Here is a 56,536-nt window from a genome sequence, read left to right on the forward strand (position 1 = left end):
CGGGTTGGGTTCTTCGAGGCGCTGGACCGTGAAGACGGCAACGTTTCGTTGGCTGCCCGGTGGTAGGGGTGAACCGGAACACAGCGTTCGGTTGGGTGCGGAAGGCTGGCCAACGAGCGTTTGCGGTGGCTGTGCGATGCTCTGCCGTCGTGGGAGAGGTGGCATGGTGCCAGAGGGGGCTTGATGAAGGGACGCCGGTGGGATGTCGTCGGCCTGATTGTCACTGCCTTTGCGACATAGCCTTGCCGCCGGTGGCCGAGCCCGACTACCTCCCGCTGTCATGAGTCTGGGAATCATCGGTCAAGCGGCGGCTCTGTTCGCCGTCACCAACATCGACGACATCCTGATCCTGGCTCTGTTCTTCGCTCAGGGGGCGGGACACGCCAAGGCGACCAGGAACATCGCCGCAGGCCAGTACCTCGGGTTCGCCGCCATTCTCGCCGTCGCCGTGGCAGCCGCGTTCGGTGCCACGTTCCTGCCGGAGCAGGCCGTTCCCTACCTCGGCCTGCTGCCCCTCGCCCTGGGCGTCAGAGCCGCGATACAGGTCTGGAAAGACTGGCGCGAGGGCTCAGCCGAGGAGGCGGGCGTGCCAAAGGCCGCCGCCGGCGGGCCCAAGGCCTTCGAGGTGGCGGCGGTGACGTTTGCCAACGGCGGTGACAACATCGGCGTCTACGTTCCCGCCTTCGCCGCCGGAGGCATCGGCGGCATGAGCCTCTACGTGATTGTCTTCCTCATCCTGCTAGCCGTCTGGATCGCAGCAGGTCGTTTCCTTGCCACCCGGCCCATCATTGCCAGAACCCTCAGTCGGTGGGGCCATATCCTGCTCCCCGTCGTCCTGATCGGCATCGGCCTGCTCATCCTCGTCGAAGGAGGTGCCTTCGGCCTGTAAGCGTTGCTTCACGACGCGCGGCCTGCGGCAGACCCGGATACGGGGTGTCGAGGTGGCCGGGCGGTATAGGTTCGGGTTCGGCGCGATGAGCTGGTGAGTGAGCAACTGCGACGGTGATCGCCGGCACCACCTCGGGTACATCAAGGCGGATGACCCTCGCCAGCGAACGTAGGAGGAGAACGCAATGCGGGCGATCCAGAAGGTCCGCCATCGACAGGCCGACGTCAACGGTCTTGAGGTGTTCTTCCGCGAGGCCGGGCGCCCCGGCCAGTCGGCGGTACTGCTGCTGCACGGCTTCCCCAGCTCGTCGCACACATTCCGCGAAGTAATGCCCACACTGGCCGACGTCGCGTACGTGATCGCGCCCGATCTGCCCGGCTTCGGCATGTCTTCGTCGCCATCCATCGGCGAGTACGACTACACATTCGAGAACCTTTCGTGGGCGATCGAGAACCTACTCGACCAGCTCGGGGTCGAGCGCTTCTTCGTCTACCTGCACGACTTCGGCGCACCGGTGGGATACCACCTGGCCACCCGCGCCCCGAATCGCATCCGGGGCCTTATCGTCCAGAACGGCAACGCGCACGAGGACGGCCTCGGCGAGCAGTGGGACAGTGCCAAGGCCTACTGGGCCGACCCGAGCGACGCCAGGCGCGCCGAACTGCCGGACTGGTTGAATTTCGCCGGCACCCGTGACCAGTACCTCGCCGGGCTGCCCGAGTACCTGCGCGTGCTTGTCGCCCCCGAGTCGTGGCATCTCGACTGGGAGCGCATGAGCCGCCCCGGCAACATCGACGCGCAGTTCGCGCTGTTCAGCGACTACGCCAACCACGTCGCCCGCTTCGGTGAGCTCGCTGAGTACCACCGGGTCCACCAGCCGCCGGCGCTAGTGCTGTGGGGACGGCGCGACGCCTATTTCGACATCGACGAGGTCCTCGCCTACCACCGCGCCCTCGACCGCATTGACGCGCACATCTACGACGGCGGGCACCTTCTGTTGGAGACGCACGCGGCTGAGTGCGCCGAGCTCATGCGGGGTTTCGTGCTCGACAACGCTTGAGCTGATTCGCCGCTGCGCATGGACCGCCTCGAATTGGAGCTTGCCTTGGGCAGGGGCAGGGGCAGGGGCAGGGGCCGGGGGCGGAAGCCGAATGGCTCGCGGTAGCTGGGTGTCTGTCACGCAGGGGTACCGGTCGGGTTTGCCGCACCCGTGTCGCGTAGTTGTCGTCGCTTTCGCCAAGACCGGCTTTGAGTACCTGAACAGCTTTGAGTACCTGAACAGGTGGTGGGTGTCCTCAGTCCGTTAGCCCGGGCACCCTGTCGAGCTGGGCGCACCAGCGGGGCAGCCGCACTGCCATCGACGGCCACAGCCCACCGGAGCCGTCGGTAGCCGCGTCGCCCCGCCGGTAGCCGCGTCGCCCTGTTGGTAACGGCGTCGACCTGCCGGTAGCTGCGTCGACCTGCCGGTAGCTGCGTCGCCCTGTTGGTAACGGCGTCGACCTGCCGGTAGCCGCGTCGCCCTGTTGGTAACGGCGTCGACCTGCCGACAACCGCATGACCGAGGAGATATCCGTTCGGGTCGACGCCGCGATGGGCGCACAGGCGAGGCAGCTCGACAGCCTCCGGATCAGCGTCCCTGACCATCAGGAAGGACTCGGACGCGCTCGACGACCAGCAACGCACCGGCGTGGGGCTCAAGACCGCCACCCGCCACGGCGAGAACACCACCGGCCAGATGCGCTGCGCCCCCACCTCGCAACGATGCGGGGGCGTGACGGTGAGTGGGGTGATGCCGCGCCGGACTGTCGTGTGCGGATGTGCCACGTCGACGCGGCACATCCGACCGTCAGGGACCCCCGTGCCGGGACGGGGCGCCGTGCTCGGGCAGGACCCGGCACAGCACCGCCGCGACCGCTCCGGTCAGGATGCCGACGATGATGCCGGTGGCGAGGCTAGACAGCACCGCCACGGCTCGCAGCACCACCTCCTGCACGGTCGGGTCCACATCGGCGAGGTTGCCGCCCAGGGCCGGGCCGTTCCCGTCGTATGCGCCCGTCCACAGCAGTTGGTGGCCGGCGGCCAGGAACAACCCGTAGATCGCGCCGATGACCACCATGGTCAGGAACGGGCGCGGTGGCCGTCGCCAGAGCACCACGGCGAGCCAGCAGATCGGCGGCCCGAACACGAGCAGGGCGTTGACGGGCGAGCCCTCCTGCACGAGGTCGAGGTCGTGCAGGACGACCCGTGGCGCGGCCAGCGCGGCGAGCCCGACCAGCACCGGCCACGAGAACCCGAGCGGGCGCGACCCTCCGGTCATCGGGCACCCCCCGTCCGGGCGGAGGCGGGCGTGACCATGACGGTGGGGGCGGTCGTACCGGTGGGCGTGGTCGTACCGGTGGGCGTGGTCGTACCGGTGGGGGCGGTCGTACGGGCCCAGCGGATCAGTGCGGTGAAGGCGAGCACGGCGGTCACCGCCCCACCCGCGAGGCGTACCCAGTGGCCGGTGACGAACTCGTCGGCCACTTGGCGCAGGTATTCGGCACTGTGGGTGCCGACCGGGTCGACGAACATGATCTCGTTGCGGGGCCAGAAGAACACCGCCGAGAACAGGAACTCGCACAGGAAGAACGTCGCCGTGGCCGCCGCGATCCACCAGCGCAGCCGTGGGTTGCGCCAGGTCAGCAGCAGCGTCGCGATGCTGCTGACGACCACGCTCGCGCCGAGCGGCGGGAAGTAGTCGCTGGGGCCGCCCGCGACGACGAACTCGCGTGCACGTTCCAGCGACGCGGGCGGGTCGACGAAGATGTTGGGGTACAGCATCACCGTCTCGGCGGCGACGCCGCCGAACGACAGCATCGACGTCCAGACCAGGGCAGTCAGCGCAACCCAGGTCAGCCTCTTCGGCAAAATCCGGGTCAGCCTCTTCGGCAGCATGCGGGTTCCTTCCGGGGTCATCGCGCCGGGCCGGCGCATCGGTCGACGTCGCCGCCGACGCTAGGCCGTACGACATGCCTGGTCTGCCGTCTGCAAGCGCGATCCCGGATCGCTTCCGGACGTACGCCGAGACACGAAGGTGTCGCCTCGCGACGACAGCGCGCCCGTCCACGGCGCTCTAGGCTCGGAAACGTGCCAGGCCACCGACCCACCCGTATCGACACACTGCTGGCCGTCGGCACGTTCACCCTGGTAGCGGCGGCCGTCGCCACCCACGGCGGAACACCCGTGCAACTCGTCGCGGGCTACTGCTACGCGGCCGGGTTCGGTGCGCTGCCGCTGCTGGCCCGCAACCGGCCGGTCCCCGTGCTGCTGGCCACAGTGGCCGGGGTCGTCACCTACTACATGCTGGATTTCGCCCCGGTCGGGCTGGCCACGCACACGGCAGCGGTGTTGTACGTCGCCGCCGACCAGGGCCGGATCCGCGTCGCCACGCTGTTGGCCGGTGCCCTGCTGGCATCATCGGTGGTCGCCCGGCTGGGCGAGGGCGACGACCCCTCGATCGTCCTCGGCGTCGACCTCGGGACACAGGCGGCGCTGATGGTGGCCGTCATCGCCCTCGGTGACGCCGTACGCAGCAGACGGGCGCTACGCGCCGAGCTGGCCCGCCAGGCAGCGGTGGCCGCCGACGAGCGCCGCGCCGAGACCGCCCGCCAGGTGGAGGCGGAACGGCTGCGCATCGCCCGCGAGCTGCACGACACCCTCGGCCACGCCGTCTCCGTCGTGACGCTCCAGTCGGCCGTGGCGCAGGAGGCCCTGGCCGACGGCGCGAAGGACGACGCGCAGGTGGCCCTGGCCGCGATCCGGGCCGCAGGCGGCAGCGCCATGTCCGAGCTGCGCGCCACCCTGCGTACCCTGCGCCGGGACACCGGCCACCGGCACCCCGACCCGGGCATCGGTGACCTGCCCGCCCTGGTCGACGGTGTCCGCCGGGGTGGCCTTCCGGTGGACCTGCAGGTCGAAGGGGACCCCCGTACGCTGCCCGCCGTCGTCGGCACGACCGCCTACCGGGTCGTGCAGGAGGCACTGACCAACGTGCTACGCCATGCGCGGGCCACCCGTGCCCAGGTGACCGTCACCGCCACCGGCAACCTGCTGTCGCTGGACGTCGTCGACGACGGCCACGGCCCCGACCCGCACACCCGCCACGACGAGCACGGCTACGGTCTGCGCGGCATGTCCGAACGGGTCGACCTGCTCGGCGGCACCGTCGACATCGGCCAGGCCCGCACCGGCGGCTTCCGCGTACACGCCGAACTGCCCCTGCCGGGAGGCCCGCCGTGACCCCGCTGCGCGTCGTCCTCGTCGACGACCAGCACCTCATCCGTACCGGGCTGCGGGCCGTGCTGGAACGCGCCCCCGACATCACCGTCGTCGGCGAGGCCGGCGACGGCGCCGCCGGCCTGGAGGTGGTACGAACGCAGCGACCCGACGTCGTGCTCATGGACGTACGCATGCCCGGCGTCGACGGGATCGGGGCAACCCGCCGCATCCTGGCCGACCCGCACCTGTCCCGGGTCCAGGTCGTCATGCTGACCACGTTCGACGACGACGAGTACCTCTTCGAGGCGATCCGTGCGGGTGCGGCCGGGTTCCTGCTCAAGGACACCACCCCCGATGCCCTGCGCGAGGCCGTACGTACCGTCGCCGGTGGGGACGCGCTGCTCTCGCCCGCCGTCACCCGTCGCGTTCTGGCTGCTGCGGCCCGCTCCCCGGTCCAGGACACGGCACGCCTTGCCGGGCTCACCGAACGCGAACGCGACGTGCTTGCGCAGGTCGGCACCGGCCGTACCAACGCCGAGATCGGTGCGGTGCTGCACCTGAGCCCCGACACCGCCCGTACCTACGTCAGCCGCCTGCTCACCAAGCTGGACGCACGCGACCGCGCCCAGCTCGTCGTCATCGCCTACGAGAGCGGGCTGGTCCGCCCCGGCGAACGCTGAGCGCTGCGCACGGCCAGCGACGCTACGCCGTCCGATGCTGGTAGAAATGCCGGATGGGTGACGATCGGGTGGCGGTACGGGAGCAGGCCGAGGCGGTGCTGCGCCGGTTGGCCGGAGAGTCGGCCCGGCTGCGTGAGGACCAGTGGCGGGCCATCGAGGCGCTCGTGGTCGACAAGCGGCGGGTGCTTTGCGTGCAACGTACCGGTTGGGGAAAGTCGGCGGTCTACTTCGTGGCCACCGCACTACTGCGATCCGGAAACGGCAGCGGCCAGAGCGGGACGCCAGTCGGCCCGACGGTCATCGTCTCCCCACTGCTGGCGCTGATGCGCAACCAGGTGGAGTCGGCGGCCCGGGCCGGGATTCGGGCCCGCACCATCAACTCGGCCAACCTGGACGAGTGGGACGAGATCGCCGGGGAGATCCACGCCGGCACGGTCGACGTACTGCTGATCAGCCCCGAGCGGCTCAACAATCCGGACTTCCGCGACAGCGTCCTGCCCCGGTTGGCGGCCACCACCGGGCTGCTCGTGGTCGACGAGGCGCACTGCGTATCCGACTGGGGGCACGACTTCCGGCCGGACTACCGCCGACTGCGGACATTCCTGGCCAATCTTCCCGCCGGTACGCCGGTGCTGGCCACCACCGCCACCGCCAACAGCCGGGTCACGGCGGACGTCGCCGAGCAACTCGGGGACGCCCTGGTGCTGCGCGGCCCGCTCGACCGGGAGTCGCTGCGGCTGGCCGTACTCGATCTGCCCAGCCCGGCCCACCGACTCGGCTGGCTGGCCGACCACCTCGACCAACTGCCCGGCTCGGGCATCATCTACACCCTGACCGTCGCGGCGGCCGGGGAGACGGCCGAATTCCTGCGGTCCCGGGGATACACCGTGGCTTCCTACACCGGCCAGGTCGAGGATGCCGACCGGCGGGCCGCCGAGCAGGACCTGCTCGACAACAAGATCAAGGCGTTGGTCGCCACGTCCGCGCTCGGCATGGGTTTCGACAAGCCGGACCTCGGCTTCGTCGTCCATCTCGGGGCACCGCCCTCGCCGATCGCCTACTACCAGCAGGTCGGCCGGGCCGGTCGGGCGGTCGAGCACGCCGAGGTGCTGCTCCTGCCCGGTGTCGAGGACCAGGCCATCTGGCGCTACTTCGCATCCCTGGCGTTTCCACCGGAGAACCAGGTTCGGGCGGTACTCGCGGCACTGCCCGAGGACCGTCCACTGTCGACGCAGGCGCTTGAGCCGATCGTCGACCTGCGGCGTACCCGGCTCGAACTGATGCTCAAGGTGCTCGACGTCGACGGTGCGGTCCGCCGGGTGCGCGGCGGCTGGCTGGCCACCGGGCAGCCCTGGCACTACGACGCCGAGCGGCTGCGGCGCGTCGCCCAGGCCCGCACCGCCGAACAGCAGACCATGCGGGAGTACGCGGACACGACCGCCTGCCGGATGGAGTTCCTGCGCCGCTGCCTCGACGACGACGGGGCGACCGCCTGCGGCCGGTGCGACCGGTGCGCCGGCCCGCAGTACGACGCCGACGTCTCCACCGCCGCTCTCGCCGCCGCGCAGACGTTCCTCGGTCGGCCGGGCATCGAGATCATGCCGAAGAAGCTCTGGCCGACCGGGCTGGCCGCGGTCGGGGTGCCGTTGCGCGGGAAGATCGGCCCGGACGAGCAGGCGCTCCCCGGCCGGGCCGTCGGGCGGCTCTCCGACCTCGGCTGGGGCGGGCGGCTGCGTACCCTGGTCGGCCCGGACGCGGCCGACTCGACTGCCCCGGACGACGTACTGAACGCCGTCGTCGAGGTGCTCAAGGCCTGGGCACACGGTGCCGATCCGTGGCCGGCGCGCCCGGTCGGCGTGGTCGCCATCGGCTCGGCCGGTCGCCCCCGGCTGGTACGCAGCGTGGCCGAACGGATCGCCAGCGTCGGCCGGCTACCGCTGCTCGGCGAGGTTCCGGCCCGGGAGACGCCCGAGGGGTACGGCGGATCGCGGGGCAACAGTGCCCAGCGGGTACGCGCACTGCACGACGCGTTCACCATCCCCGACGCATTGGCGGCCTCGGTCGCCCGGGCGACCGGTCCGGTGCTGCTCGTCGACGATCTCGTCGATTCGGGGTGGACCATGACCATGGTGTCCCGGCTGCTGCGTCAGGCCGGCGCGCCCGGCGTACTGCCGCTGGCACTCGCCGTGGCCGGCTGAGCAGGCTCGACTCCGACGGTCAGCCGCGTGTGTCGACCGGGACGTGCAGGGACAGGTGCGAGGACAGGGCGCGGAGGAAGTCCGGGGCGTCGAAGACCGCGCCTGCGGAGGCGACGCCGGTGGTCCTGGTCCGGCCGGTGAGGATGCGGTCGACGGCCTCCACCGCAAGCGGCGCGCTGATGGCGTAGATGTCCTGACCGGTGGCGACCACGCGGCGTTCCGTACCGCCGGAGCGGACGAGGACGTCGACGACGAAGGTCTGCGCCGAGCGGCCGTGCTCGTCGACGGCGGTCGGTGCCTGGGCATCAGGGGCGGACAGGTCCGCAGCCGCCTTGGCGGTCATGTAGGTACGCACCTCCGGGACGGCCAGGTGGCTGGGAACGGTGACGACGTCGGCCATGGTGAACTCGCCGATGACGTCCTGGGGGCCGAGCGGAGCCGGGAAGGGCCACTCCAGGGTCGGCAGAGCGTCGTCGTGGTACTCCAGCCGTCCACCCGTGTAGCGGACCCGGCGGCCACCCCGTCGCTGCCCGGAGACCGTGCCCGAAGCGATCGTTCCGGCAGTCGGGTGCCAACTGCTCAGGCCGTAGGCGATGTGCGCCTCGTCCGCCGCCGTCCAGTCGCCCATCGCGGTGGTGACCAGCAGGTCGCCGAGGCCGCCGTAGAAGGCCATCGCCGGGACGACCACGGCGCCGGCGGCGCGGGCGCGCTCCGCGAAGTGCGTGAACGTGTCGAGGTTCGCCTCGATTTCGGCCGCGACGTCGACGTACGGGATGCCGGCGCGCAGCGCCGCCTCGACCAGTGGGGCGGCGGTCGTGGCGAAGGGCCCGGCGCAGTTGATCACGGCGTCCGCGCCGGTCAGCGCGCGGTCGAGCGAGGCTGGATCGTCGACCGAAGCCTGTCGCGTCTCCAGTACCGGTTGGGCCTGCACCAGTGCCAGCAGCTTCTCCCGGTCGCGGCCGAGGAGCAGCGGGACGTACCCGCGCTTGCGCAACTCCGCGACCACGAACTGCCCGGTGTGCCCGTACGCACCGTAAACCGCCACGTTCCGACCCGATTCCATGCCCGCTCCCGCGTGCTCGAAGTGATCCACTATGGAAATCCTGTCCTCATCGGCCCACCGGTACCAGTGTCCGGAACGACAAGACCCGTACAGTTTCCGACATGAGTTCTGTCCGACGCTCCGTCGCGGTCGCCGCTACCGACGGGATGCTGCACTTCGAGTTGGCCCTGGCCTACGAGGTCTTCGGCTCCGCCCCGGCCACCGTGCCGGGCCCCTGGTACGACGTCAGGGTGTGCGGCACGCAGGCCGTCCGGGTCGGCCGGTTCCTGGTGGAGCCGGACTGCGGGCTCGACCGGCTGGCGTACGCCGACACCGTGATCGTTCCCGCCCTGGCCGACGTCGACGAGGACCCGCCGGCCGACCTGGTCGAGGCGGTACGCGCGGCCCACGAGTCGGGTGCGCGGGTGGTCTCCCTGTGTACGGGTGTCTTCGTGCTCGCCGCCGCCGGCCTGCTGGACGGGCTGAGCGCGACCACGCACTGGGCCCACACCGAGGAACTGGCCGCGCGCTATCCCCGGGTGAAGGTCGATCCGGACGTGCTCTACGTGGACAACGGCAGTGTGCTCACCTCTGCGGGCAAGGCCGCAGCGATGGATCTGTGCCTGCATCTGGTCCGCCTCGACCACGGCTCGGCGATCGCCAACGTGGTTGCCCGCCGCCTGGTCGTGCCGCCCCACCGGGCCGGTGGCCAGGCCCAGTTCGTCACCACACCGGTGCCCGCCCAGGACAGTCATCCCCTGGCCGAACTGCTCCCGTGGGTGATGCGCCGGCTGGACCAGCCGCTCACCGTGGAGGACCTGGCCCGCCAGGCGAACCTCAGCTCGCGCCACCTGGCCCGCCACTTCCGCTCGGTGACCGGCACCACCCCGTTGCAGTGGCTGTTGACGCAGCGGATCCGCCGCGCGCAGGAGCTGCTGGAGACCACGGACGACAGCGTCGACACCATCGCCTCGGCGGCGGGCATGGGTACGGCGGCGACGCTGCGGCGCCACTTCCACCGTACGGTCGGCGTACCGCCGGACACCTACCGTCGGACGTTCCGGGCCTGAGCCGCACGGTTCGGCCTCGGTGTTTCGCTGAGGCTACGGCCGGGCCGACACGCAGTGAGTGGCCGTCGCGGATCGCAACAGCCACTCAGTGCGTACGGGTGTGTGGTTCAGCGAGGTCGGCCGTAGCCGTGGATGGGCTGGAAGTCGGTCTCGTCGATGCGGATGCGCTTGCCGGGCCGGGGAGCGTGGATCACCTTCCCGGCTCCCACGTAGATGGCGACGTGACCGATGTCCCGGTAGTAGAAGACCAGGTCACCGGGACGGAGTTCGGTGCGCTTGATCCGGTTCACCGTCCGCCACTGCTGGGCGGCGTTGTGCGGTAGCTTCACCCCGACCGTCGCCCAGGCGGCCGAGGTGAGTCCGGAGCAGTCGTAGCCGTCCGGTCCGGATCCGGCCCAGCGGTAGTTCTTGCCGAGCTGTGCGTAGGCGAACCGCACCACCTTCGCGCCGGCGGCAGAGGCCAGGGCAGGTGGCGGTTCGGCGGGTGACTCCGGGGCAGCAGCCGCGTCCCGGGCCTGGTTCAGCTTCGCGATCTCCGCCTCGATCTGCCGTACCCGTGCGGAGAGCAGGTGCTCACGGTCGCGTTGCCGGACCAGCAACAGTTGGGTCGTACGTCGGGCGGCGGTCAGCCGCTGGTGGGATCTTGACAGGTCGGTGATGACCTCGGCCCGCTCCCGGCTGAGCCGCTCCAGCTTGAGCAGTGGATCCATCCGCCGGCCGGCGGGTGAGAGCGGCAGTACGGTGGCCATGGAGCGGGGACGGGCGACGCGGTAGGCGGCGACCGCGACCTGCCCGACCCGGCCCCGGTTGGCGGCGAGTCGCCGTTCCAGGGACAGTAGCTCCTCGGTGAGAGCGTCGGCGCGGTCCCGCGTTGCGCGTAGTTCCTCCTGTAGGTCGTTGTGCTGGTTGACGAGGGCTTCCAGTCCGTCCGCCGAGGCGGTGACCCGTTCCGGTACAGGTTCGTCCGGGGGTTCCGCGAGAGCAGGGACTGGTACGAGCGCGAGGGCCACGGTCACCCCGGCTGCAAGCGTGGCAGCACGGCGCGGCAAGGTGGTTGTCGGCACGATCGGTACAACGATTTACGGCCGTCAAAGGCTACGTGAGCGATACATGAATGAACGTAAATACAAACCGAGAGTACCCTGGGTAACCGTCGGCAGCCGTTCTGTCAAGTGGGACAAAGTTCGAGTGGCTGCCGAGTTGCTCATTGTAGGGAGAATGGGATAAATGTCCGACGTTGTGCCGGAATACGAATCCGAAACTTCGGGGCGGAAAACCGAGAGCCCGGAGGGTGGGTCCGAGAACCCGGAGCGTGGATCCGTGGCCGCCCCGCCCGGCGGCGCGGGTCGTCGGGCGAACCGGCTGGACCCCGGCTCGACCCGGCTGGCGCTGGTCGTGGGCGGGCTGGTGCTGGCACTGATCGCCGGCTTCGCGATCGGCCGGATCGACACCGGGCCGGGTGCCTCGACGGCCAGCGGGTCGGCCACCACCGGTCAGGCCGACGACGGACACGTCCACCCACCGGGCACCGCGCCGCACGAGCACCCGGCAGCCGGCGCGGCCGGGGTGACGACCGGCGCTGAGGTGGGCGGCCTCTCCCTCAGCGCGGGCGGATTCACGTTGGTGCCCACCACGGCGTCGTTCCCGGTCGGCCGCAGCCAGGACTTCCGCTTCCAGGTGCGCGGTACGGACCGGGCGCCGGTCACCAACTTCACGGTGCAGCACGAGAAGCCGATGCACCTCATCGTGGTACGGCGGGACCTCTCCGGCTTCCAGCACCTGCACCCGACCATGGCCCCGGACGGGACCTGGAGCATCCCGCTGACCCTGCCCGAGGCGGGCGTCTGGCGGGCGTACGCCGATTTCGCCGCCTCGGACAGTGCGGGTCGGCAGACGGCGGTGACGCTCGGGGTCGATCTGGTGGCCTCCGGGGACTATCGACCGCGACCACTGCCCGCCGTGGCCCGGGAGGCCACGGCCGACGACTTCACCGTCACCTTCGAGGGCACCCCGCAGGTCGGGACGACCCAGCCGCTGCTCTTCCGGATCTTCCGCAACGGCAGCCCGGTCACCGGACTGGAACGCTACCTCGGTGCGTACGGACACCTGGTCGCTCTGCGCGACGGTGACCTGGGCTACGTGCACGTGCATCCGGAGGAGCAGTTGGTCGGTGGTGCGGTCAAGTTCTGGCTGGCCGCGCCGAGCCCCGGAAACTACCGGCTGTACCTCGACTTCCAGGTGGAGGGCACGGTACGCACCGCCGAGTTCACGCTGACGGTGGCCTGACACTCAGGCTGACGCGGCCTCGACATTCCAGTTGATGCTGGCTCGTCGTTCACGCTGACGGTGGCCCGGCCGACCGGTCCGCACCCGGCGGACTGGCCAGTTGGTGCAGGGTGTCCCGGATCAGTTTCTTCTCCTCGGCCGGCACGGCCGGGTCGGCCAGTCGGGCCAGGATCGCTCGCAGGTCGGCCTCGACCGTGACCCGGTCGGAGGTGCGGTGCGGATGGTCCAGTTCCGGACCGGGGATCCCCAGTGCCCAGAAGGCTGCGGTGACCGGCACGTCCAATGCCTCGCAGAAGCGGCGCACCTTGGCCAGTTCCGGGTAGTCGTGCCAGTCCCCGGCCAGCCAACGGAACACAGTGGAGCGTCCCACTCCGGTGTGTGCGGCCAGGTCGGTCACCGTCCAGCCCCGTTGGTCGCGGGCCTCGGTGACGGCGCGTCGGACAAATTGGGAGAACGCCGCCTGCGGTGATTCCGCATCGGCCTCCATCGTTCCCAGGAGACGACCTTCTTCCTGTATGGATCATGGTTACCGACACGAGCGTAGCCCGGCCCGGCGCAAATAGCCGACCGGACTGTTGGTCCCGTAGACGAGACTGACTACTGTGGATGGCACCGTTGGGGTCGACGCCCGTCCCGGGTCCCTCCCTGTCGACCCTGACGGTGCGCTGGTCGTGGTGGTTGCCACGGTTGGTGTGGTTGCCATTGCTGAGGTGTCCCGCTGACGAGGGGGCAGCGGGACATTGGCGGTGGCCCGACGTCAGTGCGGCGGTGCGGGGGAAGCGCCACCCGGGTTCGAGGGGACGTCACCAGGGTTCGGGGGAGCGTCACCCGTGCCCAGAAGGGTTCGCAGCCGGGGCGTGACCTGCCACTCGGAAACCAGCCGGTGGTAGTCGGCGCGCTGCCGCTCGGTGGGCGTAGACCCGGTGTACCGGGCACGCAGCAGGAGGTTACGCGGGGTGTGCCGGGAGTCGACGAACTCCACCACCTCGACCCGGTAACCGTGCAGCCGCAACAGTGCCGCCCGCAGCGCGTCGGTGAGCACGTCGGCGAACCGCTCGCGCAGGATGCCCTGCCGGGTCAGCAACTGGTACGGCTCCGGTGACGGCTGATCACGGAGCTGCACGGCCAGGTCATGGTGGCAGCACGGCGCGGCCAACACCCACCGGGCATTCCAGCGCACCGCTCGGGCCAGCGCCTCGTCGGTGGCGGTGTCGCAGGCATGCAACGCCAGCACCAGATCCGGAGCCGGGTCGACCACGGCATCCAGGATCGTGCCGGCGACGAACCGTACCCGGTCGGCGCAGCCCAGTTCCGCCGCCAACTCCGTGTTGCGCCGCCGCTGGTCCTCCCGTACGTCCACGCCGACGAGGCTGACGTCGAGGCCCCGGTCGGTCAGGTAGCGGTAGGCGGCGAACGTCAGATAGGCGTTTCCACAGCCCAGATCGACGACCCGCAGCGGGCCGGTCAGTTCGTCGGGCAGGGTGGCGGCCAGCGCCCGGAGGAACGCGTCTACCTGACGCCGTTTCGCGGCACTGCCGCCGATCGCGGTGAAGATCGGGTCACCCGGGTCGAGCAGGTATTCCTTCTCCCGGTCGTGGGCCGCCGGAGCCGACACCGGCCGGACCGCCCCGGACCGGTGCACCTGCGCATCGCCCTTCTTGGTGACCCGGACCTGCACGGTGGCGGACTCGGTCTCGACATGCCAGTTGCCGAACGGCTCGGCCAGCAGGGCATCGACCGCCGCGTCGGCCTCCGGACCGGGGGCGACGTTACGGGTGTACGGCCGGACCCCGTCCGAGGTGACGATCTGCAACCGTGGCCCGGCCTTGAGCGCCACCGGCCGCAGTTCGGCGCGTACCACCGAGGGGACCTGGCCCCGGCGGCGGCCGGCGGCCACGGCTCGGGTCAGACCCGGGGCCAGCAGCAGCCCCCGTACCTCGGTGAGCGTCACGTCCAACGGTTCCGGCATGTCGCTATTCTGCGCCGGTCCGGATCGGCCCCAGGTGCCGGGGCGGGCCGTTCGGGCAGGTCGGCGAGGCTACGGTCAGCGCAGGACAGCCCGGAGGCGGCACTACGGGCGGACCCGGGAAAACAGCACGGGATGGCTCCGGACACCGCAGCCATCCCGGTCTACTGTTCGTCAGGCCTCTTCGGTGCCCGGGCTGTCGGCCGTACCGGTGGTGGCGGACTCGCCGCGTACGCCCCGCCCACCACGCCTGCGGCGACGGCGGGTACGGGACTTCGCGGCTTCGCCCGAAACATCCTCCGGCGACGGCTGGGCGACCGTGGCGACCGGGGCCTCGACGACGCTGGTCTCGACGCCCTCCGGACCCTTGATCACCTCGCCGGCCCGCCGACGACGCCGCTGTCGGGCCGGCCGGACGGGCTCTGCCAGTTCCCCGGCCTCGACCGGGCTGCTGCCGCCGTCGGTGCCTCGGCGGTTGCGGGAGCGTCGGCCACGTCCGCCACTCTCGCCGCGCCGGGCGCTACCCCGGGACCGACCGCCGAGGTCCTCCTCGGCTTCGGCGGACAGCCCGGCGCGGGTCCGTTCCGCCGTCGGCAGGCTGCCGGGGGCACCGGCTGGAATGTCCAGGTCGGTGTAGAGGTGCGCGGAGGTGTGGTAGGTCTCCGGCGGCTCCGGCATGTCCAGCCCGAGCGTCTTGTCGATGATCCGCCAGCGTGGCATGTCGTCCCAGTCGACGAAGGTCACCGCCACCCCGGTTGCGCCGGCGCGACCGGTACGGCCGATCCGGTGGGTGTAGGTGTCCTGGTCCTCCGGGCAGTCGTAGTTGACGACGTGGGTGACGCCGGTGACGTCGAGTCCCCGGGCTGCCACGTCGGTGGCGACCAGAATGTCGATCTTGCCGGATCGGAACGCCCGTAGGGCGCGTTCCCGTGCCCCCTGGCCCAGGTCACCGTGTACGGCTGCCACGGCGAAGCCCCGGAAGTCGAGGTCCTCGGCGACCCGGTCGGCGGCCCGCTTCGTCCGAGTGAAGATCATCGTCAGGCCGCGGCCCTGTGCCTGCATGATGCGGGCGACGATTTCGATCTTGTTCAGCGAATGGGTGCGGTAGACCAGTTGGCGCGTCAGCGGGGACGGCCCGGTCTCGGCGGTGTGCCCGGCGTGGATCGTCACCGGTTGGCGCAGGAAGCGCCGGGCCAGGGCGACGATCGGATCCGGCATCGTGGCCGAGAAGAGCATCGTCTGCCGGTCCTCCGGCAGCATCGCCAGGATCTTCTCGACGTCGTCGAGGAAGCCCAGGTCGAGCATCCGGTCGGCCTCGTCGAGCACCAGCGCATGCACCCGGTCCAGTCGCAGGTGCTTCTGCTTGGCCAGGTCCATCAGTCGACCGGGCGTACCGACCAGGATCTCCACGCCTCGGCGAAGTGCCTCCACCTGTGGCTCGTACGCCACGCCGCCGTAGATCGGCAGCACGCGTACGCCCCGGGTCCGACCAGCGGCGGCGAGGTCCTTGGCCACCTGGAGGCCGAGTTCGCGGGTCGGTACGACCACCAGCGCCTGCGGCAGGCCGTCACCACCCTCACCCGGAGCGAAGACCCGCTCCAGCAGCGGAATGCCGAAACCGAGGGTCTTACCGGTGCCGGTGGGCGCCTGGCCGATGAGGTCGGTGCCACGGAGCGCGATCGGCAGAGCGTATTCCTGGATGGCGAAGGCCCGGGTGATACCGACCTCGGCGAGCGCTTCGACGGTTTCCTTACGTGCACCGAGGTCCGCGAAGGTAGGTGCTTCCGGGCGGACCGGTGCTGTGGCGGCCAGGTGCTGGCCGGCCTCTTCGATGTGATCGTTCATATGGTTGTGGGGGTGCCCTCTCGTGGTGCGCCCCGCTAGTGGAGTAGGGCGCGGTTTTCGGTGGGCGCGGGCCACACGGGTCGCCGGCAAGATGTAGATGCCGAGGGCGAACCGGGCCGCACGCGCGTCGCAGGCAGGAACTTCGATGGTTTCATGGGCCTGCGGTAACTCCTCCATGTTACCTGAGCCGGGCAAATGTCGTCCCCGCCTGTCGCAGACACCTTCCGCCGGGGTCCCACGTTGTGGTGTTGAGCACACTTGTGCCCCGGATTGCTGGCTCGGCCGAGAGGCGGGGTTTCGATCCCCGAGGGCGGTAATCTGCGGTCGTGTCCGCCCCCGTAGAACCCGCTGAGTCCACCCCCGTCGAAACCGCGCAGTCCGTCGGGGCGCCCCGGCAGCCCACCGGCACGGTGCCCGCCGAGGCCGTGGTCGACCTGCTCGGTCTGGTCGCGTACGGCCAACTGCTGGCGTTCGACCGAATGGCCGCCGATGCGCGGCTCGCCCCTGACCTGCCCCGACGTGCTGCACTGAGCGAAATGGCCGCGGCGGAGATCACCAACTACCGGCGGCTGGCCGACCGGCTTGCCGAACTCGCCGTGGCACCCGGTGACGCCATGACCCCCTACGTCGACGCGCTCCAGGCGTACCACGACTCGACCGAGCCGAGGGACTGGCTGGAGGCGGTGACGAAGGCGTACGTCGGCGACGCGATCGCGGACGACTTCTTCCGTGAGATCGCGGGCTTCCTCACCGAACCAGACCGGCAACTGGTGCTCGACGTACTGCACGACTCGCGCTACGACGACTTCGCCGCGCAGGAGATCCGAGCGGCGATCGCCGCTGATCCGAAGTTGGCCAACCGGCTTTCCATGTGGGCCCGGCGGTTGGTGGGGGAGGGGCTGTCCCAGGCGGGCCGGGTGGCCAGCGAGCGGATCGCGCTGACCGCCCTGATCGTGGCCCACTCCGGTGACCAGGCGGGGGTGCAGGCACTGTTCAAACGATTGACCGTGGCACACACCGCGCGGATGGCGGCGGTGGGTCTCAACAACTGATTCCGGCACCGTGTGGACCGGGCGTGGGACAACGCCACACGCCCGGTCCGCGCGCCGATGGACGCTGTCACCAGCCAACCAGCGAGAGCCCGACCAGGGACGGTCGGTCAGCCGGCCAGGGCCGGGCCAGGGTCAGCCGCTCGACGTGGAACGGCTGTCGTCGGTCGGCTCCGCCCGTCGCCGGCTTCCGTCAACGGACGGTGAACCCGACCGCCCGGGGGGCCGCCTCGGCGATCTCGACGTAGGCCAGCTTGTTCACCGGAACGATGATCCGTCGGCCCTTTTCGTCGGTCAGGGACAGCGTGCCCTCGCTGGCGATCGCCTCGGTCACGAGCTGCTCGATCTCGGCCGGCGTCTGCGCGCTTTCCACAACCAGCTCACGCGGCGCGTACTGCACGCCGATCTTGACCTCCACGCGGGCCTCCTCATCTGGGGTGAAAACTGCGCTGTTGGGAAGGCTATCCGATTGCCGGGAGCAACCGTCAGGCCGACTCGCCCTGTAGCGGGAAGCTGGCGATGCCCCGCCAGAAGAGCGCGGACATTAGCGACTCTGCCTCGGACTTCGGCACCTGCCGACCGCTGGCCAGCCAGAACTGCGCTGCGGTCTCGGCAGCGCCGACCAGGCCGGAGGCCAGGAGTTCGGCATTGAACCGGCTCACGCCGGTGTCGGCCATGATGGTGTCGGTGATGGCCGCGATGCAGCCCTGCTCGACCCGTTCGACCCGCTCACGGACGGCCGGCTCGTTGCGCAGATCCGACTCGAACACCAGCCGGAACGCCTCGCTCTTGTGGTCGACGAAGTCGAAATAGGCCTGTACCGCGCCGTTGACCCGTTCCTTGTTGTCGCTCGTACCTTCCATCGCGTCATGGACCTTTGCGACTATTGCGTCGCAATGCGTGTCCAGTAGTGCCAGGTAGAGCTCCAATTTACCGGGAAAGTGCTGGTAGAGAACCGGCTTGGAGACCCCGGCCCGCTCGGCGATGTCATCCATCGCAGCGGCGTGGTAACCCTGCGCGACGAACACCTCCTGTGCCGCAGCCAGCAGCTGCTTGCGCCGTGCCGAGCGGGGCAGGCGAGTGGGTCTACCGGCCGTTTGTGCACCGCTGCCCGCAGCTGTCATGGGCACCTCCGAGTTCAGTTACGCGAACCTACCGCTATTGGGCGCGATCGGTGTTGATCAACCGATCGTCGAAATAGCCCACCGCTGTAACTTATCGCCACTGTCACCACACGGTAGCCTCAGCGGGGGCGACCAAGGAGCGCACGGTGGACGAAACAGGGCAACCCGGGGTTGCCGGATCCGGTGAGAACGGTAACGTTGCAGATCCGCAGGGTGATTCGCCCCGGATGTCCGGTGGATGGGCGCCTGCTGGTGCAGCATGGTCCGAACCGGCCCCCACTGACGATCCCGGGCCGGAGCCGGCTTGGTCGCAGCGCCGCCAGTCGGGAGAGCCGGGGGCGGTGCCGAACTGGGCGGAACGGTCGGCCCGCTATCCCCACCTGCGCTCGGTTCCGTTCCCGGCTGGTTCCTCGACGGGCCAGCAACAGTCGACGGCCAACGGACACAAGGCGACCAACGGCTTCGGCCACGGTGAGCAGTCTGCCGATGGGTCACAGACGGCCGGGCGGGAACCGGACGGCGACCTGCCCGAGTCGGGCGGAGCGGCCCGGGAGCAGGACAGCGGCAGCGTCCGGGAGCCGGTCAACGGTACGGTCCGGGAGCCGGTCGGGGTTGTCCGGGAGCCGGTCAACGGTACGGTCCGGGAGCCGGTCAACGGCAGCGTCCGGGAGCCGGTCACCGTGTCTCCTCAGCCGTACGAGGATGCCGCACCGATGCCCACCCGCGAGCGGCTGGCGGTGCCGGTCCAGCGGCCGGTACCGGTCGCCGAACGGTCCAGTCAGCCGGCAGTCCCCTCCGACATGGAGGCGGTGGACCCGACCGAGGCGGCCCGGCACGCGTTCGACGATCCGGGACCGGGCAGTCCCCCCGGCGACTCCCCGACCCACTGGCGTGATCGGTCATTGTCCGCTCCCGCATCCGGTCCGCCGGCCGGCCCGGGAGCCGCGACGAGCTACGGACCGCCCCCAGGCCCGGCTTCCTCCGGCTATGACCGGTCCTCCTACGACAAGTCACCCGGATACGACGTGCCACCGGGCTTCCAGCCCGCACCGGGTCCGGATCACCCACCCTGGCGAGGGGGGGTCCCCGATCCGGGCGCCGTTGGCCAACAGCCCGAATGGGGCCCGGAGCTACCGGGCGGGGGTGAGCGCGGCCAGGAACGGGCCTTTCCGTCGAGGTCGGAACCGGCTGAGCGGGAACCCTGGGGAGGCGGCTACCCGGATCCCGACATCCCGCCGATCAGCGGGGACGATCCCTCCCCCTGGGCGGCGGGTTCACCCACGTCATGGTCACCCGATCCCGCACCACCCGCCCGTCGTGCCCGCAACGAATGGGCAGCCAGCCGGTACGAACCTCCGCAACCGGCCTACCCCCGCCCGGTCGAGGGCGGCGACTATCCGCCAGCGGGGACCGGGGTCCAGCCGCCGTCAGGCGGAACAGGGGCCTATCCGCGAGTTGCTGACCGCGGCCAGCCATCCGGCCCGGGCGCTACCCCGCCCGCGGAACAGCCGTCCTACCGGAGGCGGTATCCCGAGTATCCGGCCCAGCCGGTCGAGGCACCCCCGGTGAACCAGCTACCCCCGACGAACCAGGTACCTCCGACCGGTCAGGTGCACCCGGCGGGCCAGGCGCCACCGACCGGCCCGGCCGATCCACTGCTGGACGCACTGCCACAACGCGTCCCCGCCGAGCCGGATGTGCCGACCATGCCGGAGTTGCCGGCCCCAGAGCCCTCGGCGGAGACGCCCGAGTTGGCCCGGATCGCGACCCATTTGCGACGCGAGGACGAACAGTCGCCGTTGGAGCGGCCGGAGGGATTCGACGTCGCCGCGATCCTCGACGCGGTTCGCGACGTCTCCGGCGTACGGGGTGCCTCGTTGCGGACCACCCCGGCTGGAGCGCACAGTCTGCGCCTGGACCTTGCCGATGGTGCCGATCCGGCCGAGGTGAGCCGACAGGTGGCCCGGTTGCTCCAGGAACGGATGGGGCTCGCGGCAGCACCGCAGAATCTGCCCGGGGGGCCGCCCGCGTCGGCTGAGCCGCCCGGTCCGCCGCCGTCGTACCGCAGCGAGCCGACGTCGTACCGATCCGCACCGACTGAACCCTCCGGCATTCGGCGGGCGTCCGGTCCCGGTTTCCGGCCGGCCGAAGCCGCGCCGCACGTGCCGCGTCGGCGTCGTCAGACGGCCGGGCACCAGGGACGGGCCACCGTGGCGGAGCCGTCGGTCGGCCCGGACGGTCCACCATCGGCACACTCGCCGTCCGTTGCGCAGGCGGGCGCCAATCCGTCCGCCGCCGGGCCGGTCACCGCCGGTACGTCGTCGTACTCGGGTGGACAGGTCACCACCACCGAGACGGCTCCCTCCCGGCCGTTGAACCCGGACGGCCCTCCGGGACCCCGGGTCATCATCGACCACGTGCAGGTGAGCACCTTCGGGCTGGACGCCACAGTGGAGGTTCGACTGGCTGCTGGCGACCGGCGGGCCAACGGGCTGGCCACCGGGCCGGCGGTCGACGGGTACATGCTGCGACTCTGTGCCACCGCCGCAGCCGCCGCCATCGACGAACTGCTCCAATCGTCGCGAAAGGTCACCGAGCGCGGCCGGTGCTTTGTGGAACATGCGGCACTTGTCCCATTTGGGAACTGCGAGGTGGCGACCGTCGTGGTCCTGCTCGTCTGCGACGGGTGGGTCGAGCAACTAGCGGGCTCCGCACTGGTCTCCGGCGATCCACGTCAGGCAGTCGTACGGGCGACGCTCGCTGCGGTGAACCGGAGGCTGGAGGCCCTGCTGGCCTGACCGTGAGCTGACCCGGACGGGGTGGTGGTAAACAACACGGGCTGAACCCGCAACCCGAGCGCATGCGCGGAGTGTTTACCTGACGATGCAGAACTCATTACGCAACCGTTTCCGCCCCCAGCCCCGCTCCGAGCGTCGGTACGTCGTCAGACTGCGCAGTGGGCTGCTGGCCATGCTCCTGCTGGTCCTGGTCGGTGGTGCTGCGTTGGTGGTGACGGGAGACACCCTGCGGTCCCCGGCCGAACCGACGAACCACGAGGCCTGGCTACCGGCCAACAATGCGCCCGCGCCGGATCCCGTCCTCCCGGCCACCTCGACCCCGGTCCCCACCCCGACGGTCTCGTCGACCCCTGAGCCGCCGCTGTACCAGCTGCCCGGTCCGGTGCCCGCATCGGGAAAGGGCAGTTTCGACTACGCCCGGACCGGCGGTGCGGTGCTGGGCCGGGCCGGCAGGCTGCTGCGCTACCGCGTCGCGGTGGAACACGGCTCGGGCGAGAACCTGGCGGAGTTCACCGAGGCGGTGGACCGTGCACTGGGCGATCCGGGCAGTTGGATCGGTAGTGGCCAGCTCAGGCTGCAACGGGTGCCGGATGGTGCGAAGTACGACTTCACCGTCTACCTGGCCACGGCGGGTACCGCCGGCCGGATGTGTCTGGCCGGATCGGTCGACATCCGGGTCAACGGCAAGCCGTACACCTCCTGCCGGGCACCGGGCAAGGCGATCCTCAACCTGGACCGGTGGCGCAGGTCGGTGCCGCACTTCGTCGATGCCGGGATCCCGCTCGACGTGTACCGGCTGTACGTGGTGAACCACGAGGTCGGTCACGAACTCGGCCACCGGCACGAGCGGTGCCCCGGTACCGGAAGGACCGCGCCGGTGATGATGCAGCAGACCCTCTTCCTCAAGGGGTGCGCGGCGAATCCGTGGCCGTACGTGAAGGGGAAGCGGTACGCCGGGCCGCCACTGTGATCAGCGGCAATATCCGACAATAATCGGATATTCGGCGCGGCGTTACCGGGGACCGGTCCGTCTGCCGTGGCAATCTGAACCGGCCATGGTGACGCAACCGAACCGTCCCGCCGACGACCGTCCCCGGTCGTGGCCGCCGGCCGTGCCGGACGGACTGCCGGATCGGCTGCCGGAGGGGCTACCGGACCGGCTGCCCGACGGTCCGGAACCGTCGCCCGCCGTCCCGCAAGCCGCGCCGCCCGATGGACCGGAAGCGGCGCCACCGGTTACCCCGGAGGCGTCGCCGGGAGTGCCGGCCCGGCCGGTCATGTCCGGACCGACCCCGGCCGGGACCCGTCGGATGCTGCGCCGTCGTCGCCGGGCCGCCGCCCTCGGCGTGTTCCTGGTTTCGGCCGTACTGGTCGGAATGGACCTCGCGCAGAGCGAGTCCACCACCGGGCCCCCGGTGGCCGGAAACGGGGCCACCGGCGGGCCCGGAGCACAGCCCGGCCCGGTGACACCGTTGGCCTTTCCCGGGATCAGCCCGTTCGCCGGGGCCGAGTCGTCGGCCCCGGCGACCACCGTCCCCGGCCCGACCGGGGCAACGCCCGATGCGGAACCGCTCACGACCACCCCGTTACCGGACTATCCGGAAACCGGTCCGGGTACCTTCCGGCACGCAACCGGCCAGGGGCGGTTGCTCGGCAGCGCCGGGGTCCTGCGTCGCTACCGGGTGGCGGTCGAGGACGGGACCGGCCAGCGGGCGAACGCGTTCGCGACAGCCATTGCCGGGATCCTGGGCGACGACCGGAGTTGGGTCGCCTCCTCCCGGCTACGGCTACGGCGCGTACCCGCCTCGGCCAGCGCCGAGTTCACCATCTACCTGGCCACCCCGGCCACCGCCGAGCGGATGTGCGGGTCCACCGGGCAACCCACCGAACGGTTCACCTCGTGTCGGACACCGGGAAAAGTGATCATCAACCTCGCCCGGTGGCTGACCGCCGTGCCCGGGTACGGCGCCGGGCTGGAGGTCTACCAGGCGTATGTCATCAATCACGAGATCGGCCACCAGTTGGGGGAGGGACATCAGGGCTGCCCGGCCGAGGGCCGGCTGGCACCGGTGATGATGCAGCAGGCGTACGGGTTGGCCGGCTGCCGGGCGAACGCCTGGCCGTACCCCGACGGCCGGCGACGGTACGTCGGGCCCGCCGTCGACTAGCAGTACGGGCCACCGGGGGCGGTCAGCGGGACGTCACTCATCCGTCGCGCTTTATTCCCGATCCCGGATGTCGGGCAGGTGTCTCACGTCATGGTCAATGGCGGGCCGGGCGAGCGACAATGGCGCGACGTACCAACCGTCATGTGCTCAGCCACTGGGCTGAGCGAGGACCGCAACCGGGGAGTCCACCGTGTCGCTGCCCCCACTCGTCGAGCCCGCTGCCGAGCTGACCATTGACGAGATCCGCCGCTACTCGCGGCACCTGATCATCCCCGATGTCGGGGTCGAGGGCCAGAAACGGCTGAAGAACGCCCGGGTGCTCTGTGTGGGCGCAGGTGGCCTCGGCTCTCCGGCGCTGCTGTACCTGGCGGCGGCCGGTGTCGGCACCCTCGGCATCATCGACTTCGACACCGTCGACGAATCCAACCTCCAACGGCAGGTCATCCACGGTCAGTCGGACATCGGGCGGCCGAAGGCCGAGTCTGCGGCGGCGTCCGTACGGGAGATCAACCCGCTGGTCAACGTGGTGATCCACAACACCATCCTGGACCGGGACAACGTCCGCGAGATTTTCGCCCAGTACGACCTGATCGTCGACGGGACCGACAACTTCGCCACCCGGTACATGGTCAACGACGCGGCGGTGCTGCTCGGCAAGCCGTACGTCTGGGGGTCGATCTACCGGTTCGACGGCCAGGCGTCGGTCTTCTGGGCCGAGCACGGCCCCTGCTACCGCTGCCTCTACCCGGAGCCCCCGCCGCCCGGCATGGTGCCGTCCTGCGCCGAGGGCGGCGTGCTCGGTGTGCTCTGCGCGTCCATCGGCTCGATCCAGGTCACCGAGGCGATCAAGCTGCTGACCGGCATCGGTGAGCCGCTGGTCGGCCGGCTGACCGTCTACGACGCCCTGGAGATGTCGTACCGGAAGATCAAGGTCCGGAAGGACCCGGCCTGTGCGCTGTGCGGGGAGAACCCGACCGTCACCGACCTGCTCGAGGACTACGAGGACTTCTGCGGCGCGGTGTCGCCCGAGGCCGAGGCGGCCGTCGTCGAGTCGACGATCACCGCGCTGGAGCTGAAGGAGTGGCAGGACACCGGCAAGGACCACTTCCTGGTGGACGTGCGGGAACCGGCCGAGTACGAGATCGTCCGTATTCCGGGCGCGACCCTGATCCCGAAGGGGGAGATCCTCTCCGGGGAGGCGCTGGCCAAGCTGCCGCAGGACCGGCAGATCGTGTTGCACTGCAAGTCGGGCGTACGGTCGGCTGAGGCACTCGCCGCGCTCAAGGCGGCCGGGTTCAAGGACGCCGTCCACGTCCAGGGTGGGGTGCTCTCCTGGGTCAAGAGCATCGACCCGTCACTGCCCGCGTACTGATGTAGGGAACGGGCCCCTTCCTGTCGCTCTTTGCGCGGGAAGGGGCCCGTTCTGCCGCGTGACGTGCCAGCCACGACGCCCTTGGGCGGCGGTAGCCCCGGCCCGGTTGGCGGATGAGCGTCAGGACGCCAACCCGGCGGTCACCAGCAGGCGTAGCCAGGTGTCCTCGTACTGCCCCCGGCACCGGCCCTTGCGCACCCGGCGCTCCCGTACCGCCGGCCCCAGGATCGTTTCGACCAACTCCGGGTATCCGGCACCGAGCACGAACTCGTCGAAGAACGTGACGATGTCGGGGGCCAGGACGTGGACGTCGACCTCCTCGTCCGGATGCTCGTAGAGAAAGACGTAGTCGTCCGGATCGATGTAGTAGACGTCGGCATCCTCAAGGTCGAGGTTGATTCCCGCGCCGCTCCTGATCTCGCCACGCAGCCGCTCCGGCACGCTGTACAACTCGGAGCCGATGGACAGGGCCGGACCCAGCGGGTCGTTCGCATCGTCCGGCCGGGCCCGGAAGACCGCCGCGCTGCGCATCTCCGACGGCGGCTCGAACCGGAAGTTGCTGCCCTCGATCCTGCCGACGATCCGGAACACCTCGAAGGCGGCTTCGGGGACGCCGGGAAACTGCTCCAGGGGAGTCCCGTCCACGAGGATGTTGCCGAATCCGTGCTCGGTCTCCAGCCCCTTGAGCCGCTCGAAGGTGGCCCGGATTTGGTCGAGTCGGCCCAACCGCTGCCGGCCGTCAGTTGCCTCGGCCGTCGGATCGGCCGTCGGATCGGTCGGGGCCGAAGGTCGGTCGGTGTGGTTCATGCAAGGGCCCTGTCCACCAACGCTCAGCCGGTCAGCGGTCAGGTACGGATGTGCCCGTCGCCGGTCACCACGTACTTGGTCGAGGTCAGTTCCGGCAGGCCCATCGGCCCCCGGGCGTGCAGCTTCTGCGTCGAGATGCCGATCTCCGCGCCGAACCCGAACTCGCCACCGTCGGTGAACCGGGTCGAGGCGTTGACCATCACCGCCGCCGCGTCGACCCGGGCCACGAACTCCCGGGCAGCCGTCGTCGAGTCGGTCACGATCGCCTCGGTGTGCCCGGATCCGTACCGCCGGATGTGCCCGACCGCGTCGGAGAGCGAGTCGACCACGGCGGCCGAGATGTCCGCGGACAGGTATTCGGTCCCGAAGTCCTCGTCGGTGGCGGGTACGACCGCGTCGGAGAACGCCCGCACCCGCTCGTCACCGTGCACGGTCACCCCGGCGGCGGCGAACGCCGCCAGCATGGTCGGCAGGAACGCGTCGGCGATGTCGGCGTGCACCAGCAGCGACTCCGCCGTGTTGCAGGTCGACAGCCGCTGGGTCTTGGCGTTCAGGGTGATGGCGACCGCCTTCTGAAGGTCGGCTGCGGCGTCCACGTACACGTGGCAGTTGCCCACCCCGGTCTCGATCACCGGCACGGTCGACTCCTCGACCACCGTCCTGATCAGCGATGCGCCGCCGCGTGGGATCAGCACGTCGACCAGCCCCCGGGCCCGCATCAGCTCCTTGACCGAGTCCCGGGAACTGGCGTCCAGCAGTTGCACCGCGTCAGCCGGCAGCCCGGCTCCGGCCACCGCGTCCCGCAGCACCGCCACCAGCGCCGCGTTGGACCGGGCCGCCGACGACGAGCCACGAAGCAGCGCCGCGTTGCCCGACTTCAGGCAGATGCCGGCCGCGTCCACGGTCACGTTCGGCCGCGCCTCGTAGATGATCCCGACCACCCCGAACGGAACCCGGACCTGCCGCAGCTCCAGACCGTTGGGCAGCGTGGTGCCGCGTACCACCTCGCCGACCGGGTCGGGTAGCGCCGCCATCTGCCGTAGCGCGTCGGCGATGCCGGCGACCCGCTCGGTGCTCAGCGCCAGCCGGTCCAGGACCGCCGTCGACAGGCCAGCCTCGCGCCCGGCCGCCAGGTCCGCCTCGTTGGCGGTCAGGATCTCCGGGGTACGGGCGACCAGCGCGTCGGCCATCGCCTGTAGCGCGCCGTCCTTTGCCGTACGGGTCACCGTGGCGAGCACGCTGGCCGCCTCGCGGGCGCGTCGTGCCTGTTCGTTGACGCTCATCGTGCTCTCCTACTCCGGGTTGTCAGGAAGGGACTTCCCTATACAAAGCCGATCGGAAGGGGCCCTTCCCTACAGCAGTACGAGATCGTCGCGGTGGACGACCTCCCGTTCGTACGCCGGGCCGAGGGCCGCAGCCAGTTCACCGGTCGACCGGCCGAGCAGGCTCGGCAGTTCCACCGCGTCGTAGTTGACCAGTCCCCGGGCCACCGGCGCGCCGGTGACGTCCACCAGGTCGACCGGGTCACCGGCGGTGAAGGCGCCGTCCACGGCGGTGATCCCGGCGGGCAGCAGCGACTTGCGTCGGCCGACCACGGCCTGCACCGCCCCCGGATCGAGGTGCAGCCGGCCCCGGGGCGAGGTGGCGTGTGCCAGCCAGAAGAGCCGGGCCGCCGGCCGCTGTCGTACGCGGTGGAAGAAGGTGCCCACCGGCTGCCCGGAGAGGGCCTCGGCGGCCAGCGGCGCGGCGGTCAGCACCACCGGGATGCCGAATCCGGTGGCGATCCGGGCCGCCTCGACCTTGGTGACCATGCCGCCGGTGCCGACCCCGGCCTTGCCGGCCCGGCCGATCGCGACCCCGGCCAGGTCGGTGGCGTCGCGAACCTCCTCGATCCGGGTGCTGCCCGGCTGGGACGGGTCGCCGGTGTAGAGCGCGTCCACGTCGGAGAGGAGGACCAGCAGGTCGGCGTGGACCAGGGCGGCGACCAGCGCGGCGAGCCGGTCGTTGTCGCCGAACCGGATCTCGTCGGTGGCGACCGTGTCGTTCTCGTTGACGATCGGTACGGCCCGCAGGTCGAGCAGTTTGCGCAGGGTGCGGTACGCGTTGCGGTAGTGCGCCCGTCGGGTGACGTCGTCGACGGTGAGCAGCACCTGCCCGACGGTCAGCCCCTGTCGGGCGAAGCTGGCGGCGTAGTGGCCGATCAGCAGCCCCTGCCCGACGCTGGCGGCGGCCTGTTGGGTGGCCAGGTCCCGTGGTCGTCGGCGTAGGCCGAGTGGGGCCAGTCCCGCCGCGATCGCCCCGGAGGACACCAGCACGACCTCTCGCCCGTCGTTGGCCAGACCGCCGAGCACACCGGTCAGCGCATCCACCCGTCCGGTGTCCAGGCCCCCTTCCGCTGTGGTCAGGGACGAGGAGCCGACCTTGACTACGATCCGCCGGGCGGCCGTGACTGTTTCCCGCACGCGCCTATTCTGCGCGTCCGCAGTTGATCCGGAACGGGCGGTTCCCACATCGTGGCAGCTAGCGCCCACCCCCCTCGCCCTGATCACGGGGATCTTCGGGGGATTCCGCGCAGGTGAAACGCGGATAACATTCAGCTTCATGTCAGCGTCGTCGCCGGGTCCGGCCGGCACCATGCAGCCCGAGGAGGGCTCCACACCGTCGGTGGCGGCGCTACCGTCCGGGCGGGCGAACGAGGTGCTGCCCCGTCGGGTGCACATCGGTTACGCGTCCGGTTCACTGGTCACCGGGGCCTTCGGCACCGTACCCGGGCTGTTGCTGCTGCCGTACCTGACGGACACACTGGGCGTCGCGGCCGGTGTCGCCGCCCTGCTGGTGCTCGGGCCGAAGGCGTGGGACGTGCTGGTCAACCCGGTCGCGGGCCGGATCTCCGATCGCACGAGGACCCGCTGGGGTGCCCGCCGGCCGTACCTGCTCGGTGCCGGGGTCGCGTTGGCGGTGTCGTTCGCCGCGATCTTCGCCGCCCCCTTCGGCGTGGGCCCGGGCGCGGCGGCGTACGTCGCGATCGCCTTCCTGGCCACCGCGACCGCCTTCGCCTTCTTCCAGGTGCCGTACGTGGCGATGCCGGCCGAACTCACCAGCGGCTACCAGGAACGCACCCGGCTGATGACCTGGCGCATCGCCGTACTCGCCCTGGCCATCCTGGTCTCCGGTGCAGTGGCACCGGCCGTGGTCAACGCCGGCGGTGGCGGGATTCCCGGTTACCGCTGGATGGGTCTGTTCGTGGCCGGGCTGATCGTGCTGGGCGCGCTGGGCTCGTTCGTCGGCACCCGGATCCGGCGGTCGACGTCGACATCGACCGACGAAGGCCAGCCTGCTGTGGTGGCGGCCAGCGGAGTGAGCTTCCGGGCGCAGCTCGCCGTCGCCGTACGCAACCGACCGTTCCGCGTGCTGCTGGTCTGCTTCGTGATCCAGTCGGCCGGAATCGCCACCATCCTGGCCGGCGTCAACTACTTCGCCGAGCACGTCATGCGGGCCGCCGAGGCGGGACCGACCATCCTGTTCGCCTGCTTCGTCGGCCCGGCCCTGCTGGTGATGCCGGTCTGGACCCGGGTCGGTGCCCGGCTCGGCAAGCTCCGCGCGTTCCAGTGGGCGTCACTGATCTTCGCGGTGGGCGCACTCGCGCTGGTCACCGCGCCGGCACTACCGTCGCTTGCGGTCTATCTGCTGGTCGCCGCCATCGGCTGTGGCTACGCCGGCCAGCAGGTGTTCGCGCTGGCCATGCTGCCGGACTGCATCGCGTACGACGCCGCGCGTACCGGCCGGCAGCAGGCCGGGGTGTTCACCGGCCTGTGGACGGCGGGGGAGACCTTCGGCCTGGCCCTCGGGCCGGGGATCTACGGGCTCGTCCTACAGATCTCCGGGTACGCCTCGTCAGCCACCGGTACGGCGGCGGCCCAGTCCGACTCGGCCCGGCTGGGCGTACTGCTCGGCTTCACTGTGCTGCCCGCCGTCCTGGTCGGGCTCGCCCTGCTGCTGCTCCGTGGCTACGACCTGACCGCCGAACGGCTGGCCGAGGCGGAGCGGGCCGGCACTGACCGGCGGGCGGGGCAGGTACGGTGACCGCCATGGTCGAGGCGTTGCCCGCTCGGGGCGTACCAGCTGAACAGGTTCTCGCCGAGGTGCGCGGACTACGCACCGCGGACCGGCCGACCCATGGCGGGCGGCTCTTCGCCTACGTGTACGACCCGGCGGTGCCCGGCCTGGACGAGTTGGCCGGATCGGCGTACGCGTTGTCGGCGCACGTCAACGGGCTCGACCCGACCGCCTTCCCGTCCCTGTTGGCGATGGAGAACGCGCTGGTCGGCGCGGCGGCCAGGGTGCTCGGCGGTGGTCCGGACACGGCCGCGCCCGACGTGGTCGGCAGCGTCACCAGCGGCGGTACGGAGTCGCTGATCCTGGCGGTCAAGGCAGCCCGGGACGCCCGGCCGGAGGTGTCCCGGCCCCGGCTGGTGATCCCGGCGACCGCGCACGCCGCGTTCGCGAAGGCGGGCCACTACCTCGGGGTGGCGCTCGATCTCGTGCCGGTGTCGGCGGAGACGTTGCGGCCCGAGGTAGCGGACGTCGCTGCGGCGATCGGGCCGGACACGGTCCTGGTGGCCTGCTCCGCGCCGTCGTACGCCCATGGCGTGGTGGATCCGGTGGCGGAGATCGCGGCGGTCGCCGAGGCGGCCGGGGTCCGCTGCCATGTGGATGCCTGCTTCGGCGGCTGGACGTTGCCCTACCTGCGTCGACTCGGGGTCGACGTGCCGTCGTTCGACTTCGCCGTGCCCGGGGTGACGTCGATCTCGGTCGACCTGCACAAGTACGCCTACGCTCCGAAGGGCGTGTCGGTGCTGCTGCACCGGGACGCCGGGCTGCGCCGGTCCCAGTACTTCGCCTTCGCCGACTGGCCCGGCTACACGATGATCAATCCGGGGATCGCCTCCACCCGCTCGGGTGGTCCGATCGCCGCAGCCTTCGCGACGTTGCGGCACATCGGCGACGACGGCTATCTGCGGCTGGCCGACCGGACCCTGGAGGCGGTACGCGGCCTCGCCGACGCCGTACGCGCGGTGCCGGGGCTGCGGCTGATGGCCGAACCGGAGTCGACCGTCGTCTGCTTCACCAGTACCGATCGGGAACTCGACCTTTTCGTCCTGGCCGATGAGTTGACGGTCCGGGGCTGGCACACCCAGCCCCAGATGGCGTACGGCGATCTGCCGGCCAGCATCCACCTGACGGTGACCGCGTCGGTGGCACCCCGGGTGGCGGAGTTCGGGCCGGACCTGGTCGCGGCGGCAGCGGATGCCCGCAAGCTCGGCCCGGTCCGGCTGCCGGACGAGTTGCGGGCGCTGGCCGCCACGCTCACCCCGGACGCGCTGACCCCCGAACTGGTCGCCGGACTGGCCGGCGGGATCGGTCTCGGTGCCGCCGACGGGCCCACGCCCGAGCGGATGGCGACGGTGAACACGCTGCTGGATGCGGCTGCGCCCGCGTTGCGGGAACGGCTGCTGGTCGAGTTCTTCGGTCTGTTGCAGCGGCCGATCTGGGCCTGACCGCAGGATGGATGCCGGGAGGCGGCACCGGTGACACCGGAGGAGTACGTCGAAGAGGTACTGGCGTTGGTCGAGGCGATCCCGCCGGGGCGGGTGATGTCGTACGGCGCGGTCGCCGACCATCTGTCGGAGCGGTCCGGGCGAACCTCGTCGCGACTGGTCGGCTCGATCATGGCCCGGTACGGGAGCGGGGTGCCCTGGTACCGGGTGGTCAACTCCGCTGGCCGGCTGCCACCGGGTCATGAACTTGAGGCCCGGGCCTGCCTGATGGCCGAGGGCATGGTGTTCCGAGGGGATCGGGTGGAGATGTCCCGCTACGCCTGGTATCCCGGCGTGGCCGGACAGCAGTAGTTCCCTGGGCCGGGTGGCCGGACGAGCGGCAGCTCAACCGTGGGTGCGGCCGGCTGGGCGGCAGCCCCGGCCCGCAAATCCATCGATGATTCTTTCCGCCTGGGTATTTACTGTTAACAATCTTTACCATACGTTAAGGGCAACTTGCCGATACAAGTCGAGTAAGGAGCCCCACCATGCGAAGACCAATCGTCTTCTCGATCCTGACGGTCGCCGCCGTCCTCACCGGTGCGTTGGTCGTCGCCGCCCCCGCACAGGCACACGGCTACGTGTCGTCACCGCCCAGCCGGCAGGCCCTGTGTGCCCAGGGGCGGGTGACCAACTGTGGACAGATCCAGTACGAGCCGCAGAGCGTCGAAGGTCCGAAGGGCCTACGGAGCTGCAGCGGCGGGAACAGCCGGTTCTCCGTACTGGACAACGAAAGCAAGGGCTGGCCAGCCACCTCGGTGGGTAGTTCGGTGACGTTCAACTGGGTGCTGACCGCCCGGCACGCCACCAGCACCTGGGAGTACTACATCGGCGGAAGCCGGATCGCCTACTTCAACGACGGCGGCCGGCAGCCCGGTGCCACCGTCTCGCACCCGGTGAGCCTGGCCGGCTTCTCCGGTCGCCAGAAGGTCCTGGCCATCTGGAACATCGCCGACACCGCCAACGCCTTCTACGCCTGCGTAGACGTGCAGATCGGTGGCGGACCGAACCCGACCCCGACCCCGACGGTCGACCCGACCTCGAACCCGACCACCCCGCCGCCGACCGGTGGCACCTGGGCCGCCGGTACGGCGTACCAGACCGGGAGCGAGGTCACCTACGGCGGTACGACCTACCGCTGCCTGCAGCCGCACACCGCCATTCCGGGCTGGGAGCCGCCGTACGTCCCAGCGCTCTGGCAACGGGTCTGAGCATCCACAGTGCGATCACGCGCCGGGGCCGACTGCCGGGCGACACGGCACGGCAGCCGACCAGTCGGCCAACCGGTCCACCCCCCAACCGGTCGGCCCCGGCGCGGGCCCATCCCTCGACGCCACACCGGAGAGCCACGACATGACCCGCTACCGCAGACGTACCCTGCTCGTCGCGTTTCTCCTGCCGCTGCTGACCAGCTGCGGTAGCGCCGGACCGCCGGCCGGCGATCCGGCCCGGGCACCCGGGGTCGGTACCACGGCCACCCCGGCGACGCCGGCCACGTCGGCTGCGTCGGGCGAGTTCAACGCTGCGGACGTGATGTTCCTACAGATGATGGTCACCCATCACGAGCGGGGGCTGGAGCTGGTACGACTGGCCGAGAGCCGGGCCCAGCGGGCGGAGCTGAAGGTACTGGCCGCCGCCATCGAAGTCACCCAGTCCGCCGAGCGCGACACGATGCGGGACTGGCTACGGGGTTGGGGCCGCCCGACCTCGGCGGACCCGAACTCGCACGCGCACGCCGACCACGGCGGCATGCCGGTCACCGGCCCGGAGGAGATCGCCGCCCTGAGCCGGCTCAGCGGAACGGAGTTCGAGACCGCCTTCCTGAACCTGCTGATCGGGCATCAGCACGGTGCCGTGGAGATGGCCCGTACGGAGACCCGCCTCGGCGTACATCCGCCGGCCCGGGACCTGGCCCGCCGGATCGACCTGTCCCGTACCGCACAGATCGACCAGATGCTGAAACTGGTCGGCTGAACCGACACCCGGCCGACGGTGAGGAGAAGGGCCCGCCGCCCGGGTGTCGGCTCCTGCGGTCAGCGGTAGGTGAACCCGTGCCGGTTGTCCGCCACGTCAAGGTCCCCGTGTCCTACCGGGCTCGCGCCCGAGAATGCCGGTAACACGTGTCGATGCTGGGGACGGTTGCAGGAGTTCGGCTCACCGCAGCTGTGATTCACTGTCGGTTGGCAGACCGAAAGGGGGGCGACCGTGCAGTTGCCGGGAGTGTTGGGTGAACCGATCCGGTTCGTGCTCAACTGGGGTCGTCGCTACTCGCTCTGGGTCTTCAACTTCGGGCTGGCCTGCTGTGCGATCGAGTTCATCGCGACCAGCATGGGCCGGCACGACTTCATCCGGCTGGGCGTGATCCCGTTCGCCCACGGGCCACGTCAGGCGGATCTGATGGTGGTCTCCGGCACGGTCACCGACAAGATGGCACCCGCCATCAAGCGGCTCTACGACCAGATGCCCGAGCCGAAGTACGTCATCTCGTTCGGTGCCTGCTCCAACTGCGGCGGCCCCTACTGGGACTCGTACTCCGTCACCAAGGGGGTCGACCAGATCATTCCGGTCGACGTCTACGTCCCGGGCTGCCCGCCCCGGCCCGAGGCACTGCTGCACGGCATCCTGCGGCTACAGGAGAAGATCGCCGCTGAACAGGCCGGTATCGGCGGTGTGTCCCGACCGGACCCACTGGTCTCACCTGCCGACCAGCCGGCCGGTGAAGGTGTCCGGCCCGGCGGTGACCGTAGCGCGGAGTCGCTGACCGCCCCGCTGGTCCGTCCACCGGCGGCCGACGACCGCGGCTGAGTCCTGACCGGACACCCAGCCACGACCGGGCGTCAGCGCAACGCCAGTGGGGCCAGCCAGGCGCGGGTCGCCGGATCATCGGTGAGCAGTACGGACAGCGTGCCCGCAGTGCCGTCGAGCATGGTCGCGGCGGCACTGGTGGAGTCGTACCACCGGGTCAGCCGCTGGGCCACCTGGTCCCGTAGGTGTCGTTCCAGGGTCCGGGCGGCGGACAGCCCGAGGTGGTCGGCGAAGGCCCGGGCAACGGCGAGGATCCCCGGTGCGCCGTGACAGATCGTCAGTTGTGCCGTGACCGACTCGGCCCGCAGGTAGTAGTCGTCGTCCCAGACGGCACACAGCGATGCCATGCTCTCCCGGGCAAGATCCGCCACCGCCGGATCGCCGAGGACGCGCCCCGCTTCGGCCAGTTGCCAGGCCACGCCGGGTGCCCCGTAACACCAGGCCTGCCGGCGCGGGTCGGCCGACTCCTCGGTGCTACCCCGTCGCCAGGTCAGCACGCCACGCTCGTCCCGGAAGGCGGATCGGCACAGGTGCCCGGCCAACCGTCCGATCGCCCCGGACAGCTCGTCGCGTTCGGCACCGGACACCAACGGATGGGCGGCAACCAGGGCGGCGAGGACACCGGGTACGCCGTGTGCCAGTCCCTGGTTGAGCTGGCCGATGTTCCAGCGCAGTCTCGGGTCGGACTCGCGCGAACTGTGGCGCAGTCCGGCCAGGTCCGGTCCGGCGCACAGGGTCAGCAGGTAGCCCAGCCCCGGTCGCAGGTGTTCGGGCCGGCAACCCGGGGTGGTCGTCAGGGCCAGTACCGCGCCGGAGACCCCGCTGACCAGGTCGTAGTCGACGGCCAGCGGGCCGTCGGGGGAGGACCGGTGTCGACACCAGGCGACGAGCTGGGCCCGGCACAGGTCAGCCACCGTACGGAGTCGGGGCTCCACCGCGCACGCGTGGGTCAGACCGGTCAGGAGACTGGCGAGTCCACCACCGAAGAGTCGTGCCGCCGAAACTCCGTGTCGCCGCTGGGCCACCCAGGCCAGCACCGTTCGCCGTACGGTCGCCTCGACCTGCGGGCCGTCCTCGTCGACCGTCGCCCCGACGGGTCGGGTGTCCGTATCCGTGGTCGATGCGGAGGGTCCGCTGGTTCGGCCGGTTGCGATCCCGGTCGTCAGGCGGGCCAGCAGCGGAACGCCCCAGTCTGCCCGGGCGATGGCTTCCGGGGTAGCGGTGGCCAGGGCTCGCCCGGCCAGCTCGACCGGATCGGCGACGACACGCACGGTGGACCTTTCGGTGGTCCGGTGCGCCGGGCGGCGCACCGGACCGTCAGTGGGATCAGAAGGTGTGGCAGCTGCCGAACCCGCAGCAGCTGTTGTTGGTGAGGCCGGCGGCCTCCTCCGGAGCCAACTCCCGCAGCTCCTGGAAGTCGACCTCCAGCTCGGCGATCAGGCTGTCGACGTCGTCGAGCCGGAGCTCAGCCGAGACGAACTGGTCCATGCGGCACCATCCTCTGGTTGGGGGGCGAAATACTCCGCTGGCCCGGACGGACCGGCGGAGCCTCCGGCGGGGGGCCGGGAGGTTCTGGTGACTCGCGCGGCGACCACGTCGGCCGCCGCGTCGGGTGCGCAGTCGAACGGCAGCCGGAGGATCAGCTCGGCCAGGCCGTGCTGGCCGGCCGGGGTGGCTTCGTCGTCGACCGGCAGTTGGTCCGGGGCGGGCAGCAGTTCACTGACGAGCAGCACCTCGTGTTGTGCCGGGAACCGGTCCAGGGCCCGGGGTGCCCGTACGCTGTCCAGGTCGACGGCGATCGGCTCGTCGTGCGGATCGGCCACGACGGTGACCCAGCGGGGCAGACCGAGTCGGTGGCGTAGCCGGAGCAGGGCACGCATCCGGTCGATCACCGGATCGTCCGTGTGACCCAGCTCAGCCCGCCTGACCCGCCACTGGGCGGTGGTCAGGACGAGTCGGCCACCGCCAACGGTGATCCGGGGGACGTGTTCGCGGTCCGGCCAGGCGGGCAGGGACCAGGTCAGTGGCCGCCAGGCGCGACGATCCATCTGGGGGGACGCCCGCAGCAGCAGACCCCGGACAATGTCCCAGGGTGGGCGGGGAACCCGGGCGGTGTGCACGACCGGCCAGATCCGTCGGCCCTCGGTTTCGGCGATCACCCGCCCGTCGGCAGCGCGTAGCGTGATCGCGGACAACGGCAGGTACGCCGCCGGCTGCTCCGAGCTGTCCGCGAAGTAGCCGGTCGGATCCGGGTCGCCGGTCCACATACCGGTGTAGCCGGGACGTCGTACGGCGTTGGCGGCCAGGCTGGACATCGGTGGCACGAGCAGTTCGACGAGGGGCGCACCGGTACGGTCACTGAGCCGGCGCAGGAACCGACGGTAGGCGGGGACGTGCGGCACATCGCCGCCCAGCCGACGCAGTGCGGTGACGAACCGGGCGTCCAGCACCCCGGCCGGGGCGAGGTCGACCAGCAGCGCGATCGGTCCGGCCGGTGACGGCGTCGACGAATTCGACGACGTCGACCGGTCACTCCGCCCGGCGATCGGACGCAGCAGGAAGTCCATCGGCCAGTCGATGGTCTGGTCCGGGGCGCCGCACTCGTCGAGGACCGGGTCCAGGTCGATGCCCGCCCGTACGGCGTCGGCCCCGGACCGGGCGTCGGAGGCCACCTTCGGCAGCTGATCGTCGATCCAGCGGTACAGCCGCGCGTAGCCGGAGCCCGGGTCACGTACCGTCGGCCAGTCGTGGCGGTGTGCGCCGTGGGTGCCGACGGCGACACCTTCGTTGACGCAGTCGGCGACGATGTCGAGCAGGCTTCGCGGCCGTTCGGTCAGGGCCGGGGGGAGCGGTGGGGGCGGTGCCGGATCGTCCAGGTCGGTCAACGCCATCACGCGTAGCGCCTGCCCGATGAGTTCGGCCAGTTCAGCGGCGTGCGATCTGGCCAGATCGGCGGCCGGTCGCCGGTAGACGTCGAGGAAGGTCGCGGTAACCGGGGACGCCGCCGGCATCGCCGTGGCCGCAGCGGTGGCCGTCGCCGTCCCCGCAGGTGCTGCCGTCCCCGCCGCCGCTGCCGGGGGTGCCCCGCCGACCGGGTGCCGGAACGCGTCGACCGGGCGCCAGTCGGTGTGCACCGCCCTTGGCGCGGCACCGAGTTGCAGGGCACCGACCTTCACCAGGTGCGCGAGGAACCGACGTACGGCCTCCCGCCGGGCTGCGTCGTCGCCGGCCAGAGCGGCGACGAGTTGCGCCACCGGACGTGGCCCGTCGGACAGGAGCGACCACACGGCGTTCAGGGTCGCGGTGCGGCGCAGCCGCATCGCCACGAGTCGGGTGCGCTGTTCACCCTCGACCAGCCAGATCGCCACCTGTTCGGCGTCCGCCCAGACCAGCGGGGCGATCGCCACGCTGACCCCGTCGTCGGCCAGCAGGGCTTCCGAGGTTGCCCGCACCGTACGGAACTCGTCCAGGTTGTCGACGATCTCGGTGGCGGCCAGGTCGCGTACGGTGATCACCTTGCCGGCGGGCCAACCGGCCGGCGCTGCGTCGTCGCCGGGGTCGCCTCCCGTCACCGCCAGCGTGGCGACGTGCGCCAGCCAACCTCGGGGGGTCGCCCGGGTGCTGCCACGGGTGAGCATCCGCCACAGGTACTCGCTGCGTTGGCGCATGCGCTTGGTCGTCCATGGCTCACCCCGGGCCACCCGGGCGGCGATGTCCTGGAAGATCGCGACATCACCGTGCCGCAGCGCGTGCCGGCCGGCGGGATGGTCGTGCAGCACCTGCCAGGGCAGCGCCAGTAGCCGTTCCTCCTGTGCCGCCACCGACCGTGCGACGGCCTGGCCGGCCCGGCGGAGCGAGTCGTCGGTGGTGACGAGTTCGCGCAGATCGTCCGCCAGGTCGGTGTCGGGGAGGAGGTTGGCGGCCAGGTCCGCCAGCCCTGCGGCTGCGCCGGGGACCGGGGCTCCCCGGTGCAGCGCCCGCCGGACCCGCAGGGCCGTGCCCCGCTGTTCGCGGGAGAGCGCGGGATGCGGTACGAGTTGGTCGCCGAGTTGTTCGGCGACGACCGCAGCCCGGCTCCGGTAGGCCCGCGTACCGGATTCCAGCTCGGCCAGCCGGGCGTAGAGCTCCGGGTCGCCGCCCTCGGCGAGTGCCGACAACGGCAGCGCGGTCATCCGCAACAGGGCGGACGCGCCGATGGCGGGAGGCTGGGTCACGGCCGGTTCGACCGGTCAGCGAGGGCGGCGGCGACCAGCGCCTGGGTGAGGGCCGACAGTCGGCCCCGGTTCCAGTGGAAGATCGTGACGAAGGCGGCAGCCTCCCGGGAGCCGATCAGCGCCTCGGTTCCCTCGAAGTGTTCGGTCTGCCAGTGCCGTGCCACGTCCCGTAGGACGGTGCCCCACCGGTCGACCAGCAGCAGCGCCGGCTCGGGGAGCTTGGATCGCAGCAGGTCGGGATCGGACCACACGGCCCGGATGCCGGCACCGGCGGAGTTCACCTTCTCCGGGGCGATGGCGGCGGGAATCACCCGGTGGGCCTGTCGCCTGATCCGTTCCCAGACCTCCAGGTCCTCCCAGCCGGCGATGCGTAGGCCGTTGAGGAGCTGACGGACCAGGGCGAGGGAGAACGCCCAGCCTGAGGGAGGCTCGGCGAGTTGGTGGTAGCCCAGCCAGGCGCGGGCGTCGGCGGTGAAGAGGCGATGCGTGTACGACATCGAGGCCGGGCCGCCGAAGAGCAGCTGCTCCGGTTCGTAGATCCCCGGTGCCAACTGGTCGAGGTGGGGGCGGAGCAGTTCCAACCGGGTGTGGAGTTCGTCGTGCAGCAGTGGGCGCTGTCCGGGCGGTGCTTCGAAGCGGACCCGGAGTCCCGGTGGCTTGTGCATGTAGAAGAAGTTGGTGGCGATCTGGCCGTCGAGCAGTTCGGCGGCGATCCGGTCGAGCCCGGCGTACACCGCCGGCCAGTGGTGCTCCCGTGGCGCGAGACCGACCTGCACCCAGTCACGGCTCGGCTCCGGGTCACGTAGAGCCGCCAGGCCACCGGACAGGAACGCGTCCGTACGGTCACCGAACATCGGTGCCAGCAGCGTACGGAGTTGGTCCAGCCGGGAGTCGCAGAACCGTATTCCGGCAGGTCCAATGAGCAGGTCGGCCATCCCACCTCCTAAAAAGGTATCGCGGAGTTTAGTTAGCGGGCGGCCTGATTTCTAGGGGTTGAATTGCGCTGGCGTCAGCCGGGTGGTCAGGTATTTAAGCGAATTCCAACATTCTCGTCGGCATTCCTCGTACTCAATCTGATCATGAGTTATGTATCGCGAGATAGGGTGTTTTTGCGGGGTCCGGAGCGGGTTGTTGTGAATGATGCGTCTGTGGGCGCTGCCCCGGATGTCGATGCCGTCGACCCGGCTCGGTCACCTGTCGGAGCATCCGATGGCTGGTCAGCGGCTTGTGCTCGGCTGACGACGGGACGTCGGAGCCGGCGTGACGGGTGAGGGCGGCCCGTCGGTTGGTGCGGGTCGGTAATCGCGTCGGCGAATAGGTGCCGGTCGTAGCCTGTTCTGACTGCGCCGATTACCGGGCGAAGTCGAGTACCACCTTGATGTCATCGCCGGCTGGTGTGTATGCCTCCGCGTACGAGGCTGCCGGCAGGCGGCGGGTGATCAGGGCCTCCAGCCATTCTGAATTGGCGGCTGCCAAAGCCTCGGCTGCCATGTCCCAATGTAGGCGGTTGGCGTTGACCGAGCCGAAAACGACGTTGTTCTCCAGAACCAGCTCCCGGTTCAGCGCTCCGGCGTCAAGGTCGATCATGCGACCGCCGCTGGACACGCCGGTCAGGCAGACGATCCCGGTCGGGGCAGCCTTGTGCAGCACATCCAGCACGACGACCGGTGCGCCCGTGCATTCGAGCGTCACGTCGGGCTCGAAGTCCAGGTCCGCCACGTTGCCGGTGTGGTACGTGGCCCCCAGGGCTCCGACGAGCTGGGGCTTCGGCCCACCGGTGGCCCGGTCCAGGACGTGTACGGTGAGCCCGCGCTGGGTCGCCAGCAGAGCGGCCAGCAGACCGATCGGCCCGGCTCCGGTGACCAGGGCGGTCTGCGGCTTCCATTCGGCCCGGTTGCCGATCCGTTCGACATGGGCCCAGGCCTTGGCCACGACACTGGTCGGTTCGAGCAGCATGCCGACCCTCTCCAGGCTCGGGTCGAGCCGTACGGCGAACTTGGGCGGGATCCGCCACCGGTCGCGGGCGAAGCCCGGCAGTCCCTTGATGCCGTGCTCGGTGTAGAGCCCGTTGCGGCACATGTCCCACTCGCCGACCGCACAGTTGGGGCACGGTACGGGATCCGGGTAGCGGACGATGCCGGCGACCAGGTCACCGCGGTTCAGCGAGCCGGTCGGATCCTCGATCACCCGACCGAGTGACTCGTGGCCGAGCACGAGGGTGTCCGAGCCGGGGGTCGGTTCGCCGTAGTGGCCAGCGATGATCTCGTGGTCGGTTCCGCAGATGCCGACCGCCAGCGCCTCGACGAGTACCGAGCCCTCGTCGGTGGGCGGCTCGGGAAAGTCTTCGACGAGTCGCAGCGAGTCGGGTGTACCTGGCGTAACGGTCACGGCACGCATACCGAATATTCTTCCCTGTCCGCTGCCGCCCCGCACCCGAAACCGTGTTGCCCTCATGTTCTCCGCTTGCCTGATCGGGCGGTTCACGGGTGGCCCAGATAGCGCCGGCTGGTCATAGGATCGGCGGCATGACGCCGGAAGAGGTCGGTACGCGGCTGGGGACGCTGCTCGGGGACGTGGCCGCGACGGTCGGCGTGTCCGGCGGAAAGGACCACGCCCGCGCGACCGTCGACGTGCCCCTGGACAGTTGGCAGTCCGCGTTACGGACCGCCCGTGACGACGCCGAACTCGCCTGTGACTTCTTCGACTGGCTGTCGGCCGTGGACGAACTGGCCGAAGGCTTCGACGTCGTGGCCCACCTGTGGTCGACGACCCACCGGCACGGGGTGCTGATCCGCACCCGGGTACCCCGGGTCGGGGCCCGGGTACCGTCCGTGGTGGACATCTTCCCCGGCGCGGCATGGCACGAGCGGGAGACGTACGAGATGTTCGGCATCGGGTTCGACGGTCATCCCGACCTCAAACCGCTGCTGCTACCGCCCGAGTTCGAGGGGCACCCGCTGCGTAAGGAGTTCGTGCTGGCCTCCCGGGTGGCCAAACCGTGGCCGGGAGCCAAGGAACCCGGTGAGTCGGAAGCGGGCGGGACCCGTCGCCAGGCGATGCGGCCACCGGGCGTACCGGCTCCGGGTGAGTGGGGCGGTGCCTGATGCCGGTCTGGTTGGAACTGACGATCCGGGTCGTCGGTGTCCTCGCGGCGTTCCTGGTGCTGCCGCTGATCGTCGGACAGACCGAGCACAAGGTCATGGCGCACATGCAGGGGCGACTCGGCCCGATGTACGCCGGTGGTTTCCACGGCTGGGCGCAACTCGTCGCCGACGGGATCAAGTTCGTGCAGAAGGAGGACGTCACGCCCCGGGACGCGGACCGGCCGGTGTTCCGGCTGGCCCCGGTCGTGGCGCTGCTGCCGTACCTGCTGGTGCTGCTGGTCATTCCGCTCGGCCCGGGTGACCTGGTCGGGCAGCCGCTGGACATCGGACTGTTCTTCGTGCTGGCCGTGGTCGGCGTGGGCGTGGTGGCGGTGCTGATGTCGGCCTGGGCGTCGGCCAACAAGTACAGCCTGCTCGGCGGGCTCCGGGGGGCCGCCCAGCTGCTCGGCTACGAACTGCCGTTGGTGCTGGCGGCGGCGAGCGTGGCCATGGCCGCCGGTACGTTGAGCCTGCCCGGCATCGTCGACGCGTGGCAGCCGTGGTGGCTGCTCTGGCAGGCCCCCGCGATGATCGTCTTCTTCGTCGCCGGGCTCGCCGAGATCCGTCGTCCGCCGTTCGACATGCCGGTCGCCGATTCGGAACTGGTCGTCGGCTACATGACCGAGTACACCGGGCTACGGTTCGCGTTCCTCCTGCTGACCGAGTACGTCGGAATCGTGGTGATCTCCGCGCTGACCACCGTGCTCTTCCTCGGTGGCTGGCAGGGGCCCTTCGGCGACGACTACCTGGGCTGGCTGTGGACCCTGCTCAAGGTGTTCGCCGTGGCCTTCGTGATCATCTGGTTCCGGGTGACCTACCCACGGTTGCGTGAGGACCAGTTGCAGCGGTTGTGCTGGCTGGTGCTCGTACCGGTGGCGTTGGGGCAGCTCGTGCTCACCGCCGCCGTCCGGGTCGCGATCAGCTGAAGCGGTTTCTCCTCCGGGTTGATCAAGAGATTGGCGTCGTCTTTCGGCCGTTTCCGGGACGTGAAGCTCGTGATCAACTGGGAAGGCTGCCAGGGGGTGGTCGCGCACGCGGGGCTGACAGGGCAGGATGTTCGGCATGAGCGTGCCTGGAGAGGGGCTGGCGAAGGGGCTGGCGGTCACCCTCAAGACGATGACCCGCCGCTCGCACACCCAGCAGTACCCGGATGTCGCCCCTGAGCTGCCGCCACGCTCGCGCGGGGTGATCGGCCTGCTGGCCGAGAACTGTACGGTCTGCATGCTGTGCGCTCGCGAGTGTCCGGACTGGTGCATCTACATCGACTCCCACAAGGAAGAGGTCGTGGTGCCGGGGGCGGCCCGGGCGCGGCAACGCAACGTCCTCGACCGCTTCGACATTGATTTCTCCCTCTGCATGTACTGCGGCATCTGCGTCGAGGTCTGCCCGTTCGACGCGCTCTACTGGTCGCCCGAGTTCGAGTACGCCGAGTACGACATCCGGGACCTGCTGCACGACAAGGACCACCTCGGGCAGTGGATGGCGACCGTGCCACCACCACCAGCGCACGACCCGCAGGGCGAGCCGGCCAAGGAGGAGACCGCCGCCGCCCGAAAGGCCGCCGGACCGGGTGCTGCCCGTGCGGCTGGCCCGGGTGCGGTACGCCCGACACGCCCCGCCGCCCGCCCGGCGACACCGTCCACGGCAGCTGAACCCTCCGCCGCACCCAAGGCAGCCGAGCCGCCCGAGCCACCCAGGGCAGCTGAGCCACCCAGGGCAGCTGAACCCTCCGCCGCACCCGAGCCGCCCGAGGCAACCGGGGCAGCGGAATGACCGGTGCGGACATGCTTCTGCTGGCCCTCGGGGCGGTGGCGGTCGGTGCCGGCGTACTGGTGGTGACCTCGAAGCATCTGGTCCGCGCCGGGCTCTACCTGGTGGTCTGTCTCGGCGCGCTGGCCGGGCTCTACCTGGTGCTCACCGCCGAGCTGGTCGCCTGGGTGCAGGTGCTCATCTACGTCGGCGCGGTCGTGGTGCTGCTGCTCTTCGCGGTGATGCTCACCCGGGCGCCGATCGGCGCATCCGACGACCTGGACCGGCCCGGCTGGCCAGCCGCCCTGATCGGCGGGGGAGCCGGCCTCGGACTGGCCGCGCTGTTCGTCGACGCGTACCGCTGGTCCAAGGTGGACATGCCGGCAGAACCGGGCACCGCCGAGCGGATCGGCACCGAGGTCTTCAGCTCCTGGGTGCTGCCCTTCGAGGTGCTCTCGGTCCTGCTGCTGGCCGCGCTGGTCGGCGCGATCGTGCTGTCCCGCCCAGAGATCGGACGCCGACCGTGAGACCGGTGATCCCGTACGTCGTCGCCGCGTTGCTGTTCGGGCTGGGCGTCTACGGCGTACTACGCCGACGCAACGCCGTACTGGTGCTGATGTCCGTGGAGCTGATGCTCAACGCGGTCAACCTGATCCTGGTCACCGCCTCGGCGATGCCGCCACTGGCGGCGGTGACGGGCGCGCCGGCCGGGGCACCGACCGGGCAGGTGTTCGCCCTCTTCATCATCGTCGTGGCCGCCGCCGAGGTCGGTGTGGGCCTGGCCATCGTGCTCCAGCTCTACCGGCTACGAGCCAGCGTGGCCGTCGACGAGGTACCGCTCGACAGCCACGGCGTCCAGGGTGGACCGGTGGAGGCAGCGGACCGGGACGAGCAGGTGGGGGCGTCGTGACGGGTGTCGGCGTACTCGGGCCGCTGCTGCCGGCCGTACCCTTCGTGGCGGCGCTGGTCGGGCTCCTGCTGCCGGCCGCCCCGCGCAGCCGGTCGGCCACCGGCGGCGGTGTGCGTCAACCTGGCGTACGCCGGACGGCAGCCGGCCTCGGCATCACCGGCGCGGCGGTGTCGCTGGTCGTCTCGATCGTGCTCCTCGCGACGCTGGACGGCCCGGCGGAGACCTCGACCGTCTGGATCGACTTCGGCGGTCTCGCCGTCACCTTCGGGGTACGGCTCGACGCCGTCGCCGCGATGGTCGCGGTCGCGGTGTCCGCCGTGGCGCTGGCCGTCCAGGTCTACTCGATCTCCTACCTGTGCCGGGACGCCCCCGCCGGTCAGGGCGACGTCGACCACCGGTACGCCCCGTACGCCGCCCAGATCAGCCTCTTCACCGCCGCCATGCTGCTGGTGGTGGTGGCCGGCGACCTGATCATGCTGCTGGTCGGCTGGGAGGTGATGGGCATCTGCTCCTACCTCCTGATCGCCCACGACCGGCGGCTACCCGAGGCACCGGCCGCCGCGATGAAGGCCTTCCTGGTCACCCGGGTCGGCGACGTCGGATTCCTGCTCGGCATCGCGGTGCTCGGCATCGACGCGGGCAGCTTCCGGATCGCCGACGTGCTGGCCCACGACTACGCCGGCGGCACGCTGACCCTGGCCTGCCTGCTGTTGCTGGCCGGGGTGGCCGGCAAGAGCGCCCAGTTCCCGCTGCACACCTGGCTACCCGACGCGATGGCCGGCCCCACCCCGATCTCGGCGCTGATCCACGCCGCCACCATGGTGGCCGCCGGCATCTACGCGGTGACCCGGGTCTACCCGCTGTTCGAACAGGCACCGACGGCGCTGACCGTGCTCGGCGTCATGGCGGTGATCACCCTGCTGCTGGGTGCGTTCGCCGCCACCGCCCAGGACGACATCAAGCGGGTACTGGCCTGGTCCACGGTCTCCCAGATCGGCTACATGGCCGGGGCGTTGGCCGTCGGCTCGCCGCCCGCCGCGCTGTTCCACCTGCTCAGCCACGCGGCGTTCAAGGCGCTGCTGTTCCTCGCCGCCGGCGCTGTGATCCACGCCGTCGGCAGCACCCTGATGTCCACCATGGGTGGCCTGCGGCAAACCATGCCGGTCACCTTCTGGTGCACCCTCGTCGGCCTGGGCGCGCTGGCCGGGGTGCCGCCGCTGTCCGGGTTCTGGAGCAAGGACGGCATCCTCGTCGTCGCCGAGCAGGCCGCCCGGCACGGCACCGGTCCCACCCCCGCCTGGGTCGCCTGGCTGGTGTGGCTGGCCGGTCTGGTCGGCGTCGCGGTCACCGCCTGGTACGCCACCCGGCTGCTGCTGCTCACCTTCTTCGGCGACACCCGGTCCCCGGCCGCGCACCCGCACGACCCGCCGCCGCTGATGCGCTGGCCGGTGCTGCTGCTGGCGGTGCCCAGCGCGCTCCTCGGGTTGGCGGTCTTCGTCGCGCCGTTCCGGTCCGCGCTCAAGCTCGACGAACTGCACCTGAACGCGTTCCTGCTGCTGCCGGTGGCGTTGCTGCTGCTCGGGGCGGGCCTGGCCGGGTGGCGCTGGCGGCGTGACCCGGCCGCCGACCCGGCCACCACGCTGGGTCCGCTGCGGCCCGCCTTTGCCCGCGCCTTCTGGCTCGACGAGGTGCAGCACACCCTGGTCGTACGGCCGGTGCGGGGGCTGGCCCGAGCGGTGCGCTGGGGTGACGAGACGGTCGTGGACGGGGTGGTCGAGGGCACCGGACGGGGTACGGCCGGGCTGGGCGGCTGGTTCGCCGCCCGACATCGGGCCGGACTGCCCCGGGCGGCCACCGCCGTACTCGCCGGCGCGCTGCTGATCGGGCTGGCCGCCGTGGTTCTGGGCGGTGCCCGATGAGCCAGTCGATGGCCTCGGTTCCGCTGGCGGCGATGGGAGGTGGGACCGGGGTGAACGTCGGTCAGGTGCTGCTGGTCGCCACGGTGGCGCTACCCGCCGTCGGGGCACTGCTGGTCGCCGCCGTACCCGGGCGCAACGACCGGACGGGGCGGATCGTCGGCACCGTCTTCGCGGCGCTGGCCTTCCTGGTCAGCCTGCCGCTCTACGGCAACCGCGCCGAGGGCTGGGTCAGCTACGGGCCGGTCAGCGCCGGACCGCCGCCGGTGCTGCCCTGGCACGAGGTCGACCTGACCTGGGTACCCGGTCTGGACCTGCGGTTCCACCTCGGCGTCGACGGGATCTCCTACCCGCTGGTCGTACTCACCACGCTGCTGACCCTGCTCTGCTGCGCGTACACCCTGTGGCACGTGCCCGACCCGGGTCGGGGCCGCAGCCTGGTGGCGCTGCTGCTGGTCATCGAGGTCGGCATCCTGGGCACCTTCCTCGCCCTCGACCTGATCCTGTTCTTCCTCTTCTTCGAGGTCGTCCTGCTGCCCATGTACGCGGTCATCGCCGGCTGGGGCGGCGAACGGCGGCGGCACGCGGCCGGCAAGTTCGCCCTCTACACGCTCTTCGGCTCGGTGCTGCTCCTGGTCGGCGTCTTCGTCGTCGTCACCGCCGCCGGCACCGCCGACATCGTCGAACTCACCGGCGGCAGCGAGCTGACCCGGACCACCCAACTGGTGGCGTTCACCCTGTTCGCGCTGGCCTTCGCGGTGAAGAGCCCGCTGTGGCCGTTGCACAGCTGGCTGCCCGACGCGCACACCCAGGCCCCCACCGTCGGCAGCGTCATCCTCGCCGGGGTGCTGCTCAAGATGGGGACGTACGGCCTGATCCGGGTCGCCGTCGGGGTCACCCCGGAAGGCGCCCGCTGGGCGGCCGGCGTACTCGGCGTCCTCGCCGTCGCCGCCATCATCGTCGGTTCCCTGGTCTGCCTGGCCCAGGTCGAACTGAAACGGCTGATCGCCTACTCCAGCGTCGGGCACATGGGGTTCGTCCTGCTCGGCATCGCCACCCTCACCGCTACCGGGCTGGAAGCCGCGCTGATCGGCAACATCGCCCACGGCGTCATCACCGGCCTGCTCTTCTTCCTCGCCGGGGCGGTCAAGGACCGGGCACACACCGGGGCACTCGCCGACCTGGGTGGGCTACGGGAGACTGCACCCCGGCTGGCCGGGCTGCTGGCGTTCGCCGCGATCGCGTCGCTGGGCCTGCCCGGACTGGCCGGCTTCTGGGGTGAGGCGTTCGCCGTCGTGGCAGCGCTGAAGGTGGGCGGGCCGCTGTGGACCACCCTCGGTGTGCTGGCTGCGGTCGGTGGGGCGCTCACCGCCGCCTACCTGTTGCGCCTGCTCCGACGGGTCACCCAGGGCCGACCGGCCCCGGCGGTCACCCGGCTGACCCCGGGGCTCGCCGGCACCGAGTTGGCCGCCTGGGGGCCCCTGGTGCTGTTGGCGCTCGCCATCGGACTGGTGCCGGGCCTGGTGCTCGGCATCGCCGGTGACCCGGTCCAGGCCCTCGTGGAGGCGGTGGTCCGATGACACAGGCAGTGGACAACGTCGCGCTGCTGCCGGCGTACCTGGCGGCTGGCACGGCCGTACTCGTGCTCCTGGCCGACCTGCTGGTGGCCCGCCGGAGCGCGACGATCGCCGCCGCCGCGACGGGCACCGTCGCCACCGCGATCGCGGCGGTGCTGGTCGGCCGGACCGGCGATCGCCAGACGTTCTGCGTCGCGGCCGACTGCTCCTACCTGGCCAACGGGCGAAGTGCCCTGGTCGCCACGGTCTTCGCGCTGCTCACCCTCGGCGTCCTGGCGCTGTCGGTGCCGATCCTGCGCACCGGACCGACACCGGCGGGGGAGTACTGCTTCCTGCTGGCCTGCTCGATGACCGGTGGTGTCGTACTCGGTGCGGCCGGTGACCTGATCACCCTGATCGTGGCCCTGGAGACCCTGACCCTGCCGCTGTACGTGCTCGTCGGGCTGCGGCGTACCAGTGTGGCCAGCGCCGAGGCGGCGGTCACCTTCTTCATCGTCAGTGTGGTGGCGACCGCGGTGACCCTGCTCGGTGCCGCCCTGCTGTACGCGGTCACCGGCACCGTCCACCTGCGTCGGCTCGGTACGGTCTTCGCCGACACGCCGAGCCTGCTGGACGTGCCGCTGGCCACCGCCGCCGTGGCGCTGGTCGTACTCGGCCTGGCCTTCAAGGTGGCGGCGGTGCCGTTCCACGCCTGGGCGCCGGCCACCTACGACGGGGCACCCGTGCCGGTGGCCGGTTACCTGTCCACCGCCTCCAAACTCGGCGGCGTGATCGCCCTGCTGGCGGTCACCGCCATCGCCCTGCCGGCGGTCGTCACCGGCCCGGTGCTGGCCGTACTGGCCGTACTGACCATGACCGTCGGCAACCTGGTGGCGCTGCGGCAGCACCGGATGGTCCGTCTGCTGGCCTGGTCCTCGGTGGCGCAGGCCGGCTACATCGTCGCCCCGCTGGGCGCGCTGGCGCTGGCCGGTGGCCGTACCGCCGAGGCGCTGTCGACGGCGGTGGCGGCGACCGTGGCGTACACCGTCTTCTACGTGGTGATGGAACTCGCAGCCTTCGGTGCGGTCGTCGCGTTGCGGCCGGCCGGAGCCGACGGCGGGACGATCGAGGACTACCGGGGCGCCGCCCGCCGGCACCCGTGGCTCGGCGCGGCGTTCGTACTGGCGCTCGTCGGACTGGCCGGGCTGCCACCCGGGCTGGCCGGTCTCTTCGCCAAGGTGACAGTGGTGCGATCGCTGCTCGACGGGCAGGCCGGTTGGCTGGCCGTGGTGGTCGCGCTCAACGCGGTGGTCGGCCTTGCCTACTACGTACGCGTCGCCGCGGTCCTCTACGCATCCCCGGTCGAAAGCAGCACCCCGTCCACCTCGCCGGCTCGTCCGACCTGGGCGGTCGTCGTAGCCCTCGCGGTCGCCACCGTCGTCGCGGTGGTCATCGGGTTCGCTCCCCAGCTCGTCCTCGACGCCGCCCAGATGTGAGGATCCCCAGCTCGTCCTCGACGTCGCCCAGATGTGAGGAAGGGCCCCTTCCTATCGCCTTCGGTACAGGAAGAACCTCTTCCTGACCGGCACGACTGCGCCTTTTCCAGGTAACTCTCAGTTATGTCTGGACTATGGGTGGGTACCGGGGTGTTGGACCGGTAGGCGGGTCCACGAGACCCGCGCACCGAAGGAGTGATTCGTGCACAGTCACCACAACCGTCTCAAGACTGCCGCACTGCTCGGCCTGCTCACGGCGTTGATCCTCGCCGTCGGCTACTGGCTAGGTGGCAGCAGCGGCCTGGTCATCGCCGTGGTCGTGTCACTGGGAATGAACGCGGCCACCTATTTCTGGTCGGACAAGCTGGCCCTGCGTTCGATGCGGGCGCAACCGGTCAGCGAGGCGGAATTTCCCGCGCTCTACCAGATGGTGCGGGAACTGGCCGCCGAGGCACGGCAGCCGATGCCACGGCTCTACGTGAGCCCGACCGCACAGCCCAACGCGTTCGCGACGGGACGTAACCCGAAGAATGCCGCAGTCTGCGTAACCCAGGGCATCACCCAGATCCTCGACTACCGCGAGTTGCGGGGTGTCATCGGACACGAGCTTTCACACGTCTACAACCGGGACATCCTGATCTCCAGCGTGGCCGCTGGCCTCGCCGGCATCATCACCATGCTGGCCAACCTGGCCTGGTTCCTGCCGCTGGGCGGCAACGACGAGGATTCGCCGAACCCGGCCGCGCTGCTGATGATGCTGATCCTCGGCCCGATGGCCGCGACGATCATCCAGCTGGCCATCAGCCGTAACCGCGAGTACCAGGCGGACGCCTCCGGCGCCGGCCTCACCCGCGACCCGATGGCGCTGGCCAGCGCGCTGCGGAAGATCCACGCCGGTACGCAGCGCATCCCGTTGCCGCCGGAGGGGCAGCTCGCCAGCACCGCCCACCTGATGATCGACAACCCGCTGAAGGGGCGCGGTATCGCCTCGCTCTTCTCCACCCACCCGCCGATGGAGGAGCGGGTACGGAGGCTGGAGCAGATGGCCATGAACACCGGCCCGGTGCAGTTCCAGCGGTAGGACAACGCCGATGACGAAGTGCTGAGCCGCTTGCTTGCGGGTACGGGTGCCGCCGGGGTCGTCCGGCGGCACCCGTGGCTTTTCCAGGGATAGGTCGACCCGACCGGCTCAGCGGACGTCCTGCGCCTGCCGTTGTGAGTCCGCGCACCAGGCGCGTGAATTCAATTCATGTGTCGCGCCGCTGGCGTTAGGGTCGGGACGTCTCCCACCCATTACCTCTCGAAGGGGAATCTGTGGCTGCGCTGCGTCAGTATCTGGGGGTGTGGCGCATACCCGGTGCGCCCATGCTGCTGATCACCGGCATCCTCGGCCGGCTCGGCATCGGTATGACCCCACTGGCGCTACTACTCGTCGTCGAGAAGGTCACCGGACGGTACGCCCTGGCCGCCGTCGCGGGAGGCATCTACGCGTTGGCCGGAGCGGTGATCAGCCCCATCGCCGGACGGATCGCCGACCGGGTCGGGCCCACCCCCGTACTCCTGGCCACCGCGGTGGCCCACCCGGTCGCGCTGGTCGGGCTGCTGTTCGCCAACCGGGCCGGCGGGGGCGCCGTATCGCTCATCTTCCTCGCCGCCGGGATCGCCGGAGCCACCTATCCACCGTTGACCGCCGCGATCCGGGGGGCCTGGAACGACCTCACCGAACCACGAACCGGCCGGTACGCCCTGCGCAACGCTGCGCTTGCCGCCGAAACCTCGCTCTTCGAGGTGGTCTTCGTACTTGGGCCGCTGCTGGTGGCGCTCTTCGTCCTGGTCGCCGATGCGTCTGCCGCCCTGCTCGGGGCAGCGGTGGTGACCCTTGTCGGTACCACGGCGGTAGCGCTCGGCCGGGTGATGCGGGGCTGGCAACCACACCCGACGCATGCACAGGCCAAGGGGCTCGGCCCGCTCCGGGTACCGGGCTTTCCCGCGCTGCTGGTCTGCGTCGCCGGCCTCGGCATCGCGTTCGGTGCGGCCGGCGTGACCGTACCGGCTTTCGCCAAGGCGTACAGCGGTGGCGGAGATTCGGAGAGCCTGGCCGGCATCCTGCTGGCCGTCTGGGGCACCGGAAGTGCGATCGGTGGTCTGTGGTTCGGCACCCGTCCGCAGGCGAGGAACATGGCCCGCCAGTTCGCCTGGCTACTGGCGACGGTGGCGGTCAGCTTCGGGGTGTTCGCGGTGATGTCGCACCCGATCGCGCTCGGCATCGCGCTCTTCTTCGGCGGTGCGGCGATCGCGCCGGCACTGACGCTGGAGAACATGATGGTCGGGCGGATTTCGCCGGTGAGCATGATGAACGAGGCGTACACCTGGGTGGTCACCATGGCGGTGGGCACCAGCGCAGCCGGTGGCGCCGTGGCCGGACTGATCGTCGACCAGCCCGGCGGGGTGCCCTGGGCGTTCGTCTTTGCTGGGGGCGCGGTCGCCGTCGCAGCCGCCATGGCCGGCATGCCGTCCGGCTCCATCGCCAGGGCCGAGGCCAGGGCAGCCGTACGGGTGGAGCAGGCGCTGGCCGCCGAGGTAGTGTGACCGGCTGCGGCCGGCTCCGGTGAGTGCCTGTGTCCCGGAGAGTGTGCCTGTTGCTCGACGAGTACGGGCACACTCCCCGGTGGGATGTTCTACCGGTAGTTCGTGAACTGTAGGGCGACGCCGAAGTCCTCGCCCTTGAGTAGGGCGATGACGGCCTGAAGGTCGTCCCTCTTCTTGCCGGTGACCCGGAGCTGGTCGCCCTGGATCTGTGCCTGTACGCCCTTCGGACCCTCGTCGCGGATCTTCTTGCTGATGGCCTTGGCCTTGTCCGAGTCGATGCCCTGGATCACCTTGCAGTCGATCTTGTAACCCTTACCGGACGAACGCGGGTCACTGCAGTCCAGTGACTTCAGCGAGATGCTCCGCTTGACGACCTTCTCCTTGAAGACGTCCAGGGCGGCCTTGACCCGTTCCTCCGTCTCGGCCTGGAGGCTGATCGCTTCCTCGCCCGACCAGGAGATCTGGGCGCCCGTGCCGCGGAAGTCGAAGCGTGTGGAGAGCTCCTTCTCCGCCTGGCGGAGGGCGTTGTCGATCTCCTGCCGGTCGACCTTGCTGACGATGTCGAACGACGGGTTGGCTGCCATGATCATGCTCCTGCTGTGTGGCGAAATATGAAGATGTTCCGGGCCGCTGGGCGACGGCACGTCATGCCGACCGTACCCGCTTGCGCGATCACCCGGGGCAACCGCTATTCTTGCTTCCGCCGCCGCGTACGTGGTGGCAAGCCCAGGCGGGTTGCCCGAGCGGCCAATGGGAGCGGACTGTAAATCCGTCGCGAAAGCTACAGAGGTTCGAATCCTCTACCCGCCACCAGGTGCGAAAACAGCCCCTGACCAGCGCGAAGCCGGTCAGGGGCTGTTTCGTAGGTGTCCAACTATCACCGACCGAGACCGGTGATCAACGGGCGTTCACGGAGAATGCGCGGAGAAGTTTCCGGGATCAGTCACTCGTCTGGGTCGTGTCCTCGTCAGTGTCGTCTCTCAGTGCGTCTTCGATCCGGCGTCGGGCTAGATCGTCCTGTCCCACGATGCACTTCGCGTAGGTCCGTAGCAGCACCTCCACGCTGTGCCCGGCCCACTCGGCGACCTGGGTCGGGGGTACGCCACCGTTGAGCCAGGTCGACACAGCCGCGTGACGTAGGTCATAGGGCACCCCGGCCAGTGGTGAGCGGAACTCGGCCGGCGTCAGGGCCTGCTCTCGGGCCTTGTGCCACACCGTCAGGTAGGTCGACTCGCCGATGGTGCCACCACGCGGGCCGACGAACAGCCGACCATCCGGCGCTGCGCCGAACTCGTCCAGGTGCTCCCGGAGCAGGCAAACCAACTCGGGATGAGCCGGAACCGGGCGGGTCTCCTGTTCCGGACGGTGCTTCAACCCACGGCGTTCCCGTGAGCGTCCGCTGTCCGTCCACGCGGTGCCCGTTCGTGGGGTCGAGTTGGTCAACAGCAGTTCGCCCCAACCGGTGCCCGGCAGGCTGGCGAGGTTCTCCTCCCGGAGGTCGAGCGCTTCACTCGGTCGAGCAGCGGCGTAGTACTGGCACCCGAAGAACGCTCGGAGTCGTCGGCCAGTCTCCCCCTGGTCGCCGATGGCGGCCAGCAGGCTACGGGCCTGCCGAGGGTTGATCGCGGCGCGGCGACGGTCTACCGCCTCGGAAGACTTCGGAGTCTTCCAAGTGATGCGATCCACCGGATTGCCGGTGAGTAAGCCCAGCTCAACCGCGTATTGCAAGACGTTGTAGAAGACTGCTCGCTTACGGGCGATCGTCTTCGTTGCCGCTGGTGTCCCGTCGAGTTTCAGGGCCAGCCGGTCCAATGCCCGGCGGGTCAATTCCGGCCCTCGGGTCGGGTCGTCCAGGTCGGCCAGCGCGATTGTGTTCCGTTCCAGCCACCGAAGAGCGGCGGCCAGTTCAGCCGGCGGTGGGCCAGCGGCGCGGCGGGGCGCGACGAACGCCCACCCGTAGAGAGCACGTCGGAGAAGTGCGAGGTCGGGCATTCCCCGTTCCGTCGCCAGCAGAGCGGGCGTGACGGTGGCCAGCGTGTCGGCGACTCCCGTTCGCGACTTCGGTGCCGACGTCGGCCACTTCATGTCCACGTACCGGCATGCGTGCTCAAACCACGGCTTGCTTTGGCGCTCTCGCAGCATCGATTCCGGCAGGCCGGTCGCCACGTCGAACAGCGTGCCTCGCTGCGTGGCGGACAGCAGTTTTGCCCGGAATCCGTCGGCCAGCGCGCGACTACGAAACGTCTTGTGCTGTTCCTGACCGGCAACGGCCCACCGTACGGAGTAGGTCTTGCTGCGCTTGCCGTCGTAGGTTCGGATTGCCCAGACGCGTACGTCGTGGGAGAGGTGCCGGGTACCCTCCTCAGGGTGCCCGGCGGTCATTCGGCGACGGGTCACGCAGCCTCCTCAAGGCCGTCAAGCCAGATAGTCAGGTCGGTACGCCGTACCCGGATTTCACCGTTGGGCAGCTTGATGCAGCGGGGAGCCTTTCCGGTCTGCCGCCAGTAGTAGAAGGTCGACCGACTTACCTTCAGTTCCGCGATCACCTCGGGGATCGTCAGTGGTTCCTCGACGGGGACGGGCCGCTTCTTAAGCGTGGTCATTGGCGAGCGTCCTCCTTTGGGGTGGCGTCGATGTAGATGCGGTGCCAGGTGGACGGTGGCCGGTCGGGGTAGGGGCGGCTGATTTGTTGGATGTCGAGGACTTCGGCGAGTGCGGCGAGGATGGCTGGCGTTTCGGCGGGTGTGCCGTGGAGTCGGATTCGCACGTCAGTCCCTTCGGGTTCACGGCGGCCGTGGCGACTTTCGGGGTGGGGGGGGGGGAGCCGTCCCAGCCGTCCCAGCCGTCCCGTTGCAGGTCAGGGCTGGGACGGCTTGGGGGTTGGGACGGCTTAAGCCGTACCAACGGTGGTCGGGGTGTCGGCGGTGTGGGACGGCTTGAGCCGTCCCAGGGGTATGACCCGTCCCGGGGTTGAGCTGGGCGGGGACGGCTGGGACGGCTGGGACGTGTCGCCCTCGGGCACCGGGTCGGGGCCGGGGCAGTACCGGTTCCATGCGTCGGTGAAGTCGGCGTGGTAGTAGCCCTTGACCTGCCCGTACGTTCCGCCGAAGCGGATGTTGCCGGACCGGATTTCGTACTCGGCCAGCAGTTGTCCGAGTTTCATCGCGGTGAGCCCGGTGCCGCTCTTGCCGTACTCGGCCCATGGTGCTTCCGGGTCGGCCCGGAGTTTGTCGAGTAGGACGCTGCTGGGAATGGCTTGCCGGCCCTGGGTGTCCGCTACCCCGGCGGCCCGGAAGATTGCCCGGCAGTCGACCAGAAGCCGGATGCGGTCGGACGGGACCGCGTTTCCGTCCCGCTCGGCGGTAAGGTTCTCGCACGCTCGGCGTGCCCGGTCCGGCCAGGTCCCGCCAGCGAGGTCGGCAACGGCCACGAGGGGTTCCCAGGTGTCGGCGGCCCGGTCCTCGACGGGCATGGCCGGTTCCGCGGCTTCCAGTTCTTTCAGGTTGGCGCGTAGCCAGGTGGTGAGTTGCCGGGCGAGGGTGCGTAGGGCGGGACTGTCGCGTCGGTGCCGGTATGGGGCGACGGTTTCCCCAGGGGCGCGGCGACGCATCCGAACAACGACGGCGCGGTCTTCGATGGTGTCGGGCATCGCACCGATACCCGCCAGGGCAGCCATGGAGAAGGTGGGGATCTTTTCCAGGCTGCGCGTGTTGTTGTCCCAGCGGATCGCGGGCCGGTTGCGCTGGTGACCGGCGTTCAACAACCCGCGTAGGTCCTCGTTGGCTTCGGCAGCAGCCCCGAAAATCGTGTCTGCCTCGTCCACCAGCAGCGTCGGCGGGTCGTCGGTGCCAATGGCCCGGTACACGGCCGCAGGGGACGCGTTGACCGTGATCAGCGGCGCGTAGCAGGTTGCCTCGACCACGTCGAGCAGCCGCGACTTGCCGCACCGCTTCTCGGGCGCCCGAATGACCAGGCGGGGTGCGTGCGCCCAGGCGGGTTGGACGTGGGTCGCGGCCACCCACAACACCACCGCGTCGACCGCTTCGGCGTTGGGCAGGATGACGTACCGGGTGAGGCAGGCATGCAGCTGGTCGAGGATCGCCGCGCCATCGACCTGCTCCGGGCTGCTGGTGGGTTGGGTCATGCGGCAAGTCCTTCATCGCGGAAGCCACCGGTGATGGCGGCGCGGGCTGACTTTTCGGTCTGGCCTACGGCCAGGCCCACTTCCATCAGGGCGGCGTACGCGTCACCTGAGGTGATCGCCCCGGCGGCGACGATGCGGGCGGCCCCCCGGGCCGCGCCGTAGAGCGTCACCCGCCGTCGACCCGGGCCGGACCGGCGCACGGTCGTCACCAGGGATGCCAGCAACGCGGCAGGGTTTGAGATGGCCCCCCGCCTGGCGGTGGTGGTGAGGCCGACCGGGGCGGGTGCCGGTGGCCGGTTGGCACGCTGGCACACATCGAGCAGGGCGGGGGCCATCTCAACAACCGACACCCCGGTGTCGGCCCTTTGGTAGGGGCGGCGGGTGATCGGGTGAATGGATGGCGGCGCGACTACGTACCCGCCGTCGGCTCGGATGTCGATCCCGGGGGCTACCTGTCCGGCGCTGCACCGTACGCGGGTGTGTAGGCCGGGGTGCCGGTAGTAGAGGTGTAGGCCACCCGACCCGGTGCGTACCCACCGGGTCGGCGGACACAAGCCGTCGCGGACGAGCTGGGTGAGGCTGTCGGTTCCGCCGTGGGCCGGGTCGACGTCGACCACGACCAGCCCCGACGGTGACCCGGTGCGAATGGCCAGCATCCCGCCCGGTACCCGGGCGACCATGCGGCGCAGCGTTTTCGGGTCACGGGTCGCGGCGTAGAACCCGTGGCAGGTCAGGCAGCGGCAGCCTTGTGGGTCGTGGGCGGGCGGGTCGCTGGGGCAGTTCTCGCAGTTGGCGAGTGGGCGCTTGGAACGGGACAGCAGGAACACCGGCCAACCGGTAGCGGCGTAGCCGAGTGCGGCAGACAG

At 70.4% G+C, this 56,536-nt stretch carries 51 protein-coding genes and 1 tRNA gene (1 of these 52 running past the window's edge); 29 read left to right on the top strand and 23 right to left on the bottom strand.

Annotated elements, in window-relative coordinates; all coding sequences use genetic code 11:
* Nucleotides 1-280: 280 nt before the first annotated feature.
* Nucleotides 281-889 (top strand): cadmium resistance transporter, encoded by a 609-nt coding sequence (locus ACFQ4H_RS02675; protein WP_377566514.1) that lies wholly within the window; start codon nt 281-283, stop codon nt 887-889.
* 184 nt (nt 890-1,073) lie between these two features.
* Nucleotides 1,074-1,949, top strand: coding sequence for an alpha/beta fold hydrolase (locus ACFQ4H_RS02680; RefSeq protein ID WP_377566516.1), 876 nt, complete (start codon nt 1,074-1,076; stop codon nt 1,947-1,949).
* 786 nt (nt 1,950-2,735) lie between these two features.
* Here ACFQ4H_RS02680 and ACFQ4H_RS02685 read toward each other — a convergent pair.
* Complete coding sequence (locus tag ACFQ4H_RS02685; RefSeq protein ID WP_377566518.1) at nt 2,736-3,206, bottom strand: hypothetical protein; 471 nt, start codon at nt 3,204-3,206, stop codon at nt 2,736-2,738.
* Nucleotides 3,203-3,823 (bottom strand): DUF1772 domain-containing protein, encoded by a 621-nt coding sequence (locus ACFQ4H_RS02690; protein ID WP_377566520.1) that lies wholly within the window; start codon nt 3,821-3,823, stop codon nt 3,203-3,205. Before ACFQ4H_RS02690 ends, ACFQ4H_RS02685 begins: the two co-directional genes overlap by 4 nt.
* A gap of 192 nt (nt 3,824-4,015) precedes the next feature.
* On the opposite strand from ACFQ4H_RS02690, the gene ACFQ4H_RS02695 reads away from it, so the two are divergent.
* Genes ACFQ4H_RS02695 through ACFQ4H_RS02705 form a run of 3 tightly spaced genes read left to right on the top strand, consistent with a single transcriptional unit; the run spans nt 4,016 to nt 8,024 of the window.
* Entirely contained in the window at nt 4,016-5,167 is a 1,152-nt protein-coding gene (locus tag ACFQ4H_RS02695) for a sensor histidine kinase (protein ID WP_377566522.1), read from the top strand.
* Nucleotides 5,164-5,826, top strand: a complete 663-nt coding sequence (locus ACFQ4H_RS02700) for a response regulator transcription factor (RefSeq protein ID WP_377566524.1) — start codon at nt 5,164-5,166, stop codon at nt 5,824-5,826. Before ACFQ4H_RS02695 ends, ACFQ4H_RS02700 begins: the two co-directional genes overlap by 4 nt.
* 53 nt (nt 5,827-5,879) lie before the next feature.
* Nucleotides 5,880-8,024, top strand: coding sequence for a RecQ family ATP-dependent DNA helicase (locus tag ACFQ4H_RS02705; protein WP_377566526.1), 2,145 nt, complete (start codon nt 5,880-5,882; stop codon nt 8,022-8,024).
* A 19-nt stretch (nt 8,025-8,043) separates the two neighbouring features.
* On the opposite strand, the gene ACFQ4H_RS02710 is transcribed toward ACFQ4H_RS02705, so the two are convergent.
* Nucleotides 8,044-9,069 carry a saccharopine dehydrogenase family protein gene (locus tag ACFQ4H_RS02710; protein WP_377566528.1) on the bottom strand — a complete coding sequence of 342 codons (1,026 nt, stop codon included), beginning with the start codon at nt 9,067-9,069 and terminating at the stop codon, nt 8,044-8,046.
* Nucleotides 9,070-9,188: 119 nt separating this feature from the next.
* On the opposite strand from ACFQ4H_RS02710, the gene ACFQ4H_RS02715 reads away from it, so the two are divergent.
* Nucleotides 9,189-10,136, top strand: coding sequence for a helix-turn-helix domain-containing protein (locus ACFQ4H_RS02715; protein ID WP_377566530.1), 948 nt, complete (start codon nt 9,189-9,191; stop codon nt 10,134-10,136).
* A 107-nt stretch (nt 10,137-10,243) separates the two neighbouring features.
* Here ACFQ4H_RS02715 and ACFQ4H_RS02720 read toward each other — a convergent pair whose 3' ends face one another.
* Nucleotides 10,244-11,152 carry a C40 family peptidase gene (locus ACFQ4H_RS02720; RefSeq protein ID WP_377566532.1) on the bottom strand — a complete coding sequence of 303 codons (909 nt, stop codon included), beginning with the start codon at nt 11,150-11,152 and terminating at the stop codon, nt 10,244-10,246.
* Between the two features lie 304 nt (nt 11,153-11,456).
* Here ACFQ4H_RS02720 and ACFQ4H_RS02725 point away from each other — a divergent pair, with 304 nt between their 5' ends.
* Entirely contained in the window at nt 11,457-12,422 is a 966-nt protein-coding gene (locus tag ACFQ4H_RS02725; RefSeq protein ID WP_377566534.1) for a hypothetical protein, read from the top strand.
* A gap of 49 nt (nt 12,423-12,471) precedes the next feature.
* Here the strand turns inward: ACFQ4H_RS02725 and ACFQ4H_RS02730 are convergent, their stop codons facing one another.
* The 3 genes from ACFQ4H_RS02730 to ACFQ4H_RS02740 form a co-directional block, all read right to left on the bottom strand.
* Nucleotides 12,472-12,909 carry a helix-turn-helix domain-containing protein gene (locus tag ACFQ4H_RS02730; RefSeq protein WP_377566536.1) on the bottom strand — a complete coding sequence of 146 codons (438 nt, stop codon included), beginning with the start codon at nt 12,907-12,909 and terminating at the stop codon, nt 12,472-12,474.
* Nucleotides 12,910-13,179: 270 nt separating this feature from the next.
* The gene (locus ACFQ4H_RS02735; protein ID WP_377566538.1) at nt 13,180-14,391 is read right to left on the bottom strand and encodes a class I SAM-dependent methyltransferase; all 1,212 of its coding nucleotides are present in this window, start codon (nt 14,389-14,391) and stop codon (nt 13,180-13,182) included.
* 171 nt (nt 14,392-14,562) lie between these two features.
* Nucleotides 14,563-16,233 (bottom strand): DEAD/DEAH box helicase, encoded by a 1,671-nt coding sequence (locus ACFQ4H_RS02740; RefSeq protein WP_377566540.1) that lies wholly within the window; start codon nt 16,231-16,233, stop codon nt 14,563-14,565.
* A 326-nt stretch (nt 16,234-16,559) separates the two neighbouring features.
* On the opposite strand from ACFQ4H_RS02740, the gene ACFQ4H_RS02745 reads away from it, so the two are divergent.
* Entirely contained in the window at nt 16,560-17,285 is a 726-nt protein-coding gene (locus ACFQ4H_RS02745; RefSeq protein ID WP_377566542.1) for a ferritin-like fold-containing protein, read from the top strand.
* A gap of 190 nt (nt 17,286-17,475) precedes the next feature.
* Here the strand turns inward: ACFQ4H_RS02745 and ACFQ4H_RS02750 are convergent, their stop codons facing one another.
* Together ACFQ4H_RS02750 and ACFQ4H_RS02755 are read right to left on the bottom strand one after the other, a co-directional pair.
* Complete coding sequence (locus tag ACFQ4H_RS02750) at nt 17,476-17,700, bottom strand: DUF3107 domain-containing protein (protein WP_377566544.1); 225 nt, start codon at nt 17,698-17,700, stop codon at nt 17,476-17,478.
* A 67-nt stretch (nt 17,701-17,767) separates the two neighbouring features.
* Entirely contained in the window at nt 17,768-18,406 is a 639-nt protein-coding gene (locus ACFQ4H_RS02755) for a TetR/AcrR family transcriptional regulator (RefSeq protein ID WP_377566546.1), read from the bottom strand.
* Nucleotides 18,407-18,747: 341 nt separating this feature from the next.
* On the opposite strand from ACFQ4H_RS02755, the gene ACFQ4H_RS02760 reads away from it, so the two are divergent.
* From ACFQ4H_RS02760 to moeZ, 4 genes are all read left to right on the top strand, one after another.
* A complete protein-coding gene (locus ACFQ4H_RS02760) occupies nt 18,748-21,204 on the top strand; it encodes a hypothetical protein (protein ID WP_377566548.1) in 2,457 nt (818 codons plus the stop codon).
* Between the two features lie 85 nt (nt 21,205-21,289).
* Nucleotides 21,290-22,174 carry a DUF3152 domain-containing protein gene (locus tag ACFQ4H_RS02765; RefSeq protein WP_377566550.1) on the top strand — a complete coding sequence of 295 codons (885 nt, stop codon included), beginning with the start codon at nt 21,290-21,292 and terminating at the stop codon, nt 22,172-22,174.
* Nucleotides 22,175-22,259: 85 nt separating this feature from the next.
* Entirely contained in the window at nt 22,260-23,372 is a 1,113-nt protein-coding gene (locus ACFQ4H_RS02770; RefSeq protein ID WP_377566552.1) for a DUF3152 domain-containing protein, read from the top strand.
* 190 nt (nt 23,373-23,562) lie between these two features.
* On the top strand, nt 23,563-24,744 hold the full coding sequence (gene moeZ / locus ACFQ4H_RS02775) for an adenylyltransferase/sulfurtransferase MoeZ (protein WP_377566554.1): 1,182 nt from the start codon (nt 23,563-23,565) through the stop codon (nt 24,742-24,744).
* Between the two features lie 120 nt (nt 24,745-24,864).
* Here moeZ and ACFQ4H_RS02780 read toward each other — a convergent pair whose 3' ends face one another.
* The 3 genes from ACFQ4H_RS02780 to proB all read right to left on the bottom strand — a co-directional run bounded on the left by ACFQ4H_RS02780 (nt 24,865) and on the right by proB (nt 28,013).
* On the bottom strand, nt 24,865-25,551 hold the full coding sequence (locus ACFQ4H_RS02780) for a hypothetical protein (RefSeq protein ID WP_377566556.1): 687 nt from the start codon (nt 25,549-25,551) through the stop codon (nt 24,865-24,867).
* 38 nt (nt 25,552-25,589) lie between these two features.
* Nucleotides 25,590-26,834, bottom strand: coding sequence for a glutamate-5-semialdehyde dehydrogenase (locus ACFQ4H_RS02785; protein WP_377566558.1), 1,245 nt, complete (start codon nt 26,832-26,834; stop codon nt 25,590-25,592).
* Between the two features lie 69 nt (nt 26,835-26,903).
* On the bottom strand, nt 26,904-28,013 hold the full coding sequence (gene proB / locus ACFQ4H_RS02790) for a glutamate 5-kinase (protein WP_377566560.1): 1,110 nt from the start codon (nt 28,011-28,013) through the stop codon (nt 26,904-26,906).
* Between the two features lie 139 nt (nt 28,014-28,152).
* On the opposite strand from proB, the gene ACFQ4H_RS02795 reads away from it, so the two are divergent.
* The 6 genes from ACFQ4H_RS02795 to ACFQ4H_RS02820 all read left to right on the top strand — a co-directional run bounded on the left by ACFQ4H_RS02795 (nt 28,153) and on the right by ACFQ4H_RS02820 (nt 33,953).
* Entirely contained in the window at nt 28,153-29,634 is a 1,482-nt protein-coding gene (locus ACFQ4H_RS02795; RefSeq protein WP_377566563.1) for an MFS transporter, read from the top strand.
* Nucleotides 29,635-29,639: 5 nt separating this feature from the next.
* A complete protein-coding gene (locus tag ACFQ4H_RS02800; RefSeq protein WP_377566672.1) occupies nt 29,640-31,109 on the top strand; it encodes a pyridoxal phosphate-dependent decarboxylase family protein in 1,470 nt (489 codons plus the stop codon).
* A gap of 30 nt (nt 31,110-31,139) precedes the next feature.
* The gene (locus ACFQ4H_RS02805) at nt 31,140-31,460 is read left to right on the top strand and encodes an MGMT family protein (RefSeq protein ID WP_377566565.1); all 321 of its coding nucleotides are present in this window, start codon (nt 31,140-31,142) and stop codon (nt 31,458-31,460) included.
* Nucleotides 31,461-31,636: 176 nt separating this feature from the next.
* Nucleotides 31,637-32,359: a lytic polysaccharide monooxygenase gene (locus ACFQ4H_RS02810; protein WP_377566567.1), complete on the top strand. Its 723-nt coding sequence runs from the start codon at nt 31,637-31,639 to the stop codon at nt 32,357-32,359.
* 142 nt (nt 32,360-32,501) lie between these two features.
* Nucleotides 32,502-33,122 (top strand): DUF305 domain-containing protein, encoded by a 621-nt coding sequence (locus tag ACFQ4H_RS02815; RefSeq protein WP_377566569.1) that lies wholly within the window; start codon nt 32,502-32,504, stop codon nt 33,120-33,122.
* A gap of 231 nt (nt 33,123-33,353) precedes the next feature.
* Complete coding sequence (locus ACFQ4H_RS02820; protein WP_377566571.1) at nt 33,354-33,953, top strand: NADH-quinone oxidoreductase subunit B; 600 nt, start codon at nt 33,354-33,356, stop codon at nt 33,951-33,953.
* 32 nt (nt 33,954-33,985) lie between these two features.
* On the opposite strand, the gene ACFQ4H_RS02825 is transcribed toward ACFQ4H_RS02820, so the two are convergent.
* The 5 genes from ACFQ4H_RS02825 to ACFQ4H_RS02845 all read right to left on the bottom strand — a co-directional run bounded on the left by ACFQ4H_RS02825 (nt 33,986) and on the right by ACFQ4H_RS02845 (nt 40,564).
* Nucleotides 33,986-35,224, bottom strand: a complete 1,239-nt coding sequence (locus tag ACFQ4H_RS02825; RefSeq protein ID WP_377566573.1) for a lanthionine synthetase LanC family protein — start codon at nt 35,222-35,224, stop codon at nt 33,986-33,988.
* Between the two features lie 55 nt (nt 35,225-35,279).
* Nucleotides 35,280-35,441: a hypothetical protein gene (locus tag ACFQ4H_RS02830; RefSeq protein WP_377566575.1), complete on the bottom strand. Its 162-nt coding sequence runs from the start codon at nt 35,439-35,441 to the stop codon at nt 35,280-35,282.
* A complete protein-coding gene (locus tag ACFQ4H_RS02835; protein WP_377566577.1) occupies nt 35,390-38,167 on the bottom strand; it encodes a lantibiotic dehydratase in 2,778 nt (925 codons plus the stop codon). The genes ACFQ4H_RS02830 and ACFQ4H_RS02835 overlap by 52 nt, the downstream gene beginning before the upstream one ends.
* On the bottom strand, nt 38,164-39,102 hold the full coding sequence (locus ACFQ4H_RS02840; RefSeq protein ID WP_377566579.1) for a thiopeptide-type bacteriocin biosynthesis protein: 939 nt from the start codon (nt 39,100-39,102) through the stop codon (nt 38,164-38,166). The genes ACFQ4H_RS02835 and ACFQ4H_RS02840 overlap by 4 nt, the downstream gene beginning before the upstream one ends.
* 415 nt (nt 39,103-39,517) lie before the next feature.
* Entirely contained in the window at nt 39,518-40,564 is a 1,047-nt protein-coding gene (locus ACFQ4H_RS02845) for a glucose 1-dehydrogenase (RefSeq protein WP_377566581.1), read from the bottom strand.
* A 128-nt stretch (nt 40,565-40,692) separates the two neighbouring features.
* Here ACFQ4H_RS02845 and ACFQ4H_RS02850 point away from each other — a divergent pair, with 128 nt between their 5' ends.
* The 10 genes from ACFQ4H_RS02850 (at nt 40,693) to ACFQ4H_RS02895 (ending at nt 51,526) form a co-directional block, all read left to right on the top strand.
* On the top strand, nt 40,693-41,271 hold the full coding sequence (locus ACFQ4H_RS02850) for an NADH-quinone oxidoreductase subunit C (protein ID WP_377566583.1): 579 nt from the start codon (nt 40,693-40,695) through the stop codon (nt 41,269-41,271).
* Nucleotides 41,271-42,236: a complex I subunit 1/NuoH family protein gene (locus ACFQ4H_RS02855; RefSeq protein ID WP_377566585.1), complete on the top strand. Its 966-nt coding sequence runs from the start codon at nt 41,271-41,273 to the stop codon at nt 42,234-42,236. Before ACFQ4H_RS02850 ends, ACFQ4H_RS02855 begins: the two co-directional genes overlap by 1 nt.
* 127 nt (nt 42,237-42,363) lie before the next feature.
* Nucleotides 42,364-43,083, top strand: coding sequence for a NuoI/complex I 23 kDa subunit family protein (locus ACFQ4H_RS02860; protein WP_377566587.1), 720 nt, complete (start codon nt 42,364-42,366; stop codon nt 43,081-43,083).
* Nucleotides 43,080-43,586 carry an NADH-quinone oxidoreductase subunit J family protein gene (locus tag ACFQ4H_RS02865; RefSeq protein WP_377566589.1) on the top strand — a complete coding sequence of 169 codons (507 nt, stop codon included), beginning with the start codon at nt 43,080-43,082 and terminating at the stop codon, nt 43,584-43,586. Before ACFQ4H_RS02860 ends, ACFQ4H_RS02865 begins: the two co-directional genes overlap by 4 nt.
* Nucleotides 43,583-43,969, top strand: a complete 387-nt coding sequence (nuoK, locus tag ACFQ4H_RS02870) for an NADH-quinone oxidoreductase subunit NuoK (RefSeq protein ID WP_377566591.1) — start codon at nt 43,583-43,585, stop codon at nt 43,967-43,969. The genes ACFQ4H_RS02865 and nuoK overlap by 4 nt, the downstream gene beginning before the upstream one ends.
* A complete protein-coding gene (locus tag ACFQ4H_RS02875; protein ID WP_377566593.1) occupies nt 43,966-45,888 on the top strand; it encodes an NADH-quinone oxidoreductase subunit 5 family protein in 1,923 nt (640 codons plus the stop codon). The genes nuoK and ACFQ4H_RS02875 overlap by 4 nt, the downstream gene beginning before the upstream one ends.
* 32 nt (nt 45,889-45,920) lie before the next feature.
* A complete protein-coding gene (locus ACFQ4H_RS02880) occupies nt 45,921-47,465 on the top strand; it encodes a complex I subunit 4 family protein (protein WP_377566674.1) in 1,545 nt (514 codons plus the stop codon).
* Nucleotides 47,462-48,937, top strand: coding sequence for an NADH-quinone oxidoreductase subunit N (locus tag ACFQ4H_RS02885; protein ID WP_377566595.1), 1,476 nt, complete (start codon nt 47,462-47,464; stop codon nt 48,935-48,937). The genes ACFQ4H_RS02880 and ACFQ4H_RS02885 overlap by 4 nt, the downstream gene beginning before the upstream one ends.
* 202 nt (nt 48,938-49,139) lie before the next feature.
* Nucleotides 49,140-50,018: a zinc metalloprotease HtpX gene (gene htpX, locus ACFQ4H_RS02890; RefSeq protein ID WP_377566597.1), complete on the top strand. Its 879-nt coding sequence runs from the start codon at nt 49,140-49,142 to the stop codon at nt 50,016-50,018.
* Nucleotides 50,019-50,251: 233 nt separating this feature from the next.
* A complete protein-coding gene (locus tag ACFQ4H_RS02895; protein WP_377566598.1) occupies nt 50,252-51,526 on the top strand; it encodes an MFS transporter in 1,275 nt (424 codons plus the stop codon).
* 89 nt (nt 51,527-51,615) lie between these two features.
* On the opposite strand, the gene ACFQ4H_RS02900 is transcribed toward ACFQ4H_RS02895, so the two are convergent.
* Nucleotides 51,616-52,110: a YajQ family cyclic di-GMP-binding protein gene (locus ACFQ4H_RS02900; protein WP_377566600.1), complete on the bottom strand. Its 495-nt coding sequence runs from the start codon at nt 52,108-52,110 to the stop codon at nt 51,616-51,618.
* Between the two features lie 145 nt (nt 52,111-52,255).
* Here ACFQ4H_RS02900 and ACFQ4H_RS02905 point away from each other — a divergent pair.
* Nucleotides 52,256-52,339, top strand: a tRNA-Tyr gene (locus tag ACFQ4H_RS02905).
* Between the two features lie 126 nt (nt 52,340-52,465).
* Here the strand turns inward: ACFQ4H_RS02905 and ACFQ4H_RS02910 are convergent.
* The 5 genes from ACFQ4H_RS02910 to ACFQ4H_RS02930 all read right to left on the bottom strand — a co-directional run.
* The gene (locus tag ACFQ4H_RS02910) at nt 52,466-53,923 is read right to left on the bottom strand and encodes a tyrosine-type recombinase/integrase (RefSeq protein ID WP_377566602.1); all 1,458 of its coding nucleotides are present in this window, start codon (nt 53,921-53,923) and stop codon (nt 52,466-52,468) included.
* Nucleotides 53,920-54,129, bottom strand: coding sequence for a helix-turn-helix transcriptional regulator (locus ACFQ4H_RS02915; protein ID WP_377566604.1), 210 nt, complete (start codon nt 54,127-54,129; stop codon nt 53,920-53,922). The genes ACFQ4H_RS02910 and ACFQ4H_RS02915 overlap by 4 nt, the downstream gene beginning before the upstream one ends.
* The gene (locus tag ACFQ4H_RS02920; protein WP_377566606.1) at nt 54,126-54,293 is read right to left on the bottom strand and encodes a hypothetical protein; all 168 of its coding nucleotides are present in this window, start codon (nt 54,291-54,293) and stop codon (nt 54,126-54,128) included. Before ACFQ4H_RS02920 ends, ACFQ4H_RS02915 begins: the two co-directional genes overlap by 4 nt.
* Before the next feature lie 123 nt (nt 54,294-54,416).
* The gene (locus tag ACFQ4H_RS02925) at nt 54,417-55,670 is read right to left on the bottom strand and encodes a DUF3631 domain-containing protein (protein WP_377566609.1); all 1,254 of its coding nucleotides are present in this window, start codon (nt 55,668-55,670) and stop codon (nt 54,417-54,419) included.
* Nucleotides 55,667-56,536, bottom strand: the 3' portion of a protein-coding gene (locus ACFQ4H_RS02930; protein WP_377566611.1) for a bifunctional DNA primase/polymerase. It continues 12 nt past the right edge of the window; only the last 870 of its 882 coding nucleotides appear in the window; the start codon falls outside the window, past its right edge — the gene reads right to left on this strand; it ends in the stop codon at nt 55,667-55,669. Before ACFQ4H_RS02930 ends, ACFQ4H_RS02925 begins: the two co-directional genes overlap by 4 nt.

It is taken from the genome of Micromonospora sonneratiae (genome assembly GCF_042679305.1).
Lineage (GTDB): Bacteria > Actinomycetota > Actinomycetes > Mycobacteriales > Micromonosporaceae > Micromonospora_H > Micromonospora_H sonneratiae.

Bases quoted from the DNA above. Each gene is read 5' to 3' on its own strand.
- ACFQ4H_RS02675 (WP_377566514.1), top strand. From the start codon at position 281: ATGAGTCTGGGAATCATCGGTCAAGCGGCGGCTCTGTTCGCCGTCACC.
- ACFQ4H_RS02680 (WP_377566516.1), top strand. From the start codon at position 1,074: ATGCGGGCGATCCAGAAGGTCCGCCATCGACAGGCCGACGTCAACGGT.
- ACFQ4H_RS02685 (WP_377566518.1), bottom strand. From the start codon at position 3,206: ATGACCGGAGGGTCGCGCCCGCTCGGGTTCTCGTGGCCGGTGCTGGTC.
- ACFQ4H_RS02690 (WP_377566520.1), bottom strand. From the start codon at position 3,823: ATGCTGCCGAAGAGGCTGACCCGGATTTTGCCGAAGAGGCTGACCTGG.
- ACFQ4H_RS02705 (WP_377566526.1), top strand. From the start codon at position 5,880: ATGGGTGACGATCGGGTGGCGGTACGGGAGCAGGCCGAGGCGGTGCTG.
- ACFQ4H_RS02715 (WP_377566530.1), top strand. From the start codon at position 9,189: ATGAGTTCTGTCCGACGCTCCGTCGCGGTCGCCGCTACCGACGGGATG.
- ACFQ4H_RS02730 (WP_377566536.1), bottom strand. From the start codon at position 12,909: ATGGAGGCCGATGCGGAATCACCGCAGGCGGCGTTCTCCCAATTTGTC.
- ACFQ4H_RS02735 (WP_377566538.1), bottom strand. From the start codon at position 14,391: ATGCCGGAACCGTTGGACGTGACGCTCACCGAGGTACGGGGGCTGCTG.
- ACFQ4H_RS02740 (WP_377566540.1), bottom strand. From the start codon at position 16,233: ATGAACGATCACATCGAAGAGGCCGGCCAGCACCTGGCCGCCACAGCA.
- ACFQ4H_RS02755 (WP_377566546.1), bottom strand. From the start codon at position 18,406: ATGACAGCTGCGGGCAGCGGTGCACAAACGGCCGGTAGACCCACTCGC.
- ACFQ4H_RS02765 (WP_377566550.1), top strand. From the start codon at position 21,290: ATGCAGAACTCATTACGCAACCGTTTCCGCCCCCAGCCCCGCTCCGAG.
- ACFQ4H_RS02770 (WP_377566552.1), top strand. From the start codon at position 22,260: ATGGTGACGCAACCGAACCGTCCCGCCGACGACCGTCCCCGGTCGTGG.
- ACFQ4H_RS02780 (WP_377566556.1), bottom strand. From the start codon at position 25,551: ATGAACCACACCGACCGACCTTCGGCCCCGACCGATCCGACGGCCGAT.
- ACFQ4H_RS02785 (WP_377566558.1), bottom strand. From the start codon at position 26,834: ATGAGCGTCAACGAACAGGCACGACGCGCCCGCGAGGCGGCCAGCGTG.
- ACFQ4H_RS02795 (WP_377566563.1), top strand. From the start codon at position 28,153: ATGTCAGCGTCGTCGCCGGGTCCGGCCGGCACCATGCAGCCCGAGGAG.
- ACFQ4H_RS02800 (WP_377566672.1), top strand. From the start codon at position 29,640: ATGGTCGAGGCGTTGCCCGCTCGGGGCGTACCAGCTGAACAGGTTCTC.
- ACFQ4H_RS02810 (WP_377566567.1), top strand. From the start codon at position 31,637: ATGCGAAGACCAATCGTCTTCTCGATCCTGACGGTCGCCGCCGTCCTC.
- ACFQ4H_RS02815 (WP_377566569.1), top strand. From the start codon at position 32,502: ATGACCCGCTACCGCAGACGTACCCTGCTCGTCGCGTTTCTCCTGCCG.
- ACFQ4H_RS02830 (WP_377566575.1), bottom strand. From the start codon at position 35,441: ATGGACCAGTTCGTCTCGGCTGAGCTCCGGCTCGACGACGTCGACAGC.
- ACFQ4H_RS02840 (WP_377566579.1), bottom strand. From the start codon at position 39,102: ATGGCCGACCTGCTCATTGGACCTGCCGGAATACGGTTCTGCGACTCC.
- ACFQ4H_RS02845 (WP_377566581.1), bottom strand. From the start codon at position 40,564: ATGCGTGCCGTGACCGTTACGCCAGGTACACCCGACTCGCTGCGACTC.
- ACFQ4H_RS02850 (WP_377566583.1), top strand. From the start codon at position 40,693: ATGACGCCGGAAGAGGTCGGTACGCGGCTGGGGACGCTGCTCGGGGAC.
- ACFQ4H_RS02855 (WP_377566585.1), top strand. From the start codon at position 41,271: ATGCCGGTCTGGTTGGAACTGACGATCCGGGTCGTCGGTGTCCTCGCG.
- ACFQ4H_RS02860 (WP_377566587.1), top strand. From the start codon at position 42,364: ATGTTCGGCATGAGCGTGCCTGGAGAGGGGCTGGCGAAGGGGCTGGCG.
- ACFQ4H_RS02865 (WP_377566589.1), top strand. From the start codon at position 43,080: ATGACCGGTGCGGACATGCTTCTGCTGGCCCTCGGGGCGGTGGCGGTC.
- ACFQ4H_RS02880 (WP_377566674.1), top strand. From the start codon at position 45,921: ATGGGAGGTGGGACCGGGGTGAACGTCGGTCAGGTGCTGCTGGTCGCC.
- ACFQ4H_RS02885 (WP_377566595.1), top strand. From the start codon at position 47,462: ATGACACAGGCAGTGGACAACGTCGCGCTGCTGCCGGCGTACCTGGCG.
- ACFQ4H_RS02900 (WP_377566600.1), bottom strand. From the start codon at position 52,110: ATGGCAGCCAACCCGTCGTTCGACATCGTCAGCAAGGTCGACCGGCAG.
- ACFQ4H_RS02915 (WP_377566604.1), bottom strand. From the start codon at position 54,129: ATGACCACGCTTAAGAAGCGGCCCGTCCCCGTCGAGGAACCACTGACG.
- ACFQ4H_RS02925 (WP_377566609.1), bottom strand. From the start codon at position 55,670: ATGACCCAACCCACCAGCAGCCCGGAGCAGGTCGATGGCGCGGCGATC.